Genomic DNA, 57,671 nt, shown 5'->3' on the forward strand with positions numbered 1-57,671 from the left:
GCGTTGGCACCGGGGTATGATGCCGTTACCTGCACGGTGGGCGGCGCAATGTCCGGAAATTGCGTAATGGGCAGCGTAGTTAGTGATATGATGCCCAGCAGCAGCAGCAGTACCGAGATCACGGTTGAAAGGACGGGCCTTTCTATAAAAGTTTTAAGCATGATAGTGGTATTAAGCCCCCCCGGTAATGCCGGGGGCGCAGTTATTAGTGTGTGTTATGTAAATGAGCTCCTTCTTACAACGAAGCTGATTTAAGACTGTCGGCAGCTATGAATTTTGGCTTGATAACCATGCCGTCGCGCAACCTGTCAATGCCCTGGTAAACAATCTTGTCGCCCGCTTTATGCCTTTGGTTACAATGTATGAGCGGCCGCTTGTACCTGCTACAGAAAGTGGCGTGCCTATTACCTTGTTACTATCGGCAAGGGCGTAAACAAATACCTTATCCTGCACCTCAAATGTAGCTTCCTGCGGTACCAGTAATGCTTTGTCGGCCTGGCTTGGTATCCGTATTTTGCCTGTATTACCCGAGCGCAGCAAACCCGAGGAGTTATTGAAGGTTGCCCTGAAGCTGATGGTACCGTTTGATTTATCAAATTGGCCCTGTGCAAGCTCAACGCGGCCTTTTACCGGGTATACGGTATTATCTGCCAACACCAGTTCAACCTGTGGTAAATGCTTAATTTTTTCCTGTATGGTAGCGCCCTCAAAGTCATCTTTAAAATTAATAAAGTCAACCTCGCTCATGGTGAAGTAAGCGTGCACCTCTTTATTTTCTGACAGTACAGTTAATGCTTCGGGCTGCGTTTTGCCTGCAAGGCTGCCTGTTTTAAAGGGAATGCTGCCCACGTAGCCATCAGCCGGCGCGGTTATGGTGGTATAGCCTACGTTTATTTTTGCCGACTGCATTTGTGCCTGCGCCTGGGTTACATTAGCCTGCGCAGCATTGTAAGCTGCCTTTGCCGAGCGTAATTGCACGTCAGACACTACATTGTTTTGAACCAGGGGGGTAAGCTTACTTACATTAATGGCAGCGTTTTCCAATGCTGCTTTAGCCGAAAGCCACACCGCTGTAGCGGTATTTAGCTGCTCCCGGTACGGGCGGGCATCTATTTTAAATAATGGCTGGCCCTTACGTACGTATGCGCCTTCATCAACGTAAATAGCTTCAAGGTAGCCGTCAACCTGTGGTCGTATTTCAATGTCACGGCTGCCCTGTAATGCGGCGGTAAATTCATTGTAAGTGTTAACGGGCTCCACTGATACACTTATCACCGGCAGCTCAGGCGCAGGCGGCGCGCCCGGCCCGGCATTTGACTGGCCGCAGCTGTTATATATTACCATGGCGGCGACTATTAAAAACAGGGGTATATTTTGCCTGATTGATAGGAGTGTGATGCGTAGCGTTTTCATTTTATTGCAATTGTTAAATAGAGTACGTGTTATTATGTGTGTTAATTACAGGTTGTATCACCGTTAAAACCATGTTAAATTTCCTAACAGTGTTAGCCCGGTAAATAAAAAAAATTCTAACTAAGATTCTTGATAAAGCCAGACATTGCGTCGTCTATTACCATTTTATTTAATTCATGTTCAATGGCCGGGTTGCCTATTATCTTTATAGATATCAACCCGTGCATCACCGACCAAAAAGTGTGGTATTTTAAACAGGAGTTTATATCTCTACGGCCGCTTTGTTTAATTAGCGCCTCAATAGGCTCCATCACCAGGCTTCTGAACTTTTCCTGCTCGGGCATAGCCTTTCCTATCTCACAACAGGCCATCCCTATGCCAAACATCAATTGATAAAGCTCAGTATTGTCAATGGCAAAATCCCAATAGGCATCAGCCATGGCCTTAATTTGTTTTGCCGCATCAGTGTGCTCATCTTTAGCCGCAAGTACCTTATCTGTAAGCGTGCGGAAACCTTTCTTTGCAAACTCAAGGTATATAGCCTCCTTGTTTTCAAAATGGTCATAAATTACCGGCACACTGTACTCAATGGCCTCGGCTATTTTACGGATGGATAATGAATTCCAACCCTCCTTTTTTACCAGGTTCCATGCTGCACAAATTATATCATTCCGCACTTCATCCTTCTGTCTTTGCCTGCGCTCTAAAATTCCCATAATGTTTTCCTAACACTGTTAGCAAATGTAACAACGTTTCAATTTAAGTTCATAATTGTTTTTTATAAATGTAGTTATTATTATAATGCAATGACATAAACGCATTAATACAGCCCTTGCTGCATAGAGTATGCTACTTGCTGTAAAACAAACTTAATACAAGCCTGTTTAATTGCTGGTTTTGCTACTATGTGCCGATACTTGTTTTAGCCGATGCGATTTACTGTGAGCTTTGCCACTTACTTTTTAGCCGTTTTTAATTGAAGTTAACTTTTAAACCCCTGTCTGTCGCCATATTAGGCGGCGGGCCAAGTGGCTTGTTCATGTACAAGCAGCTTATACAATCAGGCATTTCAGGCCTGCACGTTGTTATTTACGAAAAAAACAGTTGCCTTGGCTGTGGTATGCCTTACAGCCATAGCGGTGCAGCCGACGAGCATATTACCAACGTTTCGGGCAATGAGATACCCGAGTTGGTTACATCAGTTTCTGACTGGATTTACACAGTGCCTAAAGATACACTTGACAAGTACGGTATTGATCCTAAAAAATTTAACGATTATAAAGTATTACCCAGGTTGCTTTTTGGCCAATACCTTACCGCGCAGTTTAACCTGCTAATTAAAATGGCGAAGGACAAGGGGATAGAAACTGACGTGCGTTATGGCAGCTACGTTACTGACGTTATAGATCATCCGGATGAAGAATTAGTAGAAGTAGTTGTAAAAGACGGGGTTTCGCAGCGATATAACCGCGCTATAATTTGCACCGGGCATCTTTGGCCGTTAAAAAATGAAGGACAGATACCCAATTATTTCGACTCGCCATATCCACCGGCGAAGCTAGGTTCTAAGGCCAATCACACAATTGCTGTGCGCGGGTCGTCATTAACAGCTATTGATGCGATACGCACCCTGGCACGCCACAATGGCGAATTTTATAAAAAAGACGACGGCATTTTACGTTTTAAGGCAGACATAGACAGTCCTGATTTTAACATAGTAATGCACTCGCGTAACGGCCTGCTGCCGGCTGTACGCTTTCACCTTGAAGATACCCACCTTGGTAAAGATACCGTGCTATCGCCGCAGCAAGTGCAGGCAAACCGTGATGCTAACGAGGGATTTTTATCGCTCGACTACGTTTTTGAGCAAAATTTTAAAGCAGGAATCCAAAAAAACGACCCGGAATTTTACGAAAAAATAAGGGACCTGAACATGGAAGGCTTTGTTGATTTTGTAATGGAACTGCGCGAAAGGCTTGACCCCTTTGAATTGCTTAAAGCCGAGTATGTTGAGGCTGAAAAATCGATAAAAAGACGCGAATCTGTTTACTGGAAAGAAATGCTTGCTATCCTGAGTTTCGCTATGAATTACCCTGCCAAGTATTTTTCGGCAGAAGATATGCTGCGGCTGCAAAAAACCCTGATGCCGCTAATTTCAGTAGTTATAGCATTTGTGCCGCAAAGCTCGGCAGAAACCTTGCTGGCGCTATACCAGGCCGGCCGGCTTTCGATGATTGCCGTTGGTGACGACAGCGAAGTAGTGCCGCGCCCGGAAGGCGGCGCTACTTATAAATACACCGATGATGAAGGTAATCGGCAGGAGGTAATTTATGAAACCTTCGTAGACGCTATCGGACAGCCGCATCTTGCCTTTGAAGACCTCCCCTACCAAAGCTTGCTGGATAACAGGACGGTGAGCCGTGCGCGGCTGCGCTTTCGCGACGCTAGTAAGGCGCAAGCATTGTTAAAAAAGGGCGATACCAAAGTGGTACGCCACACAGACGGGGAATATTACCTTACCGTAGCAGGTATGGCCATTAACGACCACTTCCAGGTTGTGGATGAGTTTAATGCCCTAAATGAAAGGTTGTACGTAATGGCCGTTCCTTTTATAGGTGGCTACAACCCTGATTATTCCGGCCTCGACTTCAGCGAAGCTGCATCCAAACAGATTATTAAAAGGTTGTTTGGTCCAGCGCCGGAAATTGAGGCTGCAATTGCGTAACTAAAGCAATTAAATAAATAAGGCCGTTCGATAAAAATCAAACGGCCTTATTGCCGGCAGCTCAGAGCTACCATGATGTGTTATCAGATCATGGATATTTTACCGTCAGATTTTTAAAGGTTGCATCGCTGTTATCGCTAAAAATACCCCAGTGGGTTTCCTGCGCTTTATATATGCGGCAGCTTAAGGCAGCCACGTTGTTTATATATACTACCACCATCGAGTTTTCAACCACTATCTCTACAAAATAATCGGTATTAGGCGACATCGGAAAGGGCACATCGTTATCAGCTACCGTTGTTGTGGTGATAGAACCGTGCGCGGTGCGGTCAAAACTAAACCTGTTTTGTGATGGCACAAAGCGCAGGCTATAAAAATTATTATATCCGTCGCAAGCACCTATCATAAAACCAAAATCCTTTGAAGAGCTGGCATAGTTTACCGTAGTGCTTATCTTAAATTTTTGCCGGCTAACCGGGTTAAAAATCACGTTGGCTACATCTAACGGAGCAGGACTAACCACACGGTAAGTTCCGGGCGAAGTAAACGTAACGTTACCCCACTGGCTGTCTTTAACAAGCGTATGTGTATTGGTGTTTAGGTTGGCCTGCAGCGTATGCGGGATAGTTACCGCTAAATCGCCGTTGGCCTGCTGGTAAATTTTATGCACCACCATATTGCCACCCCATATCCATGATCCTGCATCAGTGTGGCCCGAAAGTATATTTGTCCATGCAAAAATGTAATGATCGGTACCATCTGTAGCTATTTTACCGGCAAAAAAACTTTTGCCATCAAACCGGCTGTTGCCTGCCGGCGCGCTCCATGGCCCGGTAACTGATGACGATTTGCGGTAATACATATACTTGCCCTGCTGGTCAGAATAAACCAGGTAATAGGTAGTGCCTATTTTTATAATCTGCGGGCACTCCATATTAAAGTAGTTGGTTGGGCCGCCATCATAAATTACGCCCTGGTGTGTCCAGGTATTCAAATCAATTGAGGTGTACCTTACCACCACGCCCCGCCAGGTGCCTGATACGTTTTTACGGGCGGTTAGCAGCATATGCCATGTGCCGCCATCCTGAAAAACATATGGGTCGCGAAAGTTGTCATTCTCATCATAGCCCTGCCCTATAGGCACTGTTATAGTTGAAAACGTAGTGTTTTTTGTAAAGGCCGATGTTGGGTTTGTTGACGATGCGCGTACCACACCCTCAAGCTTTGACCCGCACGATACATAGTTGTTGTTACGGCCGGAGTAAAAGAAATAATACGTAGAGCCACTTTTTACAACGCTGCCTGCCCCTACTGCGTTATCCTGCGCACAAGTGGCCGCGCTTGACCCGATTATTTGGCCCGTTGCTGTGTAACTGTAAAAATTGTTGGTGGTAAAAGCATACATGGGGTGGCGCGTGTTGGTAGGGTCATTCCAGATGTCTTTGAGGAAGTATACAACAAACTTACTGCTGGCTGCATCGTAATACGGGGCCATATCACCCACCCGGTAGCCATCGGCTGTCATTTTATAAATCGAATAATCTGTTTGCTCGGTTTGCTGCGAACAAACCAGGTTACTACGCAATTTTCCGTCGGTTTTAACGGCCTGCGGTACCATCTTCTCTTGTTTACAGGACGAACCTGCAAGGCATAGCAAAGCTGCTACACCAAGTTTTACATTGGTAAGTTTCATAATTTAATGGTTTATATTGGTTTATATTATTTTATTGCAGTGGCAATACCGGCATGTTTAAGTTTAAGCACTTTAAGCGGCGCCGTAGCTTTTATATGGAGTAGGTTTAATGGCTCCTGCGGGAAAAATATGGCTGTTAGCACTGTTCGGCCGCTATCGGCAAACACCTCAGCTGACGCGGCATCAATAATAATTTTCAGATTTATATTACCCTGGGCGTTGCGGGGTGCTGTCATCTTTTTGGCAAAACCGGGCTCAAAATTCACCTCGCCCGCTTTGGTGCGGTCAATATAAAATGCGTTACCTGCCTTTTCATAACCAATAACCAGCAGATCGCCTTTGGCATTGGTTAAATGCAGCGCTATATCTTTTTGCCCGTCAACCTCCAAATCAACCACGTATTTACCATTGTAAGCCTGTATCTTATCAGAAATATCATAGCTGGTATTAACTGTTATATTTTGCAACACGGAGGCCTTGTTAATAATAGTCGCCATCTCCTTAACAGGGGTCGACGTAAGAATAAAGTCGTTCCCGGATTTGGCCAGGCCCAACTCACGCGGAAGGGTGTTAGCACTGCGCCAGTTTTGCGTAGGTACCCGTTCTGCATATTGCCAGTTACTCATCCAGCCCATAAATACCTGCCTGTCGCCCAGGTTTGAAAACGTTACACCGGCATAATTATCTGTACCGTAATCAACCCAACGGGTAACCGGGTTATCGGGGATGAAGGTTTTGCCATCAAAATGCCCTACAAAATACTGTGTAGCCGAACCGCCATTGGGACCGCCCGGGTTTATACTTACCAACAAAACCCATTTCTTTTGCCCGTTATAGTCAAGAGGGAACAAATCCGGACACTCCCAAACACCGCCATGCGCCCCAAGCTTTTCGCCAAATTCGCTTTCCTTGGTCCATTGTTTTAAGTTGGGCGATGAGTAAAAGGTAATTCTGTCTTTTGTAGCCAGCGTCATTACCCATTTCTTTTCAGCCTCGTACCACCGCACTTTAGGATCGCGAAAATCCCAAATGCCGGGATTGGGCAACACCGGATTTTTCTCATATTTAGTCCAGGTTTTGCCTTCATCTGTACTGTAGGCAATGCCCTGGTATTGGTGAAGGCCAGTTTTGGCATCTTCAATAGCTTTATTATGACAAGTATAAATGGCCACCAAAGCGTTTTTGCCAAAGCCGGCTGTATTGTTTTTATCAACCACAGCGCTGCCGGAGAATATGGTACCCAGGCTATCCGGATATAGGGCGATTGGCTGCTCTTCCCAGTGCATCATATCTTTGCTGGTGGCATGGCCCCAGTGCATCGGCCCCCAGGTTGTACCCCCGGGATTATGCTGAAAGAACAGGTGATACGTACCGTTTAAAAAAACCATCCCGTTGGGGTCGTTCATCCAGTGCGCCTTCGGCGTAAAATGAAACTGCGGGCGATGCGGCTCGTTAGCCACAGTCTGCGCATTTGTTTGTTTAGATACGGAGCAAGCGCCGGCTATCATAGCGACAGACAGCAGGTAAAAAATTTTAAAATTTCTCATAACATTATCGTGTTTGTTCATTGGTCTGTTTATTTCCAGATGGTATTCAATTCCCATCCTTTTAATACTTCAACTTGTGTTGTTCCGCCTTCAGAAAATGCGCTTATACCCAGTTGACGTTCGGATGGAAATGTAGTAGCGCTGATAACTGTTTCGCCATCATTCACAAAAACTTCAATAGACGACTGATCTATAAACATATGCAAACGCAAAGTTCCGTTTTGCAAACTTACCGGCGTGGTTATTTTTTTGGCAAACAGTCGCGTAAAATCCGCATCACTCACGTGGTCGGTGCAATTTGTACGGTCCAACGTTATAATTGATGTCACAGGATCATACCGCAGCACCAGTTTTCTCCCTTCTCCTTCCAGTAGGTCAAACCCGAAAGCGGCCCGCTCGGTTGGTTTAATTACCACATCTATTTCGTAGCTGTTTTTTGAAGGGGTGAAGCCGATTCTTTGAAACCCGTTTATTTTAAGATTCTCCGCCTGGTAGAGTTTGCCGCGAAGGTGTTGTAATTGCGGCACGGGGTTCTGAACAACAGTATATCCCTTTTGATTTTGCTTTAAAGCCATAACACGGGGCAACGATTGAAAACCTTTGCCCCATTTGGTGGGCACCTTATTGGCGTAATCCCAATTACCCATCCAGCTTATAGCAAATACTGAATCTGCTATATTTTTGTTATCATCGTAATTACGCCAGGTGCGGGTGGCATAATAATCTGGTCCATAGTCAAGCCATTGCGCATGCTCCAGCTGTTGGTTCATTAATTTATTAGAGAACAGGATATGGTCAACGGCTATAAAAGCATTGTCAGTGCCGGGGTGCTTGTCTACCAGTTCTATATGCGCATTTCTGCCAATCAATTCGCGTACGTCCCAACCATTCCATTTTAAAACGTTGCTGTTATCGGCTGTGGTTGTACGTAAAATTTTACCATCCACTACCAGGCGGATGCAGGTACTATCAACGCCTTTACCACCTGCCAGCAGGAAGTTTATCGCTCTATGAGTTATTTTGAAAGGCTTTGATACGAGTTTCCCTGTCGACCTTGTTTTGGACGAGGAACCGGCGTAGCTGTGGCCTAAATGATCGACCACGCCCGGGGCGTTTACAGCAAACGCCGCGCCTTCTGTTTTCCAGTTCACCAAACCTTTTTCAAAGTTCTCGAAAACTGTGCCGTCAAGGCCTTTTCCCTCTTTAAGGTAGTCTGCCATCCGGCTATCGGGCGTAAAAACCTTGCCGTCAAAATCACCTGTAAAATATTGCACCCTGTTGGGTCCGCGGCCTATAAGCATTACCCATTTCTTTTGCCCGGTACCGGTAACAGGCAATTCAAAAAGATCCGGGCACTCCCAAAATGAGTTTTTTGCGCCGAGGCCGCCAAAGGCGCTGCAGTACTTCCAGTCTTTCAGGTCTTTTGACTCGTAAATATGTATCTGCTGGATATTGGGCAGGGTTACAACCATTTTCCACATGCCGTCGGGCGCATACCAAAACACCTGGGGTCCCTGAAAAATATTTTGTTGATATCAAGTACAGGGTTATTCTTGTAATAATTAAAGGTTAGCCCGTCATCATTGCTTATTGACAACGCCTGGGTTTCGGGTAAACTATCCCCTGCAAAATGCCGTGTGTATATGGCCAGCATGCTGTTTTTGCCAAAGCCGCTGGTATTGTGCTTATCTACCGCTACCGAACCGCTAAAATAGGAGAACGTCCCATCGTCGCCCTTCATCGGTTTGGGCAGTTCTTTCCAGTGCACCAGGTCAGTCGAGGTAGCATGGCCCCACCAATACAGGTGGTACAAGCCTTTGTGTACTACCAGGCCGTCAGGGTCGCCTATCCAGCCTTTTTTGGGGCTAAAGTGATAAAGCGGACGGTACTTTTGTCCTGTTATGTAAGCCAGGCTATCCTGCGCCCTTACATTAGTAAGGGCGGCAGTGATAACCAGCATAGTACAAACTATTTTATACACCTCAACTTTCATACTATTTAATGACTAACCATTCTCAGGTTGTTTACTTTTAGTTCCACTCCGTCAGCGCCTATGCTCCATGCGTTATTTTGCAAACTGTAAATACGGTTGGTTAGGGCCACCTGGTTGTTTACATACAATACAGCTACTGATCCGTCTATCACTACACTGAAGTTGTACTCTTTACCAGCCTCAAAATTAAAAGGCACACGGGTAACCTCGGTGCCTTTGTTGTAAGCAGCTATACGGTTTACGGCCGGTTCAAATTTCACAGCATAGGTACTGCTGTTATTTGATGCCGTATTAAAACCCAGCCAGGCAGTGCCGGTTAAGTTGCTGATATTTAAACTCCCCATTAACTTAGTGGTACCGGTTATTTTTGCAAATGTGGCAGTAGCGGCTGCCGCTGCGCCGTTTATAATATAGTTACTGCCAGTACGCGTAACAGCGCCTGTGTTGGCTTCAGCAACTGCATCAACGTTTTTGGTAAAATATGCATTAACCGCCTCCGGACTTTTAACACCAAGCTTATCGCTTCCTGTGGCGAAGAATTGATGGCTTATTAAATTGCCCCCCCAGGTGCGGGTTCCATTATCGTTTTCGGGATTGCGGCGGTGCGCCCAGGCCAATGCGAAAAAGTTGGTACCGTCTGTAGTACCACGGCCTGCATAAAACTGGTGGCCGTCAAACATATCGTTACCATCAGCGGGTTTAACCCACGGACCAGCGGTTGACGTGGCTACCCTGTAGTGGGTACCGGGCGTATTGCTCCAATCTTCGGCAAAAAGCAGGTAGTATCTACCGCCAATTTTATGAATATCGGCGCACTCCATCATCAAGTAATCAGCTTCGGGAATATTCAGCGGGCCGCTTAGCATCCAGTTATCTTTAGACGGATCTGCTGTTTTATAAACCAGCAACACAGCTTTACCGCCCTGCTGTGTACTTACCAGCATCCAGTATTCCTTAAACTCGTCGTTATAAAACACGTAAGGGTCTCTGAAATCGGTATTTGAATAACCTCCCGGGGCCCGCAGCACAAAGCCTTCTTTTTTGGTCCAGGTATTTAAATCGGTACTGGTGGCATACATAATGGCCTCGCGGGTATGGGTTTCCGCCCAGCCGGCGTTGCTGTTTTGCAGCCAGCTTGAGTTGCCGTTATGACCGGTGTAATAAAAATAGTACGTATTCCCTACTTTAATCATAGATCCTGTGCCAATCAGGTGATCCTGCGTATTGCGGCTGCCATAAGCTATCTGCGTGCCCTTGTAACTAAAATCGAGCAGGTTTTTTGAGGTAAACTTATGTATATCATGTTCGCCGGCGCTGCTTTGCTTCACTTTATCGGGTGCGTCATGCAGAAAGAATATTTCAAACTGGCCGTTAACGTAATATGGCATCACATCTCCTACCCAGCCTGTAGTCCCGTTGGGCGTTACATTACTTTCTGCTTTGGGGAAGATGTTAAACTTATCTTCAGTGTACGGTGGCACTATGGTGGCCGTATTTTCCTTACTGCAACCCAGCAGGGAGAACATCATACCACCCGTTATTAAAAATTTCTTCATACCCATATCTATCCTCTTTAACATTTAATTAGTTCAGTTACTTAAATGCCTGTGCGGGTACCCCCCACACAGGCATTGAGTTTATTTTATATAATCAATAGCGTTTTTGGTAATTCTTTTAATGTTGCCCAGGTACAGGTTAGTGGTTCTGGCACCGCCCTCGGGCTCTGAGTACCAGTCATATGCCCCAAAGGCTATGATTACCACATTACCGTCATTTGCCGGCCACTCGGCTATGCCAACTCTACCGTTCAGGTTATCATCCCACTGCTCGGATGCCAGGTTGATACCACCGGTTTTCTCGCGCCAGCCGGCACCATCACCGTAGCCACCCCATTCGTTAACAAACCACCAGGCGGTGTGATTAAGCCTAAACGTGCCTTTTTCAAGCAACCAGGCTTTACCGGGCTCGTAGGTTTCTATACCCTGGAATATCGGGTGATCTTCCCGTGTTCTGAAAGATATGCCCCAATTATTATTGGTTTCAATAAACCCACCGGGCAAAAAGTCGCCGAATACATTGTTTGGGCCTCTGCCTTCGGGTACCACGCCAAGCGCCTCAACATAACGGGCGGCGTAAGTGGTAAGCAGTAAACTACCACCGCCTGCACGATACTCTTTAAGCGTGTTAACAACGGCCGGTGTAAGAGCCGCCGCAGGTAAATCCTGCGCCGAATCATAATGCCACCATATTACTTTATAGTTGGCCAGGCTGCGCCCGCCCTCAATGCTCTGAAATGAAACATAATCGGCGGCTGGATAAGTTGCAAAAAACCAGTCGGCAGCGGCTTTTTCATCCGGGTTAGTTATGCCGGCTCGTGATGTAGCCACGCCCATGAAAGCGTACTCGTTAACTGAGTTACTGATAACGGTTACAGCATAAGTTGCTGTACGTTCGCCAAGTTTAACGATGTAATTGACAGGGGCAGTAAAATTTTGCACAGCCCCTGATGCCGGCGATACACTCACGCCTGTTTGTAGGCCAATTTCCGGCTTAAGGGCCGACAGGTCTGTACCGTCAGGTAGTATAACCGATATGGTTTTATTCTCGTGGTCAATAACCCCATCAACGCCATTTATTTTGAAAGACGATAATGGCGGAATAATCTTCACCGTCACTTTATAATCTTTAAACAGGTTACCGTTGGTTACCCGGTAAGTTACCGGACCGGTAAAGTCTAACCCTGCCCCCGCTGCCGGCGAAACCTTTGCACCGCCAGGCATTTGCATAGCAGCCGCGAGGTTAGTTACGTCAGTACCAAAAGGCACGTTAACCGTAATATCGCCGGTTTTTTTATCAATGTCTCCCTGTATATTGTTAATACTAAACGCGCTAAGCGTCACATCTGCATTAACATTGAAGCTGCTCTTATTGTCCTTTTTACAGCCCGCCCACAATGCGGCAACGGCTATAAGCAAACAAAACGCCTTATAATGATTGAAATATCTGGTCATTGTCTTGATTTATTAAAATGGTTAATAACCCGGGTTTTGAATGTATTTGCCCTTGCTAAAAAATACCTGGTTTTGCGGTACAGGTAAAAACTCGTCGCGCCCTTTGGTGAAACGAGCGCCCTGGTAAATACTGCGCGTACCTTTCTCTTTGTCAAAAAAGTCGTTTATTTCTTTATCAGCAACACCCCAACGCATAAGGTCAAAGAACCTTTCGCCTTCTAATGCCATTTCAACGCGTCGCTCAAAACGCAGTGCTTTACGTGCGTTAGCCTGGTCCCACGTAATGTTAACGCCGGGCGTGTAAGGCTGCACATTGTATTTTGAGGTTGGCTGACCGTTTGCCATCTTTAAACGGGCGGTGCTTTTCTTAGCGCGGTTGCGTATATCATTAATCAGCGGCAACGCCTCGTTTTGCCTGCCCATTTCTATCAGCGCTTCTGCCTTAAACAACATCACATCGGCCACGCGTATAAGTATGCGGTTTTTGGTATTGCCAAAAAATGGGGCAAGGTTTATAAAACAGTCACAGTCGGGCGATACGTTCTCTTTCATGGAGTTGTAGGTGCCATATAGGGTAACGTTTCGGCTCCAGGCTTCTGTTACCAGTCGCTCGGGCTCATATTTCCATGGTGCGCCGGGTCTTGATATGGTATGGTCAACCCGCGGGTCAACAGTATTTACTGCAAAATCAACATTCTGATTGTTATAGGTCTCCAGCAACGGCAAACCGTCTTCACTTGTTCTGAAAGCGTTCATGAGCGTTTGCGACGGTTTTTGAAAATCGCAGCAGCCAATTCCCTGCGGCACGGTAAGCATATCGCCAAAATTAACCCTGCCGCGACCGGCACCATCGTTACTTGAAAACTGTACGGACATGAATGCTTCCTGCCCATTTTCGGTACTTCCCGGTAAAAAGTTGTTGGCAAAATCGGGCTGCAATGTATACTCCGAATTAAGCGCGGCATCGGCCGCGGTCACCACTTTTTGTAATGTGCCCTGGTCAATACTTGTTACATTGTGCTTGTCATCTTGCTTGTAAGCCTGAAACAGGCGGGTTTTGGCCAAAAACGCGTAGGCGGCATACTTATTGGCACGCCCAATCTCGGGCTGCGTCGGTGGAAGTGTTGCCGCTGCAAACTCAAAATCAGCTGCTATTTTTTCCAGTATCTCATCGCGGCTAAGCGCGTTGTTGGTAATGTTTTCATATTCAGTTGAAGGCACATTTTCATCAATATACGGTATGTTTTTAAACAGGTTTTCAACCATCAGATACCAATAGCCGCGCAAAAAACGCAATTCGGCCTTACGTATCTCAACATTGGGCAGCTGTGCCGGTGTAAATTTGTTGAGTACGCGCAAACCTTCGTTGGCCCGGCGGATGCCGATGTAAATATTAAACCACATGCCATCGTAATTCCATTGGTCGGCGCGCGAGGTTACAAATGTCTCCATCTGGTGAAACACATCGCCATCATTTATACCGCCGCCACCTTTGTAGGCATCATCAGACCGTATGTTGCCATACTGGTACATACTAAACGCACGGTTTATTTCATCGTTACCTAACTGTGAGTAGGTTGCTATCACAAACCCTTCGGCCTGCTCAGGTGTTGATACCTGTTCTTCATTCAACGCCCCTTTGGGGCCTACGTCGAGCACCTTATTGCATGAGCTAAAAATAAATGCTGCTGCAAGCGCTGTAATTATATATTTTTTCATTGTCAACTTCATTAGTATTATTAAAACCTCAAGTTAATACCGCCTGTAAACACTGTTGGGTTAGGGTATCCGAACGCCGGGCTTTCCGGATCAAGACCGGTGAACGACTTTGACTTATAAATGATAAGCAGGTTATCGCCGCCCACATATAGCCTTAGCGACTTGATTTTTAGCTTTGACAAAGCGCTGGCAGGGAACGTGTAACCCAGTTGTGCGTTGCGCAGCTTTAAATATGTGCCGTTCTCGATAAAATAGGTGGACATGCGGTTTTCAAAATTATCATCGGTTAGTGATACCGCCGGAATAGTCGAGTTGGCGTTAGACGGCGACCATGCATTAAGCAAACGTGCACCCTTGTTTGATGACGATTCGGTAACGCTCCAGAAGTCAGTAAAATACTTGGCGCCGTTTACCACATCAACATTACCTACACCCTGCAGTAAAAACGACAGGTCGAAATTTTTATAACCTATATTGGCGTTAAAGCCGTACGTAAACTTAGGCAGCGGATTAGCTATCCAGGTTTGGTCGTTAATATCAACCACGCCATCGTTATTCAGGTCGGTGTAACGTATGCGGCCCAGGCCTTTACCTTGCTGGGTTGCGTGGCTGTCAACTTCCTCTTGTGTTTTAAACAAGCCATCGGCTACATAGCCATAGGTTGAACCAAAGGTGCGGCCCAGTATGTTTTGATCTTTACCGTTACCACCATAGGCGTTAACTACTGATGCCGGTAAGTGAGTAACTTTGCTTCGTATGATATCAAAGTTGCCGGTAACATCTATACGCCAGTCGCGGCCTATGTTACTGCGGTGGCCAACCATAAATTCAAGGCCTTGGTTGCGCATTGAGGCACCGTTTACAAAGGTTTTGCCACCCTCGCCAAGTACGCCTATGTAGGGCGGATCAATCAAAATATCCTTGGTTTTTTTATCAAAGTAGCTTATGCTGCCATAAAGCTTTTGGTTAGCTATTGAGTAGTCAATACCCAGATCAAGCATTTCTGCCTGCTCCCATCTTAAATTAGGGTTGGCGTTTTGAAACAGGTAGAAACCTGCGGGCAGCACCCCGCTTTTATTGCCGTTGATATCATAAGATGTAATATTGTAATTGGGCAGGTAAATGTTGTAAATAGCCCTGTTATCGGTTTGCTGGTTACCGTTTATACCCCAGCTGCCGCGCAGTTTTAACTCGTCAAAAATATTGGTTACGCTTTTAAAGAACGGCTCTTCACTTAAACGCCAGCCTGCCGAAAACGCAGGGAACGCGCCATATTTATTGTTTTTACCAAAACGCGATGAACCATCATACCGCATGGTAGCAGTAAAAAGGTATCTATCCCTGAAAATGTAATTAACCCTGCTTATGTATGAAAAAAGTGTATTTTTCAACCCGTAACCGCTGTTATCTTTTATGCCTGTACCGGCATCGATATACATATAGTCCGGATCTTCAAGCACATAACCCTCGCGTGATGCCATAAATGAGCTCACATTTTCTGAAAAATATTCTGTGCCTACAAAGGCATCCACTTTATGATCCTTATTCTCCCACTTATAGTTAAGGCTATTGGTCCAGTTGGTTTTAACATTATGGGTTTGTACGTTTATAGTTTTGTTTACATCGTTAACCAGGTAGCCGCTTACGTACTTCTTTTGCCAGTTACGTGATGTAAAGTTGCCATAATCAATACCGAAGTTTGACCGGAACGTAAGGCCTTTAGCCAGGTTAACATCGGCGAAGAAATTGCCGAACACACGCATAAAGTTATAGGCATTTTGCTTATTATCCTCAAGCACGCGTACCGGGTTTTGCCTGTCGTTCATGCCTGATACGGGACCGCCCCAACCCTTTCCGTCAACCGTACGCACCGGTATTATGGGCAATGCCTGTATGGCGGAATTAATAATATCTGCCGATACTTCCCTGGTTTTAGTGAGGCTTAAATTTTGGCCTACGGTTACAGCACCTTTAAACAGCTTATAGTCTGAATTTAAACGTGCCGATATCCTGTTAAAGCCGGTAGTTTTTACAATGCCTTTATTATCAAAGTAACCTAATGATAGCAGGTAGTGCCCATTCTCGTTACCATTAGATACCTGGGCATCATAATTTTGAATAACACCGGTGCGCGATATTTCATTAAACCAATTGGTGTTGGCCGCTTTAATAGTTTGCTCGGGGTTAAGGTACTCGGCAACAAATATATTGTTAAGTACCGGCTGGTTGGTTTGGGGGTTCACCTCCCACTCAAACTGGTAACGCAGGCCGTTACTGTTAGGGTCGATACCCTTGTTTACGTATGCCTGCCATAATACCCTGCCATAGCCATCGGCGTCAAGCATATCTATTTTATTAAGATATGATGATATTGATGTATAGGCGTTAACACTTGCCTGCGTACCCCCCTGCTTACCGCGCTTTGTGGTAATAATGATAACACCATTGCCAGCGCGTGAACCGTATATACTGGCCGCGGCAGCATCCTTTAATATCTGCATGGATTCGATGTCGGCCTGGTTAAGCTCATGCATGCCCGATTTGCTGGGCACACCGTCAATTATATACAAAGGGTCGTTATCGTTTAGCGTACCTATACCGCGAATACGCACGGTTGCCGGCGCACTGGGCGACCCGTTTGAAGTAATGTACACGCCCGGTACCTGCCCTTGCAGGGCTTTGATGGGGTTGGCAACCGCCTGTTTCCTGAGGTCGTTAACATCCACTACGGCCACCGAGCCGGTAAGGTCTTTTTTACGTTCGCTCTGGTAACCGGTAACTACAATTTCATCAAGCTGTTTTGAGTCGGTTTGCAAGGTAATATCTATAGTTGCTGTATTAGCAGCAACCTCCTGCGTGGCAAAGCCCAGGTATGAGAACACAAGCGTTGCGCCCGTTTCAGGTATTGTTAAAGTATACTGTCCCCTGGCATCGGTTGCTGTTGCCGTCGCAGTGCCTTTTAGGGATACATTAACCCCGGGCAGCACCTCTCCTTCAGCATCGGTTACCTTACCGGTAACCGTTCTGTTCTGCGCGTTCGCCAGCTGGAAAAAGCAGCATACAGAAAGAATTAGTAAATAAATCTTCAATTTCATCTCCTATAATAAAAGGTTAATTAATAAACAGTTAGCAAAGGGATATTAAGTATATCCATTACATAATTTTGGCTCTTGTAAAATAGCGCCTTTCAAGGCGAAAAGGTAATTGGTTTCTTCATTCGTTTTAAGTTTAAATTGTTTAAGTATCCGGTTATGGTTTAATGTGCTGTAAGCTTTAAGGCAGCGGTTAAACGGCTCTTACCTGAAAATTTCTTTTCCCAGATAAACCTGTCAAGGTCAAACTTTGAATAATCAGGGCAGGCACCTGATTGGGAGGTAATAAACGCTCCCATAGCTGCCGCGTAGTCAAGTGAGGTTTCCAATGGTTCGTTCTTTAATTTCATAGCTAAAAAAGCTGCCAAAAACGCATCGCCGCTCCCAATTGTATCCGCCACATTAATCTTGTAGGCCGGGTAATCATACCGGAATGACGGCGTATAGTATGATGCCCCGCTGCTGCCCTTAGTGATCAATAATTCTTTAAAATCAAAGTATGTGAACAGCATATCTGTACAGTCCCGTTCGGTTTTACAACCGGCGTCATACCAGCCGGCAATCAGCATAAGTTCACTAACATTTAACTTAACCAGGTCGGCCTGATTGAGCAGATCGGTAATAATAGCTACAGAATAATGCGGGGCACGCAGGTTTACATCAAATACACGATAGGTAGCTAATTTTAACATTTTGTACAGGGTTTCCCGGCTGGTAACATCGCGCGAACTTAAGCTGCCGAATACCAGCGCACCCGCATTTGTTATAAGGGGCTCAAAATCAGTATCCCAGGCAATATTGTCCCAAGCTACCGGATAAACAATTTCATACGATACCTCGTGGCTTGCGCTAATTTTTGCCAGCACCTCGCTGGTTGGCTGTTGGTGGCTTACCTGTACATAGTTGGCTGATAATTTTATGCTGTGTAAAAAATCTACAAGGTCTGCCCCGGCCTTGTCGTGCCCGATAGCGCTAACTAAGGTGCTTTTAATACCCAGTTTATGTAAATGATAGGCTACGTTCATGGGCGCACCGCCGGGTTTTCTTTCCGTTGGCAGCACATCCCATAATATCTCGCCAAAACAAACTACCGGTTTATCCTTTGCTGTATTCATGTCCATCCTGTTAATGCATTACTAAATTTGATTCAATTTGCTCAAGCGATTTGCCCTTGGTTTCGGGCATCATGCGCCAAACAAATATTAATTGCAGTATCATCATGCTGCCAAAAAAAGCGAAGGTGGTTGCGCCCCCTAATTTTTCTGCCAGGTACGGGAAGCAAAACGCTATTATGGCGGCCATAATCCAATGTGTTGAACTCCCCAGCGTTTGTCCCTTTGCACGCATTTCATTTGGAAATATCTCAGAAATAAATACCCAGATAACAGCGCCCTGTGAAAAAGCAAAAAAGGCGATGAAGATCATCATATACACGGGTATGGCAAACCCATTAAACTGGCCGGTGTAGAAAGTGTAAGCCACTAAAAACAAAGATATTATTAACCCTACAGAGCCTATCAGCATAAGTACGCGGCGGCCCACCTTATCAATAAAATTGATAGCTATCAGCGTAAAAATAAAGTTGATAAGACCTACACCAACGGTTGAGAGCAGTGACGAATGGGCACCAAGTCCGGCCATTTCAAATATGCGCGGGGCGTAGTAAATTATAGCGTTTATACCCGATACCTGGTTAAAAAAAGCAAACAGTACCGCCAGCATTACCGGCGTTTTATACTTACCGCTGAATATGCTATTGGCGGCTGTTTTAATGCTTGTGTTGTTACTCCCTGAGTTTTTTATGGCTACAAGCTCTTCATCGCAGTTAAGCGGGTTTATTACACGTAAAATTGCCAGTGCCTTTTCAGTAGCGCCTTTTTTAAGTATAAGCCACCTGGGGCTTTCGGGTATAAAATATATAAGCACTAAAAATATAACCGAGGGCACGGCCTGTACGCCTAACATAAGCCGCCACGATGAATCGCCCAACTGGCTGATGAGGTAGTTTGACAGAAACGACACCAGTATGCCCAGTACAACATTAAACTGGAATAAACCTACCAGGCTGCCGCGACGGTCGGCCGGCGAAACCTCTGATATATAAATCGGCGCTGTAACCGATGATGCACCTACCCCAAGCCCGCCTAAAAAACGAAAGGCAAGAAATACATACCAATTATCTGCCAGGGCAGTACCCAATGATGATAACAGGTATGCTATTGCAACAAAATAAAGTGTGTTTTTACGCCCGAAGCTATCAGATGGGCGCGAGCCGAATAATGAACCGATAACCGTGCCTATTAATGCTATTGATATTGTAAGGCCGTGTTCAAAAACTGACAAGTTCCAGAATTGCTGCACCGATTTTTCGGCGCCTGAAATTACCGCTGTGTCAAATCCAAACAAAAATCCCCCCAGCGCCACGACCATGGACCAGGCCAGTACAGAATGTTTTCCCATAAAATATTAAAGTATAAATTGGTGTTAATGGCTGCAAGGTAGGCGGTTTGAAAGGCCGGGGTTATTATTATCGTATCAAATACTTACAAAAATCAATTTAATCGTAAAAAACTCATTTACAGCATATTAACTTTTAAAACAGCATGGTTATTTAAGGACATTTACACTTTTATAACCTATTTGTATAAAAATGATACATACTTTCAGTTTTATAACATCCCCGCGGTAGCCTGCCATTTTGAGTAACCATACATTTTTATTTATCTTTAATAATTAGTGTTACCTGAAAGCACAATTCACCAATTATTTTTATCCTGGATGATATACGTTTTAAGGCTGTTAAAAAAGTTTTACCTGTGCAGAAAACTCTGTGTAGTATACAGTAATAACCTGCTATGTGTTACTATTACGCTGCTTGCCCTGGCTGGCTGCGGCATTAAAAAGGAAAACCCTGAGTATGTAATCGGTTTTTCGCAATGCGTGGGTAATGATTTGTGGCGCAAAACCATGCTGGAGGAAGTGAAGATGGAACTTTCGCTACATCCCGGGGCAAAACTGGTATATACTGATGCCAACGGCAACAGCAAAACACAGGCGCAACAGGTTAAGCAAATGGTTAACCAGGGCGTAGACCTGCTGATTATATCGCCAAACGAAGCCATGCCCCTTACCCCAGTTGTTGAACAAACCTATAATAAAGGTATTCCTGTAATTATAATTGACCGTAAAACATCATCAAATTTATATACAGCTTATGTGGGTGCCGATAACTACCAGGTTGGTAAAATGGCCGGTGAATACGCAGCGTCGGCATTAAAAGGTAAAGGCAACATCGTTGAGATTATGGGTTTACCCGGCTCTTCTCCCGCAATTGAACGCCAGCGTGGATTTGCTGATGGGATTAAGAAATTTAATGATATACACATAACGGCGCAGTTATATGGCGACTGGTTAAAGAACAACGCCGAACAGGAACTGCTTAAAGCCCGGACGTCACTGCAAACCGCCGACGTGATTTTTGCGCATAATGATGTAATGGCCGCCGGCGCAAAAAACGTTATCAGCAAACTAAAGTTAAACCGCCCGATAAAAATTATTGGTATAGACGCGCTGCCCGGCAATGGCGGCGGGCTGCAGATGGTATCGGGCAAGGTACTTGATGCCAGCGTATTATATCCTACAGGCGGCAAAGAGGCCGTTGTAACTGCATTCAGGATATTAAACAAGGAATCGTTTTCAAAGGATAATATTTTACAGTCGCTGGTTATTGATTCGGCCAATGTACAGTTGATGAAACTGCAATGGAGTAAGATAAGCAGCCAGCAAAAAGATATTGAACGCCAGCAGAGCCTGCTTGCCGAGCAGGAAGTACTTTTTAGAAACCAGCAAATGGTACTGAATATTACTGTGATTACGCTTGTATTGGCCATTGTGTTTGGGGGGCTGGCATTTTACTCGCTGCTGGACAACCGTAAAATAAACAAAAGCCTTGAAGCTAAGAATAACGAGATTTTAAGCCAGCGTAACCAGCTGATTGAAATGTCGGCCAAAGCGGAAATGGCCACCGAGGCCAAGCTGAATTTTTTTACGAATATTTCGCATGAATTCCGCACGCCGCTTACACTTATCCTATCGCCGTTAGAAGACCTGCTGAATAATGATAAGATAAAGAGCCTGGCGGGGCGTAACCTTAACCTGATACATAAAAACGCTTTCAGGCTGCTGCGACTGGTGAACCAGCTTATAGAGTATCGCAAGATCGAGTACGAAAAAATGCAGATAAACGCATCGCCCAATAACCTGGTGGAGTTTGTAAAAGATATTTTGGATAGTTTTCAGCACAATGCGCAAAAACGCAATATTGATTTACGGCTAATAAACAGCGAGCAAAACCTGGTAGTTTGGTTTGACGCCAATATGCTGGATAAGGTTATTTTTAACCTGCTATCAAACGCATTGAAATTTACGGCCCAAAACGGCAAAATACATGTATCCATTACCCGGCTTGACGGCTATGCTTACATTAAAGTGCAGGATAACGGCATTGGCATGTCAGAAGATGAAGTTAGCCACGTTTTTGAACACTTTTACCAGGCCGATACCAAGTCAACAAAAGGATCGGGCTTAGGCTTGTCATTATCTAAAGAGTTAATGCGGCTGCACCATGGCAGTATACAGGTTGAAAGTAAAAAATGGGAAGGTACCACCTTTACGCTCAGCTTAAAAACCGGCAGCGACCATTTTACTGAAGATGAGAAAAAACAAGAAAAGTTAGACAAGCCAGAATTATATGAACAATCAAGAATATACACTACAGACCTGGATGAAAACGCAGTGGTTGAGCACACTGATGCCTTGCGCAGTATAAAAGAACAATCAGTATTAATAATAGAAGATAATGTTGACCTGCTTAACTATTTAAGCGCGAAGCTAAGCAACCAGTTTGAGGTGCACACTGCCAACACCGGTACCGGCGGCATAAACAGCGCTTATGAGCTGGTACCAGACCTGATTATATCTGACGTTGTATTGCCCGGCGCTACCGGCAGCGAACTCACGGCCAAGTTAAAATCAGACATACGCACCTCGCACATACCCATAATTTTACTAACAGCCAAAGGCAGCATTGAGCAGCAGATACACGGTATTGACAGCATGGCCGACGCCTACATTGTAAAGCCATTTAACTACGACTACCTGCTGGCTAATGCAAAAAACCTGCTTAAGAACCGGGTGTTGTTAAAAGACCATTATACCAGCGACATCAGCCCGTCAAACAAACTTCCGGTATCAAAAACGCTGGATAAAAAATTTATTAATGACTTTGCCGGCATTGTAGAACAAAACCTGGCAAACGAAAACTTCAATGTTGATGATATCTGTAAAGCGATAGGCATATCGCGCGTGCAGTTATACCGCAAGGTTAAAGTGCTGCTTGATTGTACCATAACGGACTATATACTTAACCGTCGTTTAAAAAAAGCAAGATACCTGCTTATTAATGAAAGCCATTCTATAGCCGAAATAACTTACATGGTAGGATTTACCACCCCTAATTATTTTGCAACCGTGTTTAAAGCAAAGTATGGCGTAACCCCTACTGAATATAAAAAGGCGAATCTTGAGAAATAGTTATAGCTAGTTAAAATATATTATGTACTAAAACCTAAACACGCATTAAAATCACTTGATCTCAATGGTTGATCACTGGTTGTGCCGTTACCTTTTTGTCGGTAACTTCTTCTGAAAACACACTGAATTACATAAGTATTTATGTTTAAACAGTAACGCAACTTTTAAGAAACCTTATCCGTATATCCGTAAAAAATATACCATGCCTTTAAGAGAGCTCGAACGCATTGCAGCTGTAAACCGCTTTTTAAAGTTAAAAATAAGCAAGGAACAGGAACTGCAGGAGATTGTGGAGTTAGCTGCCAAAATTTGCGAAACACCCACAGCGTTGATTACGCTCATAGACGCAGACACGCAGCACATAAAATTCAAGGTGGGTTCTCAACTCGAAACTACATCGCGGACCGATGCTTTTTGTAATTATGCTATAGAGCAGTACCAGGTGATGATGGTGCCCGATGCATTATTGGATGAACGTTTTAAAAACAACGCGCTGGTAACGGGTGATCCGGATATTCGCTTTTACGCCGGCTCGCCGCTAACCACGCAAGACGGACTAAACCTGGGTAGCCTGTGTGTGATTGATCAGCAACCTAAAGATTTGAATGAACTTCAGCAGCGAATGCTCGCGGCCTTGTCAAAGCAGGTAATTCAGTTGCTGGAGTTTGATAGCAGCATCACTATTCTTAAAGAACAATTTGTTGCAGCTAAGCGGTCAGAGATAGAGCTTCGTTCTTTTTTTGAGAGTTCAATAGACTGTCATTTGCTAATCGGGAAAAACTTTGAAGTATTAGCATTTAATAAATCTGTTGAAAGGATGGTTTACACCGCTTATAATAAGGCAATAGTCAGAGGGAGTGATATGGGGCAATACGTTAATCCGAAACTTAAAAACGAATTTTACGATAGCTACCAAAAAGCTTTAAAGGGGACGGCCAGCTTTGAGCAACGAAAAATCATTTATGGTGACCGCCAGATTTGGTGGGTTATCAAATATGAGCCTGCTTTTAATCCCGACGGTGAGATCATTGGTGTTTCGGTGAATTCTACAGATGTTACGGCCAGGGTGAAACACGAAGAGACGGTGACCGCACAAAACGAATCGCTGCGCCAGATTGCTTTTATTCAATCGCATGAATTGCGCAGGCCGGTGGCTTCCATTATGGGTTTGATTAATCTTTTAAAAAGCGACGAACGGGCCGCCTGTATAGAGGAAATTCAGCTCATGGAAAAAGCGGCGCTTGAATTGGATGAAAAGATCCGCCTTGTGGTGGGATACACAGCAGATGATACTGGTGCGAATAGCTTACAGGCTAGCTAGAAATCCCCTCGATTGAAACGATTCAGCTTCATATAATCCTTAATACACCCTATTGTCAACCCCAAAATTATCCGCCTCGCTGTTTAAACGAATGATCTGAATTCCATCCTAGTGCTCCTGCACGCATGCCGGGCTAACTAAAGATGTGTTACGGGGTTCGATCCTATTAGGCGCTATAATTAACCAAAAAACCCTTAACTTACCGCGTTTTTTAATACAACCTTCACGATGAATACCCAGAACCCTTCGGAGAAAAAGATTGACGTATTAAATCTTATAGTGTTCGTATTGTCGGTATATGTTCTTGGTGCACTTCTTATCGACACCATATTTAAGTTACCAGCAGAAACTTCCAGGCTTTTAATTTACATTGATAATGTTATCTGTCTCCTCTTCTTCGTTGATTTTTGCGTTCGTTTTTACAATGCGAAAAACAAGATCGAATTTATGCGTTGGGGGTGGATTGATTTGGTATCAAGTATACCCACGGTAAGCTTTTTAAGAGCGGGCAGGATTTTGCGCTTAATAAGGGTGCTCCGCCTGATACGGGCCTTTCGCTCCACCCATAGTTTTGTATCGTATGTATTTAAAGACAAGGCAAAAGGTGCCTTTACATCAATCTTCATTTTCGCTATTCTGTTGGTCATATTCTCGGCTATAGCAATTTTGCAAGTTGAAAAAGATCCCGCAAGTAATATAAAAACGGCAGAAGATGCCATATGGTGGGCCTATGTAACTATCACTACTGTGGGCTATGGCGACAAATTTCCGGTGACTACAGAAGGCCGTATTATCGCGGCAGTATTAATGACAGCCGGGGTTGGTCTTTTTGGAACATTTACCGCGTTTATAGCCTCGTGGTTTGTTAGTGAAAAAACAGGTTAACTATAAGTAGTTTTATATACCGTTAATTACCGCGATAATAAAATTAAAGCTATATTTGAACATAAACCTTAACATAACAGCATCAGATGAAACTACTTACAAAACTCCCTGTATTTATCGTAATTTTATTATTCGCCGCATGTAAAAAAGACAATGTGGCACCTGTTGATAACGCCGCAGGGGTAAAAAAACACCAGGCTGTGGCCGGTACTTTTTGGCCTACCAGCGGTGTAAATTTCACAGCAGTAACCATAAATGGCAATTTTGGCACCAATCCCGCCGCTATTAAAGTTAAATTTAACGGTGTTGCAGCTATTGTTAATTCTGCAACAACAAGTCAAGTTGTGGCTACGGTACCCCACGAGGCTACTACAGGCAAAATAAGCGTTACGGTAAACGGTATAACTAAAACATCATCTACAGATTTTAAAGTTTTGAAGATTGTTAAAGAAGGCAGCCTCAGCACCGACTTTTATATAAACAAACTATCCTTCGACAAGTCAGGCAACGGCATTACCTATTTGCTTACTACCACGGGGGTTAAAAAAATTACCGCCAACGGTAGCATCAGCACGCTCTACACAGCGCCGCCCATATCGCTGCCTAAATATTATGGCATGACGGGTATTGATAATGACGGCTTGGGAAATGTTTACATTACCCGTAGCTTATTCCTGGATAGCACTTACCGTATTGAACCTGAGGGATGGGTAAATACTGTTACCCTGTTGAAAAGCAGCGTTGTACTTAAAATAAACGCTGCCGGGCAAGCCACTACATTACTTGGTGATGGTGTACGTACAAACTTTAAGGTACTTTACGATATCAAGGTTAATGCAAAACAACAGAATTTGCTGCTGCTTCAATCTGAATTATGGAACGTGGGCGGAATACTTACAAAGGTTACAAGTTCAGGCAATACCCAGAATGTAAACTGGCTGAGGCCCGGCTATTGCTTTTTTCCGGATAATGACGGGAACTATTACACCATATCGCCTGATACGGCAAACACCGGAAAGTTATTTAAGGTAGATGCCAATGGTACAGCTACTTATATTTCGGGTAAAGGCGGAGAAGGCAGGAAAGACGGGCCAGCAAACGTTGCCACGTTTGAGTCTCCTAATGGCCTGGTAGTTGATAACGTTGGCAACGTTATAATACTACACAGGCTGCATCCATTTAGGGTTGTTAATACGGCTGGCTACGCAGGCATTTTATCTGGATCGATACCGGATGTAAACATTAACCGTGCTATGTACTATAATTATTTCAACAACAAAATATACATTGTGAGTCACACAAGTACCGGCAGTATAATCCGTCAGTACGCCCTTAAATAAACATTTTATTTCTATGTACCGCCAAAGAGTTCGCCTTTATTTAAAAGAACTTACCTGGCGGGTTTTACAACCCAACTACTTTATAAATGCATTTTAAGGGGGAACATAGCGCCCCCTTAAATTCATACATATATCGAAACCTTATTCCCTTAGATAAGAACCGCTAATTTCGGTGCCTTCTCCCAGCCATCCTGTACAGTAAGTTCAGCCGGTACGCAAATACACTTCAATCTTAACTTTATATTGCTAATAATATTAGTATTTTTATACCTTTGAAAAAAGTTTAAAAAATGCCGCAGCTAAAGTCTGATACATTCCTTAGGGAAGAAGCAAAGGCCTGGCTTAACCGCAATAATGGTGCAAGCGAGGTAATAAGGGTGGTACCCTCCTACGCGCCGGTTGGCCACCAATGCTATGAATTATATACCGCTTATGATACCACCGCCGAAAATTTAGGCAGGATATTATTTGATCAGGAAAATTACTGGATATATGATGGCGACAACCTGAGCGTGGCTGAGCAGGAGCAAATTGCCGGCTTTATAATCAATTACATAGAAAAGCTTTGATGGAACAAATTCAGTTATTTGCTGAAGCCGGCCAAAGCAGGGGTTTACCAAAGCATTTGCTTGAGTATCAACCTGCCCTATACGGCAGCAAAGAAAGTGACACGTTACTGCAATTCTTTATAAACAATACGCCATGGCAGCAAACCACGCAAACGCTATGGCATAAACAATATCTTACCCCACGTTTAACTTGCTGGTACGGCGAAACTGACCGCATAGCGGGATTACTGCCCTGGACGCCGGAACTGCAGGCCATTCGCGAAAAAGTTGAACCGCTGGCTGGTATATCATTTAACTGCGTACTACTTAATTACTACCGTAACGGTAATGATTCTGTTGCGTGGCATAGTGATAAAGAAAGCGTTTTAGGCAGTCAGCCCACAATAGCCTCGGTAAGTTTTGGGCAGGTGCGCAGTTTTGATATACGTAACAAACATAACCATGCCGAAAAATATTCGGTGCGTTTAGAGCATGGCTCATTTCTGTTAATGAAAGGCTCATTGCAGGAAGACTGGCACCATCGCATAGCCAAATCTGCCCGGCCCATGAAACCGCGTGTAAACTTAACTTTCAGGCGGGTTGTATAGCATAACGTCTTAATGCGTAACCAAAGTTTCCTGGACAACCGTGTACCTGCGAAAACCCCGGTAATTAAGTTTAAAACAGCGTGTTCACATCAATTTTGCAGGCAAAAAAGTATCTGCCGGTAACCCGGGCATTGGGTTTTGTTTTCAATTTAACACTTATGTACAATAATCACTTTATTGTTTAATTTTTTATGCATATTTAGCCTTTAATATGCTGTATGGCGCAAGCCACACCCCATATTTAATAATATTACACATGCTAAAGAATTTTAAATCGCTTTTTATAAAATCCGACGAAGAAGAAGAGTCGAAACCGGCGGCGGAAACTTTCTCGTTTCCGGTAAATAATCCAACACATAATGTAACATCTGCCCAAGCGCCTGTATCTAATACTCAAACAATATCTGCTCCTGCAATTGCAGAAGTAATTAAAGTATATGAAAATGGATTAGAATCGATAAACATGCCGGGGTATGACTTTTATGAATTTTATCATTCGGTAAACTCGGCCGGTAACAATGAGCAAGCCTACAACATGGCCTACAAAATGGCAACCGTGTTGGATAAAACTGTAACCGTGCAAAAACTGGTACATGATGCCGACTTTTACATCAGTAAAATAAATGAAGTATATAATCAGTACGTTACGCAGGGCAAATCAAAAATAAATTCGATAAATGATAAAAAGTCAGCCGAAAAAAGCACATTGACTACTGAAATTGAGCAAGCTGATACCAAAATTTTACAACTGAAAGAAGAGTTGAAAAAGCTGGAAGAAGAAATCACCACAAAAAAGAATAAACTCGCAAAAATAGACGAGAGCTATATTTCACAGGAAAAAAATATCCATGAACGGCTTGCCGCAAATGACCATGCTCATAAAACCAGCATTGATAAATTGATCGCTGTAAAAGAGGGTATCTCCACATACATTAAAAGTTAATATTTGAACCTTACACTCATGCAAGAAGAACAAAGCAAAATACTTGAGTTACCTATTCTTAAACACTTTGAAAAAAGTGACATCACCTTTAATCCCCAAAACTGGCGTAAAGGGGAAAAAACCATAGCATCAATAATAGGACTGGTAGTATCCGGAACTATAGGCTGGGGCTTGTACTCATTTATACTACCTATAGTATTTACCTGGATTGGACAGGTTTTAGGCGCTATAGCCGCGGCAGTACTGGTGATAGCGTTTTTTATTATGCTGCCGGTAATTATAAAGGGATTAAAAGTAGTTGCCCGCAACCTTCACAAATTACTGATAAAGAGCGATCCTTTTGGTGAGCTGGAACGCCAAAAGGCTATAATGGTACAAAATCGCTTATCATTTAAGCAAGCGAAGGCCAAAATTAAAGCTATAAAATCATCTATGGAGCAAGAGGCCTTAAAATCAGAAAAAGAAACTAAGGACTACCAGGAAAAGGTTGTTTTGCTACAGTCACGTGCAGAGGCCACTAAAGCTAAAATGACAGAAATGGACAACAAGCTGGGTGAAGCTGCTAAAGAAACTGATGAATATGTAGAATTACAGACCGGTTTAATGAGAACGTTAAGCGAAGGACAGCGCATTAGCCATATGCTTAACCAGAGTACCGGGTTGGTACGTAAATACGGCAGCCGTGCGCATGTTATTGGCAAGCTTGACCGTAAGCTTAATATGGTTGATACGGCCATGGAGATAAAAATTGCTGACTTTGAAGTAAGTATTGATATGCTTAAAAAAGAGCATGCTTTTGCCGCTGCGGCAAGGCAAGCTACTGAGCAGGCAAAATCAGCTATGCTGTTTACAAAAGGCTGGGAGCTTGAGTACGCGCTGGATGTGGTTACCAATACCATAGCGATGGATCTGGCAACCACCAGGGAAAACCTGCTGGACCTGGATTCACTTACCTCTCAATACTCTGTAGATAGTGATGAATTGTACACCAAACTTGACAAACTGGCCGACCAGATAAAAACTGATGCGGTAACAGTGCCTGCAGCTACAAAATACAGCAATCCAAACTATAAACTTACACCTGAAGATAAGCGTGAAACGCAAGGGTTTGGAGACATTTTTAACTAAAACTTACAATCATAAAACATGAATTGGTCAAATCTTACCACATTTTCAAAAGCACTAATTGCAATAATTTTTGCCGGGATCATAGGCTTTCTTGTATACTATTTTTCGCCCGGCCTAAGGATTGACGCGTCAAAAGCAGGCGACAGGCTTGAACTTTCAGACCAGGATGTTAACAACGTTATCACATCTGAAGAGCTGCCTTTGCCAGGCAATGATGCATCTTCAGAGGTATCGTCAAAGCCATTGGTGAGGATTGGCGGCTATGCCTGGAATGCGCAATCAGGTATTATAGTGGCTAACGGTGGACCTAAAACGACCAAGGGCTCGCTAATGGAACAGAACGGCGTTAACCTTGAAATAGTTAGGCAGGACTGGCTGTCGGAATTACGTAACCTGCACCTGAAATTTGTTGAAGAATTTGACCAGGGTAAACCTATGCCTCAACAAGGTGTAGCTGCCATAATTATAATGGGCGATGGAGCTCCTTTTTACATCAGCTCGGTGCAGCAAGCCCTGGATGACAAGTATGGCGAAGGAAAATATCAAATGCAGGTAATGGGCGCTATTGGCTTGAGCTATGGTGAAGATAAATTAATAGGCCCGCCAAGCTGGAAGATGGATCCGCAAAGCATGAAGGGCGCCTTAGTATCGGCTGTAATTGGCGATGGCGACTGGGTAACAACTGTGAATTACGCGTTTGCAAACGGACTTAAAGTTAACCCCGACCCTTCTACCTATGACGCTGAAGCAGTCAATTTCCTGGCATCAGCCAATGATGACTACATAGAATCAGCTAAAGAACTGATAAAATCGCAAAAAACAGGTTGGACAGTTCCGCTTAAAGAAGTAAAAGATGGCAAACTAACCGGAAAAACTATCAACAAAAAGGTTGATGGATGTGCTACATGGACTCCCGGAGACAAGATGGTTTTTGACGAGCTAACCGGCTTCACTGATATCGTGTCGACGCGTGAGTTTAATAACCAGATGGCTACTACCGTTATCTTTTTAAAGCAATGGGCTGAGAATAACCGCGAATTGGTGAGCAATATTTTCAAAGCTTCTTACATTGCCTCAAACCAGATGAAGCAGTACGATACCTGGAGAGTGCGCGCATCTGAAACTACTACGAAAAGCTTTGGTATGGAAACACCGGAGTACTGGTACAAAATGTTTAAAGGACAAAAAGGCGAAAAGAATGGCATATCCTATAATATGGGCGGCTCAAGAGTATTTAACCTTGCAGATGCTAACCAATATTATGGTATTACCGACGGTACTAACCGTTATAAAGCCGTTTATGAGCAGGTTTCAAAATATCTTAAAGATTTAAATCCTGCTGGCTTTAATCAAAACGTAAAACGTATAGTACCTTATGATGATGCGGTAAACCTGTCATTTTTAAAACAAATTGAAAACATTGACAAGGGCGCGGCCTACTCTGCCGACTACTCAAAAAAAGCCTCAAAAATGGTGGCATCCGGCGAGTGGAGAATTAACTTTGAGCCGGGCCGGGCTGTAATAAGACCTGAAGGCGCTGATGTTTTAGGGACTATTTACAACCTCCTTATCCAGGCCGAAGATTCAAAACTTGAGCTTGTAGGCCATACTGATAACACAGGTTTGGCTGATAATAATTACTCATTGTCTACAGCGCGTGCCGAAGCTGTAAAAAGTTACCTGATACAAAAAGGCATTCCCAGCAACCGTTTTCAAAAAATTGACGGTAAGGGCCAGGATGAACCGATTGCTGATAACAAAACAGCTGCCGGAAGGGCTCAAAACAGGCGTGTGGTAGTATCAATACTTAAGTAACTATGTTAAAAAATTGGTTTAAACCGTTTGAAACGGTCAGTAAAAACCAGCAGCTTGCAATTTCAGCTATCTGGATTGTACTGGTTGCCGCTTACTGGATTATATCTTCATCAGGCACAAAGCACCTGTTCCCTACCCCCGGGCAGGTGGCAGAGGGTTTTTCATCATTGTATAAAGAGGGGTTGGTGGTACACATAGGCAGTTCGCTGGCATTGTGTGCACAGGCCACTTTACTGGCCGTTATTATATCGCTTGTAGTGGTATATCTTTCGCCGCTGCCCGCCATCTCTCCTATTGCCCATATCATGAGCCGTTTGAGATATTTACCATTGACCGGTATAACGTTTTACCTGGCCATTATTGTAAATGATGCCCGCACAATGCAAATTAGTGTGTTATTCATTTTTATGAGCCTGTACTTTGTAACTACCCTGCTGGCTATGCTTAAGGATATCCCCAAAGAAGAGATTGACCATGCACGCTCGTTAAAGTGTACACGCTGGGAAGTACTTTGGGAAGTGGTTATAAAAGGACGTTTGGATTATGTGATTGACGCCCTTAGGCAAAACCTGGCTATAGTATGGATGATGCTGGTAACCGTTGAGTCGATACTGGTTGCTGCCGGCGGTTTGGGCGTACTTATAAAAAACAGCGACAAGTTTATGAACCATGGCCGCATTGTGGCTTTGCAGATTGTGATACTTTTAGTGGGATTATTGCTTGATTGGGTACTTAACGTATCTCGCAAAACCATATTTACTTATTCAAAATTTTAAAATATGGCTACTGCGTACAGCGAAAAAGATACCATTATACATGTTGAAAATCTGAGCATCGTATACGGCGATAAAACCATTATAAAAGATATTAATTTTACCGAGCTGAATGTTACCCGGCCCGACAAGACCGTAGGTCAAACTATAGCTTTTGTAGGTAGGTCGGGCCGCGGCAAATCAACACTTTTCAGGGCGCTTACCGGTCTTGAAAAGCCTACCACCGGCAAAGTGCTTATACCTGATTTTAATAAAGATATTGCCGATAACTTACAGCCTGCAAAGCTGGTATGTGAAGGTGATGTAGGCTTTGTTGATCAAAAGTACACCCTGTTTCGCCATAAAACCGTGTATCAATCCCTCTTTTACGCCTTACGGAAAAACAAATCATCTGATGAGGAGAAAAAGAGCAAGATTATGGATTACCTGAAAGATTGGGGACTGGAACATCATAAAGACAAATACCCGAATGAGCTTTCAGGCGGTCAGCGCCAGCGTACCGCCATACTTGAGCAGTTACTTAGCTCTGGCTATTATATGGTACTTGACGAGCCGTTTTCGGGGCTTGACGTGGGCAATATAGAAAATGTTAAAGAATCGTTTAGGAAGATTAACGAAAGCCATGATCTTAATACCATAGTTTTTAGTACGCATGATATTGAGCTTGCTGTGGAACTTGCCGATTCTATTTACATTATAGGTTATAAAGAGCCCGATAATCCCAGCCAACATTACGGCACTATTGTTAAACATTTTGACCTTAAGGATATGGGTTTGGCCTGGCACAGCGAGTTTTCGCCATCACACCATGATTGTGTGGTGGATATAAAGAAACATATGCTGAAAAGCTAAGCAGGTAACTAATTCAGTTTAAAAATGATCAATCTCGATAAAGAGACCCTTTTACTTTTAGACGAATCATCCTCCACCCTTAAAATAGCAGCCGACAAACTTGAGCGCGACAGTGGTTTTTCAGCCATTATCGCCGCTGCAGAAAAGCCTGAATCCACAAGTTCATATACTACCTCGGAGTATGTTTTCTTTGAGATTGTTTCGGTTTTCAACCTGTGTACCCTACCCCGGCCCAACGCTGCGCAAAACTTTGCGCTGGTATATACGGGGTTGAAGTTTTATGACGCGGCACATCTTAACAATAAGCAAAACGTAACTGCCTTAATGCACGGGCAAAACAGGCAGGTAAGCGAGTACTACATCAGCTATGGCATGCGCGTGCGCCAATACCAGGAAGCGCTTTCCTCACAACCACAACCCCTGCTGTATCCTAAAGTTTTAAAAGCCGCCCAACACCGTTTGTTCGATGAATATGCGGCAGCGCTGTATCGTTTTGCATCGTTGGTTACCAATTTAGATAACGCCGGCCCGGGTGACACCACCGCACAACTGCAAACCGTGTGGCGGTTAACGCACACCCCGGAACAACCGGCCGACATGCATAATGGCCCGGCCGGCAACGACGAAGACGATAAGCAGACGCTGGAAGATGTTATACGTGAGCTAGAATTGCTGATTGGACTTGATGACGTAAAAAAAGAAGTAACCACACTTGTTAATTTTATTAAAATACAAAAGGAGCGTGAAAAGGCCGGGCTCAATATATCCAGGGTATCCTATCATTGCGTGTTTACCGGCGCGCCGGGTACCGGAAAAACTACGGTAGCCCGCCTGTTGGCCCGCATCTACAAAAAACTCAGTGTTATAAAGAAAGGCCATTTGATAGAAGCCGACCGGTCGTCGCTGGTGGCTGAGTATGCCGGGCAAACGGCAGTAAAAGTTGACAAAGTGGTGCAATCGGCGCTTGACGGGGTATTGTTTATTGATGAAGCATATGCTTTGATTGGTGAAAACAATGATAATTACGGCCAGGAGGCCGTTGCCACACTGATAAAAAGAATGGAGGATCATCGCGACCGCCTGATTGTTATAGTTGCCGGGTACCCCGAAGAAATGGAAAATTTTATCAATGACAATCCCGGGCTAAAATCGCGCTTTAACAGGTATATCGAGTTTAAAGATTACAGCACCAAAGAATTGCTTAATATTTACCGGACGTTTTGTACCAAAACAGATTATAAGCTCACAAAGCAAGCTTCGGCCAAACTGCGCAAATACTTTAACGAGAAAATCGCCAATAAAGATAAATCTTTTGGCAACGGGCGCTTGTCACGTAACGTGTTTGAAAAGTCTATTGAGCAGCAGGCAAACCGCCTGTCATTATCCTCCACACCGTTAACACGGGATATATTGCTAACCATTGAAGCGCAGGATATTCCACAACCATAACCCGGCACAAAAGCCGGATGTATAGTAACGCCATCGCCGAAGAAGGCTGCACACCATAAAAATCGGTCGGTATCGTAATTCGGCCTTCCCAACCTTTGCACTCTCCCTGCACCGGTTGCATACACACCTTCCGTAGGATACCTTCATTCTTTGTAAACAAAACAACATACCAGTAGTTGTAATAAAAAATACTATGGACTCTTTTACACTGGCAGTTAGAACGAACGAAGAAGAACACATTTTTGAAGTGGCAGATTACCTGCACCATGATGGTGAACGCTGTAAGTTTAAGATATACCAGGCGGGTGAGTTGGTAGCCAGCTTTGAGCCCGATGCAAACGGGCATTTGCATGTGTGTAAAAATCCGGGCGGCATTAATAACCAGGTGCTTCACCTGCTGGCAGATAAAATTGAAGCGCACCATTTTCACGAATAATATTTAAATGTTATGAGATCAATTTGGAAAGGCTCAATAGGATTTGGGCTGGTTAGCATCCCCATCAAACTGTATACCGCTGTCGAAAAAACATCGCTCGACCTTGATATGCTTGACAGCAGGGACCATGCACACATTAAATTTCAGCGGATAAACGAAAATACCCGGAAGGAAGTACCTTACGATAAGATTGTTAAAGGCTACAAATTTAAAGATGACTATGTAATAGTTGAAGACGCCGACTTTGAGGCAGCCGCTCCCGAAAAAAGTAAAATTATTGAGATAGAGAGCTTTGTTGACATTGCCTCGGTTAACCCCATGTATTACGAAACATCTTACTACGCTGAGCCTGAAACCAAAAGCAATAAAGCTTATGCCTTACTGCTTGAGGCGATGCGCAAGTCAGGAAAGGCAGGCCTGGCACGTTTTGTATTGCGCAGCACCGAAAGCCTTTGTATTGTACACCCGGTAGACAAGGCTATGGTTGTTACCCGCATACGTTTTGAACAGCAGATACGCAGCATTGACGACCTTAACATAGCTGATAATATAAAAGTAAATAAAAAGGAACTGGATATGGGGCTGGCTTTGGTGAACCAGTACTCAGAAAAGTTTGACCTATCGAAATACAAGGATGAGTACCATACCGAATTACTGAAGATTATTGAAGCAAAAGCGAAAGGCAAACGCCCAACTATCAAGAAGTTAAAGCCAAAAAAAGAAAAGGGCGACGATTTGTACGAACAACTGATGAGCAGCTTAAGCGTGAAGAAGGGCGCTTAAGGCCTTGTAAAAATAATAGATTGAATTACTTACATAAATATTACCACGATGAAAAATCCGTTTAAAAAGCACGACAAAAATACCAGTTTATTAATTGCGGGTATTATTGGTGGCGCGGCCGCTGCCGGAGCCATTACCTATTTAATATTTAACCACCGGCGCGAACTGGCCGATGCAGCCGCTGCTGCCAAAGAGCAGGCCACAGCATACCTTAAAGAGAAGGAAGGACACCTGAAAAAACATAAAAGTGATATCGGTGACCTAAAAGATATCATATCTCACTCCTGATGTGTTAGCGCACCCGCGCCATAATTTAATTTGGCGCGGGTGGCTATAACAAAACTTATAAAGTTGGTAATCACTTAAAATTCCTGCCCTTATGAAAAACACCCGCCGCAGATTGCGCGCTGGCCTGCCGTGGGTCGGGGGTTGAGGGCAGGCTTGTTTCATCGGCGCGGGCAAGGCTCAGTAATGGCAAATCATCACTTTGTGCCGCGGTAAGTCCGCGCAGCAGGTCGCCCAGGTTAAAACAGCGGCGTACTACCACGTGTATCACCTCCCCTTCTACCTGCAATTTGCCTTCGGCCATAAACAGGCGCGACTGTACAATTTCTTTTCGGTAAGTATTAAACAGCTTTTCCCAAACTACCAGGTTGGCGTTGCCGCTTTCATCCTCAATGGTCATGAACAATACCCCTTTGGCAGTACCCGGCCGCTGGCGAACGGTGATAAGGCCGGCCACTTTAACCGCGTCGCCGTCTTTTAAGTTTTTTAAGCCGCTGATAGGCGTTATGTGCAGCATATCCAGCTTCTCGCGTACCAGGGCTACCGGATGCTTTTTTAACGAAAGGCCGGTACTGGCATAATCCTGCACCACATGCTCGCCCAAAGTCATCAGCGGTAATTTTACCTGTGCTTCGGGTTGTGGTTTATCTTTAAAAAGGGCCACTGGTTTATCTGCCAGTGCCGATACCTGCCACAAGACCTGCCGCCTGTCAAGCCCAATGGACCGGAAAGCATCCGCGTCGGCCAGCTTTTCCAAAGCGGCCAGTTGTACCGGTAGCTGGTCTATACGGGTATAGGGCCGTGCAGCAATCAAGCCGGCCATTTCTTCTTCGCGCAGCCCCTTTATCTGCCTGAAACCGAGGCGTACCGTACCCGGCTTTTCAATAATATTATCCCACCCGGCAAGGTTAACATCAGCAGGCAGCACCACTACGCCATGGTTGCGCGCGTCAATAACAATCTGCGCGGGCTGGTAAAAGCCCATAGGCTGGCTGTTAAGCAAGGCGGCACAAAATACATCAGGGTAGTAATATTTGAGCCACGAAGAAATATACACCAGCAAGGCAAATGAAGCCGCGTGACTTTCGGGGAAACCATACCCTTCAAAGCCCTGCAGTTGCTTAAATATCCTACGGGCAAAATCCTCTTCATAACCGCGCCGTACCATACCATCTACCAGCTTTTTTTCATAAATGTGCAGCTTGCCATTGGCTTTAAACGATGCCATGCTGCGGCGCAGCTGGTCGGCTTCGGCCGGGGTAAACTCTGCGGCAACAATGGCAATTTCCATAGCCTGTTCCTGGAAGAGCGGTACGCCCATCGTGCGGCTCAATATCTCTTCCAATTCAGGCTTAGGATATTCAGGCACTTCTTCGCCATTACGCCTGCGCAGGTACGGGTGCACCATATCCCCCTGTATAGGTCCCGGCCTTACAATGGCTACTTCTATAACCAGGTCATAAAACTTTTTTGGTTTTAATCGTGGCAGCATTGACATTTGCGCCCGGCTCTCTATCTGGAACACGCCTACTGTATCGGCGTGGCTTATCATTTCATACACTTTAGGGTCATCCTGCGGAATATTGGCCAGTGTGCACTCCCTGCCGTAATGCTGCTTTACCAGGTGAAAAGCCTTGCGTATCATGGTAAGCATGCCCAGGCCCAAAACATCTACCTTGAGTATACCTAAAGCCTCCAGGTCGTCTTTGTTCCACTCTAGTTGGGTACGGTTTTCCATACGGGCGTTCATTACCGGGCACAGGTCGCTCAGCTTGCCATCGGTAATAACAAAGCCCCCCGTATGCTGCCCCAGTTGCCGCGGAAACCCCATAAGCAGTGATGTTAGCTGAAGCACTTTATTTATCAGCGGATCCCGGGGGTTAAGGCCCTGCTCGCACAGGCGTTTTTCGTCAAAGCCCTCCTCCCTGAAATCCCATATGGTAGCGCCCACACGTTTTATGGTATCTTCAGACAGGCCCATGGCCTTGCCCACATCACGGATGGCACCCCGGTGCCGCTCCTGGGTTACGGTGGCAACTATAGCGGCCCGCTCCCGGCCATAATCTTCATAGATGTACTGGATGATCTCCTCACGCCGCTCATGCTCAAAATCCACATCAATATCCGGCCACTCGTCGCGCGCGTCACTCATAAAGCGGGAGAACAGCAGCCGCGACTTCATAGGATCTACCGCCGTTATCGCCAGGCAAAAGCATACCGTTGAATTAGCTGCCGACCCCCTGCCCTGGTACAAAATACCCAGCTCATGCGCCTTGCGGGTGTACTTATAAACTCGCAGAAAATACGGCGCCAGTTTGCGCTTTTCAATAAAGGCCAGTTCAAATGCCAGTTGTTTTTTTATTTGCTCAGGTAATATATCGCCGTACCGCTTGTGTGCTCCTTCAAAAGTAAATTTGGTAAGCCGCTCCTGCGGACTCATGCCATCAATAATAGCCTCTTCGGGCTCAATGTATTTCAGCGTATCCAGCGAGAAATTGCACGCCCGGGCAATGGCCAGCGAATTTTGGATAGCCTGCGGATAATCACGAAACAGGCGGTGCTGCTCTTCAATAGGTTTAAGGTACCGTTCGGCGTTACTGTGCAGCCTGAAACCCGCGGTGTGGATGGTGCATTTTTCGCGGATGCAGGTGAGTATATCCTGCAATTCGCGGCGCTGTGTTTCATGGTAGTGCACATCACCGGTAGCGGCCATAGGTATCCCCAGCTGTGCAAGGCGAAACAGCCGCTTGGCATCATCACCGCTATAAGAGCGAATCGCCGCCACATACAGTGCAGCGCCCAACCCGGCTTTATATTCCGCTGCCGCAGCTTTAAAATCCTCATCAAAATCAAAGCGCGCGTTAAGCTTATCCGGCGGCACCATAATAAACAATATACCCTCTTTATGCGCATACACATCGGCTTTGTACAGGTGACATTCGCCCTTTTCGGCACGCAGGTTGCCCAGGGTGAGTAAGGCTGATAAACGCCCGTAAGCATCCCTGTCGGTAGGGTACGCCAGCAAACCCGGCCCGTCAAGCAAATCTAGCCGGCAGGCGGGTATAAATTTTATCTTAGGTTTTGTTTCCCGTTCTGATTCTGTCGTTTCTTTATTAATATTTTTGATGGCGATATGGGCACGCACTATGCCGGACAGGCTGTTTCTGTCGGTTACGGCTATGGCTGTGTAGCCCAGTGCCGCGGCTTGTTCCGCCATCTCGTCGGGATGCGAACCGCCCCGCAAAAAGCTGAAATTGGTGGTCACCTGTAATTCTGCGTACTCCTCCATCATCTTCAGGCAAAAAATCCGTGTAAAAACCACTCAGGCGCTTCATCAAAATGCCCCGACCGGAACAGCCAGTAGCGCTGCCCGGCGGTATCTTCAACCGCGTAATAGTCGCGGTGTGTGCCTTTATCCAGCCACCATTCGCGTTCTATGCGCTCGGGACCATCTGCACGGGCCACCTCATAACGGCGCCCATTATAAATAAACATATTGGGCGGATAATCTGGCAGTACAGACATTACCTTGATGGCTTCGGGCCGCGGCAGTAAGCGTACCGGGCGGGGCCTGTCTGTACGCCACGCCGTTTCGGGCACCTCCTGTAACGAAAGCGCCGGCCGTACCGACCGCTCGGGCCAGTAATGTTCGGCAGGCAAATAACGGCGTATCCGTTCGGGCCCTATTTTACCGGCAATGCGGTCCAGCAGTTCGGCCAGGGCAGTATCGGCCAGGCCGGGATTACCCGCCCATAGCTTTTCCTGCAATACAGCTACATCCTCAACTTTGGTGGCCTCCAGCAAAAACAGCTCAATACCCAGGGCTGTCTCTATTTTGCCAATCTGCAGATCGAAAAGCCTGCACAGGTGCGATACGCTGTGCGAACCGCGACCGGTGCTGATGCCGGCCTGCACCAGTTTACCATCAACCCGGTAACATTTAAGTATCACTTTGCGTGCGCCTTTACCCTCGCTTTGCAGGCGCAGGCAAAGCTGCTCCAATAATTTTTTAATGGCTATTTCAATACCGGCGGCTGTGCATACAGGCTCCATGCAGGGCAGCCTTTCGGTATAAGGTACCGGCGGCACCAGGGGCGTAAGTATTTCATCTTCGGTACCGAGCGCCTGCCCCAAACGCTGTAAAAACAATTCGCCGAAACGGCGGCGGAGCTCGCGCTGCGGCATGTTGATGAAGCTGCCAATGGTGCGCAGGCCCAGCTTATGCAGGCGGCTATTTATTTCGGGCTCAAGCCGTAAAGCAGCCGGCGGAAGATCGGGCAATGCCCCGGCCTGTTCCCCGCTGTTTATAATGGGCGTCACTTTCCCATACCGCGCCACCGCCCAGGCCGCCCCTGCTGTATCGGCAATGGCCGCGCGTGTGTCATATCCCCTGCTGCGCAGCTTTAACACAATCTCTTTAAGGTACCCGCGTTCGCCGCCCCACAGGTGAGCGCAGCCTGTAATATCCAGCAGCAGGCCGTCCGGCTTGTCAACCGTAACCAGCGGGGTGTAGCGTATGCACCACAGGCCCAATTGCCGCAGCAGCTTCGCCTCTTTGCCCGGTATGGCATCCAATACCTTCAGGTTGGTGGTAATGGCCTTGGCATCGGCGGCGGCCATGCCTGCAAAAATCCCTTCGGCTTCGGCCCGGTGGCTGGCGGCGGTTACTACTATGCGGTTATGCTCGGGCATTACGCACACAAAGGGCACCTCGCGCAATTGCGGACGGCCCAGCATCAGCCAGTCGGTAACCAGGTGACGGAACCAGATGGCCATATAGCGTTTAGGCATAGTTTTGCCTCCCTTCTTCGGCCTCCACGGGTTTATCAACCGTTACAAATTTGCCGGCATCCCACTCCATTACCCAGCTGCCCGGCCTGCCGTTGCGTACTTTTAACAGTTCCACCTGCCAGCGCGGCGGCCCCAGTCCGGGTAACCCCTCGGCAACGGGCTGGCTGGGCAGGGAGCGTATATGCCAGCGGGCGGCACAGGCCGTAGCACCTAATTTTTTGGTGGCATTGCGCAGTACAAAACCCGTTACATGGCTTTGCTCCACCGCCAGCTGCAGGCGGCGCGACAGTTTAAAATCCAGCTCGCTAACCTCGCCGATAACTGCGGCCAGGCCCTTGCACTTCAGCGCCTCCTCCACCACCCACAGTACATCCTTATCCCGTAATAAATTTAAAAAGATCACCCTATCCGGCTCGATGCCAAAGGCCTTAAGCGCCGGGGCAAACAGCGTTTGCGACAAGCCCACCCATAAACACGCGCCGCCCTCCTGCATCAGCGCCGACAGCAGCCCGGTAACAAAACCCGCAGCAGCAGCTACCTCGCCGGGCGTAGCGCAAACCACCTCATGCACCGCCCCCGCCGGGAAAACCCCGTTAGGGAAAGCCTCTTCTACCCGCCCCAGACCCCCCAAACCAGTTTTGCCTCCCGCGGGCGGCTTATACCCCTCCCACCGCAGTATGTCCTGCTGTAGTTTTGAAATAATATGGTGCTGACTTGCGGGCATCGGCTAACATTTTGCACTACAAATGTAATACTAAAAATATTAGCATTTTGTTTTTTTGTGGAGAAGGGAGAAACAACAAAGAAGGCCTCAGACTTATTTAAACTTTTAATAGACTAAGATAAAATGGTCATCCAAGCTCAAATTAATTTATAAACCTTGAGGAGTTAATATTTTTGTGTCTGATAAAATGTGGGGGAATAATTCGACAACAAATCCCTTTACTCAAAAGTGATGTCAATTTAAGACATTTATCTACATAAATTGGAAACACTAAATTCCGGAGCCACCTACCCCGGCAAACTAAAATAAAACACGCTCCCTTTATCCACTTCACTTTCGGCCCATATTTCGCCGCCGTGGCCTTTGATGATTTCGCTGCAGAGGTACAGGCCTATGCCAAAGCCGGAGATGTGGTTATTTTCGGTGCCTTTTACGCGGTAGTAGCGCTCAAACAGGCGGGGAAGGTCTTCGGCGGTTATGCCCATGCCTTCATCGGCTACGCTTACCTGTACGCCGCCGTTTATATGGCTGCAAGTGATATGTATAGCCGAGCCGGAGGGTGAGTATTTTACGGCATTACTAATGAGGTTGCTTATTACCTGCCCTATCTTTTCGCGGTCGGCCTTCACCATCATGGGGTTGCAGGGGTTAAATACCAGCACGTGATTGTTTATGGCAGCTTTCTCCTCTTCTACCGCCTCGCCTACCAGTTGGGTAATATCAAACTCCTGCAGGTCCATATGTATCTTGCCCGACTCGAGGCGCGACACATTGAGGAAGCCATTGATCATGCGCGTCATTTTTGCCAGTTGCTTGCCGGCCCGCTCAAGCATGCCTGCCACCTGCGTATCTTGGTATTCGGTGGCCTTTTTTTGCGATACCTGCACGTAGCTGATGGCCGAGGTAAGCGGGGTTTTAAGCTCGTGGCTTACCATGCTGATAAAGGCATTTTTGCGCTGCTCGTTCTCCTTAATTTCGGTAATATCCACGGTTGAACTGATATAACCGGCAAAGGACCCGTCGGACCGGAAACGCGGCGTACTGCGGGTAAGCAGCCAGCGGTATGCATTGCCCGCGGCAGGCAGCCGGAACTCGTACTGCCAGGGCTTTATATCTTTTAACGATGCGGCAAACAGCCGCATCACTTGTTCCTTATCATCAGGGTGTATCAAATCCAGCCAGCCGTAGTATAACAACTCGGCTGCAGGACGGCCGGTAATAGTAGCCCATGCCTGGTTAAAGTAGATGGTTTTTCCCATCTCATCCCCCACCGAAATCATTACATCGGTACTCTCGGCCATTACACGGAAACGGGTTTCGCTTTCGGTAATGGCTGTTTCGGCATTTTTAATATCGGTAATATCACGCGTGGTACCGGCTACGGCCTCTACTTCGCCCTGTGCGTTCAACACCGGGTTAAGGATATAATCATACACACGCCGCCCTAAAATGGCGTGCGGAAAAGATACTTCGCCGCGGATGGAGGTTTTGGTTTCCCTGATCTTATCAATCTCGCGCTCATGCATTTCGGCATGCCAGGGCTCGTACCCGTTTTCGAGCAGGCTTTTCCCTACGGCATTTTCGCGGGTTTTGCCCCACATGGTTAGCAGGGCCTCATTAGCGTACTGAAAGCGATAGTCGAGCCCGAACACATAAATAAGGTCGGGGGTACTTGAGGTGATGGTTTCGTACAGGCGGCGCTGCTGTTCAGACCGTTCCTTTTCTTCGCGTACCGCTTCTTCGGCACGTTTCTGCTCAGTAATATCGCTGGCGGTGCCAAACCACTCAATAATGTCGCCCTTGTCATCCAAAATAGGTACCGCGCGAGATGAGGTCCAACCTGTGCTGCCATCGGCTTGTAACACCCGGTGTTCCAGCTGAAATATCTTTTTATCACGTATCGCTTCGGCAATAGCCGCTTTAACCTTGCCAAAATCGTCGGGGTGGATATATTTTTCTATCCAGCCGCTCATGGGCTCCTGTGTATCTGTTAAAAATCCGCGGCCATCCAGCTGCCCCATTACACTCCAGTCGGCGCTCATACTGTAAATAACATCAGAAGTAGCAGTAACCAACGCCCTGAAACGCGCATCGCTGGCGGCAGCAGGCTGCTCGGGTAAATTGGAATTTTCGGATGGTTTGGTCATGGCACAAGAAACAGACTTAAATACACGGAAAGATAGAATTTTGTTTCAGCAGAAATAATTTCATTTAGCGGTCATGGTACTGCAAAGCGGCATTACAGGTCACTAATGCTTTCATGGGTGATGGTGTTGCCTGCTGCATCCAGCGGGATATAGGGATTATAGGCTATCTCCCACACATTGTTCTCCGGATCTGCAAAGGCAAAGTAATAACCACCAAAAGGCGTATGCACCGGCGATTTCAGGATATTAATATCCCGCGATTTAAATGCGGCGTAAAGTTCATCTACCTCATCTTGTACGGGTACATTGTATGACAGTACCACCGGCCGGAAGCCGCTGCCTTCGTGCTGCACGCCCACACCCTCGGCAAGCGCCCGGCGGTTAAACAGGCTGAATAAAAACCCATTCATTTTAAAAAAAACGATGTCGTTATTTTCCGCCTCCGGGATCCAGCCCAGCTGAGTTTTATAAAAGGCTGTTTGAGCTTGCAGGTTGTTAACCCCTATGGTAATAACACTTAAGCGCTGTAGCATATTATTTAATGTTTATTTAGTTAAGGGCCAATTACAACGATGGCAGCTTCCATTGGTACTTAACGGCAAGTATTCTGATAGAGCATACAACTATTACGGCAATACTTTCGGCAACTGGTACACTTACTACCTGCAAGCATGCCAGGTAAGCTAAACCACCTATTATACAGGCTGTGGCATAAATTTCTTTTTGGAATAAAACAGGTATTTCTTTAAGCAGAGTATCACGCAAAACACCGCCAAAGCAACCGGTAATGGTACCCAGTGCTATGCAAATTGCAGGATGCAAACCCGCGTCAAGCCCTTTTTTTATGCCTATTACGGCAAACAAACCCAGGCCTAGTGCATCAAACAACAAAAGTGTTGTTTTTAAGTAGTGTACATAGTGCCTTAACCATATGGTAATTACGCAGGTAACTAATATTATAACAGGGGTATTAATATCGCGCATCCAGCTTACCGGTGTAGCACCTATAAGTATGTCACGAATGGTACCCCCGCCTATGGCAGTAATAAAACCAATAATGTGCACGCCAAAAAGGTCGAGCTTTTTGTGTAGTGCGGATACCGTGCCCGAAATAGTGAAGGCGATTATCCCTAAAATTTCAACTATGGCCGAAAATGAGAGCATATAATTAGTAGAAAGCAAACTTAAGTAAAAAGATGTTTGATTATAAGCCTGTCATTTTCAATCCGCTCCACCTGTAAAGGATGTGTTGACATTATGCATGAAGCATAATGCCCCTTTTAAGGGGCATTAATTTCTGCTGCGGTTTGGCAATGTTAATCGTTTGGATGAGCCAGGCTATCGTCTCCATCGCCTTCGGGCTCAATGTCCAGAGCGCTGTTGTTGGTAGCATTACCTGTTTGAGTTTGGTTGCTCAGCGAAGGATAGTTTTCTTCTTTAATGGCTTCGTCGGCATCGCCAAAACTGTTTATTTCTTCTTCGTTTGGTACAAAGTCGGGCTGTGGGGTTTCTTCTTTTTTCGGTTCGTCAATCGGATCAGTAGCTTCCATAATCATATGTTTTTTCTTAATAAACCGATGGCGGGCTACAATGTTTGGCTGCGGCAATAGTTAGCAAACCGCTGCGCTAAAGTGATGCTGAAAACATTTTACTTCTGTCAGCGGTTAAAAAAAAGCCTATTATAGGGCAAAGCGCTATAAAAATTAATTTTGATGCTTAAACAAACCCTTGCTGCTCCGTTACTGAAGATACTTTTGCCGGCACTGTTTACGGGGCTGTGCCACACCGCCTACGCACAAGTTGGCGCGCCCGCCGACACGTTAAAAACAGATTCGTTAGGCGCCGGCGGCGTGAAGATCAGTAAGCCCGCAGATACTACATATAATCAATTTGATTTTGGCGACCTCGTACAGCGCATCCTTAAACCCAACAAAAAGAAAGACCTGACGCGGCAGGGTTCGGGCATAACTATCATACCCAATGTTGCAGCCAACCCCAGCATAGGTTTCCAGGGCGGTATAAAGGCTGTAGCGGGCAGGGTTTTAGGTAACGATCCTAATACGCTGATGTCGGTAGCGGCAACGTCGGCATCTATTACTACCAAAGGCATTATTTATTTTTACATTAACCACAATGTGTATACGCCCGGCAATAAATGGAACTTTCAGGGCAATTTGGTACTGGCCAAAACCGTAACGCCCGACTATGGGCTGGGTATTGGCCGTGCGGCCACGGGCAGCGAGGCCGACCTGGCACTTACCAACCCCGACCGCAAGGGCTATGCGCTACACTCCCTTTATTATAACATCAGGGAGAAGGTTTACAAGCAGGTTAGCGAAGGACTGTTTTTAGGCGCAGGCGTATCTTTCGACATCAGAAGGCAGATAGAGGACCGCCGCTCCACAACCGAACTTACGCCATACAAAATATACAGTGACCGCTATGGTTTTGACCGCAGCAACTATGCCTCAAACGGGATGCTTTTTAACGTGCAGTATACCACGCGCGATAACCAGAACCGGGCATATAAGGGTATTTACACCGATGTTGGCATCAGGGTGAACCAAACCTGGATGGGGAGTACCAAGGGCGCGGTGCAGCTTACTACCGACTTCAGGAAATACTGGAGCCTATCAAACCGCAACCCCGAACATGTTATAGCATTTTGGAACTGGGGCGCGTATTTGCTAAACGGGGCCCTGCCCTATCTTGAACTGCCCGGAAGCGCCAAGGACGCGGGTTTCCGCAGTGCCAGGGGCTATACCGTGGGTTACTTTAAAGGCCCGCAATACTTTTACTCTGAAGTTGAATACCGCTTCCCGATAACACGGAATAAATTTTTAAGCGGCGTTACGTTTTTCAATATACAAACCGCTAACGATGAGCTGGGCACCAAACTGTTTCAGCAATGGCAGCCCGGCGGCGGCGCCGGCCTGCGTGTATTATTCAATAAAGCTACACGCACCAACCTGTGCCTTGATTATGCCTGGGGCAGGTACGGCGCGCGCGGCTTCTTCCTGGGGCTTAACGAAGCTTTTTAGGGATAGCACGTTAAAATTCATGCAAATAATAAAGCCTTATGCGTTTCCGCATAAGGCCTGCACACAGCTTTGATATTTGATTTATAACCGGTGGATATCTGTACCGTTACCTGTGGTATTATCACCCTCGCGATTAATGCCCTGCTGATTATCATACGGCGCTCCGTTACCGGCAGATATGTTATTATTAAAATGCTGATGCTGGTAAAACGTCTCTCTTTGATACGGTACGCTGATGCCCGTTAAAGGTTTCTCAAATACATATCTTATAGCCAGCTCGTGCTCTGGCGACAGCTCGCCCTCCTGGTAAGGAGGCAAGCTCAGCAGCTGTTCAATGGTACACGTGGGTAAAAAAACCACTTCATCATCATAAATATCGTCGTCTTGGTCCAAGTCGTCAGTATCTTCGGCATCCTCAACTGCTTCGGTATCGTCTGCCTCGTCATAACCGTCACGCAGTTCGGCAATGCCTATGGGTACCAACACTTTTTTATCTGTGTCTACATCCTGCTCGTTTTCGGCAAGGTCAACAATAATGTACCTAACGCTGCGGGTTTCTGGATCAAACAACACATCGTATACTTCGCCTATCATGCGGTTTAACCCGTCAACCACGGTCCAGCCGGTAATATCGGGCTCGCCCTCAACTATTTGATAGCCACTACCGGCTAACTCTACAAGGTGACTTCCTTGCTTATTTTCTTCTGCTTCAAGTGCCATATCTTTTTAAATTATTATTGGGATATACAAGGGTTTAAAAGGTTACCCGTTTAAAGTGATTAGTTTGCCGGCAGTGCTATTTACTGCGGCGGGCGTACCGGTGGCGCTATCGTTATCAGTGCCGCCACTGAATAAGAAAAACAGAATTGCTACTACAACGACAGCAATGATTATCCATAGCCACGGGAAAGGCTTTTTGGGTTCTACTTCTAAATGTGCCATAATGGTGTGTTGGGTGAGTGATTCATTACGTTTAATATGTAATGATTAAACACACCAAAGGGCAATTGTTTTTAACAAATAGGATTATTTATTTATTAAAACGATAATTAAAGCGACACATGAGATTATGCACGCTTAGCATCAAGTAAAACTTTACAATTTGATAAAGTTAACTTAACCAAATTGTAATGCAATACGGTGACATTTAGGGCAACTTAACTTACTATGGAAGTAAACTACCTTATAATAGCATTGGTGATTTTTGCAGCGTTTTGCCTGATATTTTTGCTGATACGTAAAAACCTTAAAGACAAAAACCAATTTGAGAAAGACTTTTACCGTTCAGAAGTCAATCCTGAAAAGCATAACGATAACGAATCGCGTATGTAACGCTTAACATTTACGATATGGCATTAATGATATCATACTGCGTGATGATTTCCATTTTGCCCTGCTCATCAGTTACCAATACCGCAATATTATCTTTATTTATCAGGCTGGTGATCTTATCAATTGAGGTGTTCAGTTCCACAAAAGGAAACGGAGCCGTAGTGATATTTTTCACCGGTTGAGATTTTAATGATGGATTTTCAAGCAAGGCGTCCAGGATATCACTTTCGGTTATCTTGCCTATGATGTTACCGTGCTGTGTAACCGGTATCTGCGAAATGTTAAGCGTTTTTATCGTGTTAATAGCCTCAATAATTGTTTTTTCGCTATCAATGGTAATTATTTCCTGGTTTTCTTTTTTAGCGATGATATCGCGGGCAGTAAGTTTTTCGTCCTTCAGGAAACCGCGGTCGCGCAGCCAGTCGTCGTTATACATTTTACCCAGGTAGCGGGTACCATGATCGGGGAATATAACCACTACCACATCACCCTCTTTAAACCTGTCTTTCATTTGCAGCACACCTGCTACAGCCGAGCCCGTTGAGTTACCGGCGAAAATACCTTCTTTGCGGGCTATCTCGCGGGTCATTAAAGCAGCGGCCTCATCAGTTACTTTTTCAAAATGATCTATCAGGCTAAAGTTAACGTTTTGCGGTAAAAAGTCTTCGCCTATACCTTCGGTGATGTAAGGGTATATCTCGTTCTTGTCAAAAACACCGGTCTCTTTATACTTTTTAAACACCGAGCCATAGGTATCAATACCCAAAACCTGTATTGCAGGGTTTTTCTCCTTAAGGAAGCGTGCCGTGCCCGATATGGTGCCGCCGGTGCCCACCCCCACTACCAGGTGCGTTATTTTACCTTCTGTTTGTTCCCAAATTTCGGGGCCCGTTTGCTCGTAATGCGCCTGCGAGTTAGACAGGTTATCATACTGGTTCGGCTTCCACGAGTTAGGCACCTCACGCTCAAGTCGCGATGATACCGAATAATATGAACGTGAATCTTCCGGATCGACGTTGGTTGGGCACACTATTACTTCCGCGCCAAAAGCACGCAGGGCGTCAAACTTTTCTTTTGATTGCTTATCGGTACTGGTAAAAATACATTTGTAGCCTTTGATAACCGCCGCTATAGCCAAACCCATCCCGGTATTGCCGGATGTCCCTTCTATGATGGTCCCGCCGGGTTTCAGCTTACCATTTTTTTCGGCGTCTTCAATCATTTTCAGCGCCATACGGTCTTTAATAGAGTTGCCCGGGTTGGTTGTCTCTATCTTAGCCAGCACCGTTGCCGGGATATCCTTAACTATTTTATTTAGCTTAACCATCGGCGTATTGCCAATGGTTTCTAATATATTGTTATACCACATGTACCTTTAGTTTAAGATGCAGTAAGCCGCATCGATATATGACAAAAATAGCTTTCTGCGGGGATATATTCTTCACTGCAATATCAGGAATATAAAATAAGCGATGTTATTGACGGGGGCCTCACCCGTTAATGGCAGGGGTTGCGCAGTACTTGTGGATGCCCTATCCAATGTCGATTGTGAGCGGGTAATGCAAATCACACTAATGTTAACCGGAAGAGGTCTATTTGGTTTCGCCTCACCCATTGACGACAGAGGCTGCGCAGAACCTGTTAGTGCCCTTTCCCAATGGCGAGGGCTGACACGACAGTGCAAGTCGCACTACTTTGCATAGGTGAGGCCTATTTGTTTTCGCCTCAACTATTATGGGCAGCGGTTGCGCAGTGCTTGTGATGCCATCTCCAATGGAGAGGTTAGCATGCCCTATTTAATTGCACTAACGGTCGGGATATGCCCCAGCTTTGGAATTCCGCAATAATAAACCGGTAAAAGAAAAAATAAGCGTAATATGCATATGGAAACTACCGGGCTTGCTGCATCCTTACATTGAAACCAATGCTGCACCTTAATTGCTGCGCTTAACAATACATGAGAAGAATTATCACTATTTTAATTTGCTTAAGCGCTGTTTATTGCCATGCGCAAAACAAGCTTACAACCAGCAGAACAAGCAGCTATTATACTTATATATATAAAATTAGCGATACGGATTTACTGAAGCTGTACAAAAATCCGGATTTAAAGCCTGATGAAAAGATGCTTGGCCACCCTATCGACTCGGTTAAGAACGAATATTATTTTGACGAAGATTTGTTGCCACCCGGAAACTATTTAAAAGTAAAAGCCGAAAAGAATACTTTGTCGTTTAAACTGATAGAGAAACGGACTGCCTTTGTACATATACTAAGAAGTGAAAAGAAAATAGACTTTATACTTACCGACCGTGCCGGTAACATTATTAGGAATGCCGTTACAAGCAGCAACAATAAATTAGTACAATTAGATACTACCAGCGGTATTTACAGTATCAGCGCCGCCAAACACACTATTATACAGATCAGGCATAACGATGTAAATAACTTTTATAAGCTTGAGAAAATAAGCAATAAATTCCGCTATACCCCACCGGGGTTTTTATCGGCAAAGTGGTTAAAGGTTAAGTGGTATAAGCTTAAGCAGTGGTTCAAACCAAAAAGCACGCAGCAAAACCGGCAAAACTACACGGGTTTTATGGTTTTTAACAAGCCCAAATACAAACCGAATGATACAGTGCGGTTTAAAGCTTTTATCATCAATAAAAAAACAAATAAACCGTTGGCGGTGCCGCGGGTACTGGTAAAATTGAAGCAAGATTATAACGATGATATAAAAACTCTGGGTATAATTACAAGCTACCGTGCGGGCGCATTTGAATACAGTTTTGTACTATCTGACAGCCTGGACCTGGATCTGGATGAGGATTACAAGATAGCATTGCAGCAACCGGATGAGCCAGCGCGTAAAAAAACAAATACCGGCGATAAGGATAATCATTTAACCTACCTGTCGGGTGATTTTAATTACGAAGAATATGAGCTAAAGTCGACTAAGTTTAGCATGCGCGCCGATAAAAAAGAGCACTCGCCCGGCGACCTGGTAAATATATACCTGAAAGCTACCGATGAAAATGACTTACCGGTACCCGACGGTCGTGTCAATCTCATAATAAAAACCACACGCGTTGGCAATCACAAAGCAACGCGGGAATTTATACCCGATACGTTATGGCGGCATAGTTTAACCCTTGATGCGATCGGAGAAACCAAGTTAAGCATTCCCGACTCCGTGTTCCCCAAAGCGGACATAGATTATACGCTGCATGCAGATTTTTACAACTCATCAAATGAGCATAGGGAAGCAGAAACCGATTTTAATTATGAATACAAAGCTGATGTAATTAAACTAACCACGGATAAGGATACGTTAAGGATAAGCGCTTTCAAAAATGGTAAGCCATTGCGTGTACACGCTAACATTTACGGCATAGGCTCGTCAGAAGACACCATTGCAAGGCATAAGGTAATGTTACCTGCCGCTGTAAAAATTCAGGCTGATGCAGTGGAGTATGAAGTAGAAACAGACAGTGCCTATAACTCCATGGAGATGGATAAGGAAGAGAGTGGCATAACCATACAAGGACATATTAAAAATGACTCAGTGCTGATTAAAGTACAAAATGAGCGCAAATTGCATTTTTGGTATCAACTGTATGAAGGCAAAAAGCTTATAAGACGTGGCGCAGCGGATTCACTTACTTACCACCAACCCGTGGCCTCAAAGCATAATATAACCTGCGTTGTAAATTACAGGTGGGCAGGCAGGTTTAAACATATTTCACAAATTATTGACCAGCTGGACAAGCAGCTTCATATCAGCATAAAGCAGCCATTGTCGGTTTATCCGGGTCAAAAAGTTACTACGGTAATTGATGTAAAAAATCATAAAGGCGAACCTGTGCCCAACACCGACGTTACAGCCTGGGCATATACCGGAAAATTTGAGCAAACACGCCGACCTTTTATTCCATATTTAGGGGAGCGAAGAAAATCCATTACGCTAACTGATAAGTTTAATACCGTAGACCTGGAAACCACATCGGCCACACCATTGGAATGGAAACGCTGGCGTACGCAAATGGGGCTGGACAGCATAGAATATTATCGCTTTACACATCCTAGCCCCATTTATCGTATAGAAGAAGCCGCTAATGAAGGCATCACACAAATAGCACCGTTTGTAGTCATCAACGGTGATATTACGCCAGTGCACATTTTATACATAGACGAAAGGCCCGTGTACTTTAGCCGGGCCGGGCAATTGCAGCGTTATAGTTTTAAGGTTGATACCGGCAAGCACACGGTTAGGTTCCGTACTATTGACCGCGACATAAAACTAAGTGACATATATGCTGTACCAAACAAAAAACTTATTGTGAGTATTAATGCGGACTCGCTTTTAAACAAGCAGGTAAGCATAAAAAGCATGCCTGACAGCCTTACGGATCATGAAGCATCACTGCTTAATAAATACATGATAAACGTGGTAAACAATTTTAACGGCCGGCTGGCTACGCTTGAACAAACCGACAAGTTAATGCTGCTTAGTCCGTTACCAACTCATCAGCGCGAAATATTGGCCGGGCCTTTATCTGAAAACGTTGCCACTATTGATATTACAGGTAAAACCAGGCAAACGTTTTTATCAGAGCCAGGTTATGCATATACTTTTTTACCCGGGATGCTAAAACAAAAAAGTATACCGGGGAAGTATTCATTTACGAGGCAATTAAAGGGTCTGCCCCCGCCCGATTACAAGCAATACACTTTAACGAGGAAGGAAACAGACAGCTTATGGAATGAGCACCTTTACCAGCGCAGTAATACAACCTGGTTATTTTACAATGAACCTGCCGTTGCATCCACCACCGGAAGATTGGTTGTAGACATCAAAAACGAACGCAAGTTAGGGGTGAAAAACATTATTCTGTACCGCCACAGCGACCCTGACTTTATGAATATATATCCCGGCGACACGCGTTCGTTTGGCAATTTAAGTGCAGGCCGATATCGCATGTTTATCCTGCTTAAAAACAGGCTTTATTACCTGGATGATAACATTACAGTAAAACCGTACGGAGAAAATTACTACGACCTCACTGTTACGCCCCACGCTGAAGACGCAGTAAGCATAAGGATAGACAGCATCATCAATACACGGGTAAATGCCCGGCAGCGTAATGACAATGATATTTTAAGCGACGCTACTTTGTTACGCGAGGCATTTAATAAAAAATATATTAATGATGCAGTCTATGGGAATACGATAACAGGAGTAGTTAGGGATGGGAGCAGCATTTTACCTGGTGCAACAGTCAGGGTGAAAGGCCTCCCGCAGATGGCTACTACTACTGATCATAGAGGTTCATTCACACTAAGGGTACCACCACGTGGTAAGTTTATTGTTCAATTTATTGGTTATAAAACGCTTGAATTTGACATTACGCCTGGTGAACATTATAATATCAAATTAACACCAATGCAAAACAGCCTCGAAGAGGTTGTAGTGGTAGGCTACGGCAGCGTAAAAAGAATGAACCTAATGGGTGCCGTAAGCGGTATATCTGCCATTAATATTGTAACCGAATCAGCATCGACTATTGAAAATTTTCTGACAGGGAGATTGCCTGGTTTCTTTTCGCAGGAGAACGGAAGAGCGGGAGCATCCTCCGACTTTTTTATTAGGGGATTAAGTACATCAATTGGGGGCGGCAAGCCTTTAATAATAGTGGACGGCGAGGAATATACTTACGAACAACTACAACGGATAGATGTAAACGAGATTGAAAGTATCGCTGTTTTAAAAGATGCCGCATCAGCGGCAATTTACGGCACAAAAGGTAAAAATGGCGTATTGGTTGTAACTACAAAGGGTGGCCGGTTGTCCAAATTGGCTAACAACGCTGCCGGAGTTTCCACTGCAGGCTTGTTACGGCGCAACTTCTCTGACTATGCCTATTGGCAACCCAAACTTACTACCGACGGTAATGGCCGTGCCACGTTTACATCCACAATGCCTGACGATATTACCAATTGGCGCAACTTTGTAATTGCAGTAAATGATAACAGGCAAACAGGGTATGCGGAAAACAACCTGAAATCTTTTAAACCGTTAAGCGCCACATTTATATCGCCCCAGTTTGCCGTTGAGGGTGACAAATTAACAACCATAGGTAAAGTAATGAATTACGGCGCCAAAGGAGCTAAGGTAAACCGGCGCTTTCTATACAACGGCTCAGTGCTTAACCAGGACTCGCTGCAGATAGTAAATTCACAAATCGATTCATTACAAGTTAATGCCGGCAATACAGATAGCCTTAGCTTTGAATATGCTATTTCAAAAACCAATGGATATTTTGATGGTGAATTACGTAAGATACCTGTTGTTAAACAAGGTGTACAGGAAACCAAAGGACATTTTGAGGCGTTACGTGGCGACACCACGGTAAATATGCAGTTTGATACACGCTTGGGCCCCGTAACCTTTCACGCCGAGGCTTCTATCCTTCCGGTGCTTTTAGCAGAAACCAGCCAATTGCGGGATTATAAGTATCTGTGTAATGAACAACTGGCATCAAAGCTTAAGGGATTGATGGCCGAGAAAAGAATAAACGCTTACCTGCGTCAGCCATTCGCACATGACAAGTATGTAAAAGAACTTATAAAAAAACTGCAGGAAAGCCGCAGCAACACCGGGTTGTGGGGCTGGTGGCAAAACAGCAATGACGAACTGTGGATAAGCCTGCACGCTGTTGAAGCATTGTTGGATGCGCAAAGCCAGGGCTATCAAACAGGCATTGACAAACAGAAGCTTACCGATTACTTGATTCATCAGTTAGAAAGTTATTATAGTCAGGATAAAATTACCTGTATTGAGATACTTAACAAATTGAATGCTAAGGTAGATTATAAAAAATACGCGCAGGTTATACATAAAGAACTGCTTGCAGCAAAATCTTCTTCTGCTTATTACAAAATGCGGATTTTACTGCTATTACAGCATGCGGGAATTAAAATAGATACATATGAATTATTAAATGATAAAAAAACTACGCTTTTTGGCAATGTATACTGGGGCGAAAAGGGTTACCATTTTTTTGATAATTCCATGCAGTTAACAATAATGGCTTACCGTATATTAAAAAACGACGGTAACCATGCCCAAATTTTAGAGCGCATAACCGGTTATTTGCTTGAACAACGGCGCGATGGAGGCTGGCGAAATACCTATGAATCGTCGTTGATTTTAGAAACCATCCTGCCCGAGTTACTGGCTAACGGCGAGCCATTACATGCTCCAAGGCTAACGTTAAGCGGAGCAACAAATCAAGATGTAACCGCCTTTCCGTATAACGCTACGTTTACAGGCACCAGCTTACAAGTGAGCAAAACCGGTACTTTGCCTGTTTATATTACCGGGTATCAGCAGTTTTGGAACAGCAAGCCGGAAAAGGTGAATAAAGATTTTACTGTTGATACATGGTTTGAAAAGGGCAGCACCGAACGCAAGGTTACCCAACTCAAAGGCGGCGAAAAGGTAGAATTAGCGGTGAAGGTTACTGTTAAAGGCGACGGTGAATTTGTGATGATTGAGGTACCGATACCCGCGGGTTGCTCTTATGATGGCAAGGAACAAAGCTGGGGTAACAATGAAGTGCACCGTGAATATTTCAAAGAGAAAGTGAGCATTTTTTGCCGCCGGCTTAAACAAGGCACTCACCAATTTACTGTAAAACTTATGCCACGCTACGACGGGGAATACACCCTAAATCCTGCAAAGGCTGAGTTGATGTACTTCCCTGTATTTTACGGGCGCGAAGGCATACGAAAAGTGGTTATTGGCGACAGGTAAACGGGTTCTTTTAACCGGCGTTGCTATGGAATAATCTCTATGGTTACGGTTATGAATGTATTACTGCGAATAGACTGCAATGGCGAAACCCTACCGCTTTTTAATGCACGATCATTTGCCAGAGACGCTGTTGGCAGGGGTGCAAACTGCACCAACTCATCTTAGGCGAGGCTACACAACCGCGCTCATGTATGTAAAAGTTGCAAACAAAAAACCCCGGCTAACAAGCCAGGGTTTTGTTTATCAGCATTGACCTTAAGCTACTTTCAGCTTCTTCAAATCTGATTTTTCAAATTTTTCGCGTGCATACTCAAGCGTAACGTTAAGTTCCTTTACATCTTTTTTGGACGGAAACTCAAACATCGCGTCTATCATTATGGCTTCGCAAATTGAGCGTAAACCACGAGCGCCCAGTTTAAATTCCATCGCCTTATCCACAATAAAATCAAGCACTTCGTCATCAAACTCAAGCTTGACCCCTTCGTATTCAAAAAGCTTTTTGTATTGCTTAAGCAACGAGTTCTTAGGCTCGGTAAGTATGTTATGCAACGCATCCCTGTCAAGCGGATTAAGATAGGTAAGCACAGGCAAACGGCCTATCAACTCGGGTATTAAACCGAATGATTTCAAATCCTGCGGAGTGATGTACTTGTACAGGTTTTTCAGGTCAACTTCCCCCTCGTCGCGTTTCAACTTATAACCTACGGTTTGGGTTCGCAGCCTGTTAGCTATTTTGCGTTCAATGCCATCAAACGCACCGCCGCAAATAAACAGTATATTGCTGGTGTTTACAGTTATCATTTTTTGGTCGGGATGCTTACGGCCACCTTGCGGCGGTACGTTCACCATCGTTCCTTCCAGTATTTTCAACAAGGCCTGTTGTACGCCTTCGCCTGATACATCACGGGTGATAGAAGCGTTATCACTTTTACGGGCTATTTTGTCTACCTCATCAATATACACAATGCCACGCTCAGCCGCTGCTACATCGTAATCCGCGCTTTGCAGTAAACGGGTAAGTATGCTTTCCACATCCTCCCCTACATACCCTGCCTCAGTAAGCACTGTGGCATCGCAAATACAAAACGGTACGTTCAGTACCTTAGCCAGCGTTTTTGCAAGCAAGGTTTTTCCGGTACCCGTTTCGCCTACCATAATGATGTTCGACTTCTCTATCTCAACCTCGTCCTTTTCAATACGTTGGCCTAACCGTTTATAATGGTTGTAAACAGCTACCGAAAGAATTTTTTTAGCGTCATCCTGTCCTATAATATACTGGTCAAGGTGAACTTTTATTTCATAAGGCTTAAGCATGGCAGGCGCTGAAGGTGATGACTTAACCTTACGAACCTTTAATTCTTCTGCCAGTATCTCATTAGCCTGGTTAACGCACTTATCACAGATGTGAGCGTCTAACCCGGCTATCAGCATCAGGCTATCCTGCTTACCTGCCCCGCAAAACGAACACCTGATCTCCTTGCTGTTCTTGGTCATGATTCTTCTTTAAATTAATTAAAAATAATTAATTATTATCTATTCTGCAAACGGCTAAGCACCCATTTGGTTTCAGCTGCCTGCTTTTATATTATTTCTTTGGATTGTTTCCTCTTAATATTTCGTCAACCATACCAAACTCTTTGGCTTCTTCGGCTATCATCCAATGGTCACGGTCAGATGCCGCCCAAACTTTTTCAAATGACGCACCGCTATGATCTGCGATGATCTGGTACAATTCTTTCTTTAATTTAGTGATCTCGTGGTAAGTGATCTCGATATCAGACTGCTGACCTTGCGCACCACCTGATGGCTGGTGTATCATCACCCTTGAATGCGGCAATGCGGCCCTTTTACCGGCAGTACCCGCGCACA

General features: G+C 45.1%; 43 protein-coding genes and 1 pseudogene (2 of these 44 cut by a window edge). 19 read left to right on the forward strand and 25 right to left on the reverse strand.

The genetic code is table 11. From position 1 onward, the window contains the following. The 3 genes from DJ568_RS00225 to DJ568_RS00235 form a co-directional block, all read right to left on the reverse strand. A protein-coding gene (locus tag DJ568_RS00225; protein WP_114003223.1) for an efflux RND transporter permease subunit crosses the window boundary here: on the reverse strand, nt 1-161 show its beginning. Its footprint begins 3,019 nt before the window's first position; only the first 161 of its 3,180 coding nucleotides appear in the window; the start codon lies at nt 159-161; the stop codon falls past the left edge of the window. A 106-nt stretch (nt 162-267) separates the two neighbouring features. Next, nucleotides 268-1,413 (reverse strand): efflux RND transporter periplasmic adaptor subunit, encoded by a 1,146-nt coding sequence (locus tag DJ568_RS00230; RefSeq protein ID WP_199560812.1) that lies wholly within the window; start codon nt 1,411-1,413, stop codon nt 268-270. Nucleotides 1,414-1,529: 116 nt separating this feature from the next. Further along, the gene (locus DJ568_RS00235) at nt 1,530-2,129 is read right to left on the reverse strand and encodes a TetR/AcrR family transcriptional regulator (protein WP_114003224.1); all 600 of its coding nucleotides are present in this window, start codon (nt 2,127-2,129) and stop codon (nt 1,530-1,532) included. A gap of 260 nt (nt 2,130-2,389) precedes the next feature. Between DJ568_RS00235 and DJ568_RS00240 the strand changes: the two genes are divergently transcribed. After that, nucleotides 2,390-4,138: an FAD/NAD(P)-binding protein gene (locus DJ568_RS00240; RefSeq protein ID WP_233496595.1), complete on the forward strand. Its 1,749-nt coding sequence runs from the start codon at nt 2,390-2,392 to the stop codon at nt 4,136-4,138. An 88-nt stretch (nt 4,139-4,226) separates the two neighbouring features. Here DJ568_RS00240 and DJ568_RS00245 read toward each other — a convergent pair whose 3' ends face one another. The 10 genes and pseudogenes from DJ568_RS00245 to DJ568_RS00290 form a co-directional block, all read right to left on the reverse strand. Beyond that, complete coding sequence (locus DJ568_RS00245; RefSeq protein ID WP_114003225.1) at nt 4,227-5,831, reverse strand: glycoside hydrolase family 32 protein; 1,605 nt, start codon at nt 5,829-5,831, stop codon at nt 4,227-4,229. A gap of 26 nt (nt 5,832-5,857) precedes the next feature. Next, nucleotides 5,858-7,378, reverse strand: coding sequence for a glycoside hydrolase family 32 protein (locus DJ568_RS00250; protein ID WP_199560813.1), 1,521 nt, complete (start codon nt 7,376-7,378; stop codon nt 5,858-5,860). Between the two features lie 29 nt (nt 7,379-7,407). Next, nucleotides 7,408-8,598 (reverse strand): GH32 C-terminal domain-containing protein, encoded by a 1,191-nt coding sequence (locus tag DJ568_RS00255; protein WP_394339537.1) that lies wholly within the window; start codon nt 8,596-8,598, stop codon nt 7,408-7,410. A gap of 33 nt (nt 8,599-8,631) precedes the next feature. Next, nucleotides 8,632-9,371: pseudogene (locus tag DJ568_RS00260) on the reverse strand (glycoside hydrolase family 32 protein); the annotation flags it as partial. A gap of 5 nt (nt 9,372-9,376) precedes the next feature. Further along, nucleotides 9,377-10,951: a glycoside hydrolase family 32 protein gene (locus tag DJ568_RS00265; RefSeq protein ID WP_114003228.1), complete on the reverse strand. Its 1,575-nt coding sequence runs from the start codon at nt 10,949-10,951 to the stop codon at nt 9,377-9,379. 57 nt (nt 10,952-11,008) lie between these two features. Further along, entirely contained in the window at nt 11,009-12,382 is a 1,374-nt protein-coding gene (locus DJ568_RS00270; protein WP_114003229.1) for a DUF4960 domain-containing protein, read from the reverse strand. Nucleotides 12,383-12,403: 21 nt separating this feature from the next. After that, nucleotides 12,404-14,101 carry a RagB/SusD family nutrient uptake outer membrane protein gene (locus DJ568_RS00275; protein ID WP_114003230.1) on the reverse strand — a complete coding sequence of 566 codons (1,698 nt, stop codon included), beginning with the start codon at nt 14,099-14,101 and terminating at the stop codon, nt 12,404-12,406. A gap of 20 nt (nt 14,102-14,121) precedes the next feature. After that, complete coding sequence (locus DJ568_RS00280; RefSeq protein WP_114003231.1) at nt 14,122-17,196, reverse strand: SusC/RagA family TonB-linked outer membrane protein; 3,075 nt, start codon at nt 17,194-17,196, stop codon at nt 14,122-14,124. 161 nt (nt 17,197-17,357) lie between these two features. Then, on the reverse strand, nt 17,358-18,308 hold the full coding sequence (locus DJ568_RS00285) for a carbohydrate kinase family protein (RefSeq protein WP_158534841.1): 951 nt from the start codon (nt 18,306-18,308) through the stop codon (nt 17,358-17,360). A gap of 10 nt (nt 18,309-18,318) precedes the next feature. Further along, the gene (locus DJ568_RS00290; RefSeq protein WP_114003233.1) at nt 18,319-19,653 is read right to left on the reverse strand and encodes a sugar porter family MFS transporter; all 1,335 of its coding nucleotides are present in this window, start codon (nt 19,651-19,653) and stop codon (nt 18,319-18,321) included. 318 nt (nt 19,654-19,971) lie between these two features. On the opposite strand from DJ568_RS00290, the gene DJ568_RS00295 reads away from it, so the two are divergent. The 15 genes from DJ568_RS00295 to DJ568_RS00365 all read left to right on the forward strand — a co-directional run bounded on the left by DJ568_RS00295 (nt 19,972) and on the right by DJ568_RS00365 (nt 35,954). Continuing rightward, nucleotides 19,972-22,785 carry a substrate-binding domain-containing protein gene (locus tag DJ568_RS00295; protein ID WP_114003234.1) on the forward strand — a complete coding sequence of 938 codons (2,814 nt, stop codon included), beginning with the start codon at nt 19,972-19,974 and terminating at the stop codon, nt 22,783-22,785. Between the two features lie 202 nt (nt 22,786-22,987). After that, nucleotides 22,988-24,106, forward strand: a complete 1,119-nt coding sequence (locus tag DJ568_RS00300) for a GAF domain-containing protein (protein ID WP_114003235.1) — start codon at nt 22,988-22,990, stop codon at nt 24,104-24,106. 228 nt (nt 24,107-24,334) lie between these two features. Continuing rightward, on the forward strand, nt 24,335-24,991 hold the full coding sequence (locus DJ568_RS00305) for an ion transporter (protein ID WP_114003236.1): 657 nt from the start codon (nt 24,335-24,337) through the stop codon (nt 24,989-24,991). An 86-nt stretch (nt 24,992-25,077) separates the two neighbouring features. Then, nucleotides 25,078-26,331 carry an IPT/TIG domain-containing protein gene (locus DJ568_RS00310; RefSeq protein ID WP_114003237.1) on the forward strand — a complete coding sequence of 418 codons (1,254 nt, stop codon included), beginning with the start codon at nt 25,078-25,080 and terminating at the stop codon, nt 26,329-26,331. Nucleotides 26,332-26,621: 290 nt separating this feature from the next. Beyond that, nucleotides 26,622-26,900 (forward strand): hypothetical protein, encoded by a 279-nt coding sequence (locus DJ568_RS00315; protein WP_114003238.1) that lies wholly within the window; start codon nt 26,622-26,624, stop codon nt 26,898-26,900. Further along, nucleotides 26,900-27,487: an alpha-ketoglutarate-dependent dioxygenase AlkB family protein gene (locus DJ568_RS00320; RefSeq protein WP_114003239.1), complete on the forward strand. Its 588-nt coding sequence runs from the start codon at nt 26,900-26,902 to the stop codon at nt 27,485-27,487. Before DJ568_RS00315 ends, DJ568_RS00320 begins: the two co-directional genes overlap by 1 nt. A gap of 256 nt (nt 27,488-27,743) precedes the next feature. Continuing rightward, on the forward strand, nt 27,744-28,430 hold the full coding sequence (locus DJ568_RS00325) for a hypothetical protein (protein WP_147238677.1): 687 nt from the start codon (nt 27,744-27,746) through the stop codon (nt 28,428-28,430). 18 nt (nt 28,431-28,448) lie between these two features. Beyond that, on the forward strand, nt 28,449-29,558 hold the full coding sequence (locus DJ568_RS00330) for a hypothetical protein (protein ID WP_114003241.1): 1,110 nt from the start codon (nt 28,449-28,451) through the stop codon (nt 29,556-29,558). Nucleotides 29,559-29,576: 18 nt separating this feature from the next. Continuing rightward, nucleotides 29,577-31,373, forward strand: coding sequence for an OmpA family protein (locus tag DJ568_RS00335; protein ID WP_114003242.1), 1,797 nt, complete (start codon nt 29,577-29,579; stop codon nt 31,371-31,373). 2 nt (nt 31,374-31,375) lie between these two features. Continuing rightward, nucleotides 31,376-32,149 (forward strand): ABC transporter permease, encoded by a 774-nt coding sequence (locus DJ568_RS00340; RefSeq protein ID WP_114003243.1) that lies wholly within the window; start codon nt 31,376-31,378, stop codon nt 32,147-32,149. A 3-nt stretch (nt 32,150-32,152) separates the two neighbouring features. After that, a complete protein-coding gene (locus tag DJ568_RS00345; RefSeq protein ID WP_114003244.1) occupies nt 32,153-32,998 on the forward strand; it encodes an ATP-binding cassette domain-containing protein in 846 nt (281 codons plus the stop codon). Nucleotides 32,999-33,022: 24 nt separating this feature from the next. Then, complete coding sequence (locus DJ568_RS00350) at nt 33,023-34,447, forward strand: AAA family ATPase (RefSeq protein WP_199560814.1); 1,425 nt, start codon at nt 33,023-33,025, stop codon at nt 34,445-34,447. Nucleotides 34,448-34,640: 193 nt separating this feature from the next. Beyond that, on the forward strand, nt 34,641-34,883 hold the full coding sequence (locus DJ568_RS00355; RefSeq protein ID WP_114003245.1) for a hypothetical protein: 243 nt from the start codon (nt 34,641-34,643) through the stop codon (nt 34,881-34,883). Between the two features lie 12 nt (nt 34,884-34,895). Continuing rightward, the gene (gene ku, locus DJ568_RS00360) at nt 34,896-35,666 is read left to right on the forward strand and encodes a non-homologous end joining protein Ku (RefSeq protein WP_114003246.1); all 771 of its coding nucleotides are present in this window, start codon (nt 34,896-34,898) and stop codon (nt 35,664-35,666) included. A gap of 48 nt (nt 35,667-35,714) precedes the next feature. Next, on the forward strand, nt 35,715-35,954 hold the full coding sequence (locus DJ568_RS00365) for a hypothetical protein (RefSeq protein WP_114003247.1): 240 nt from the start codon (nt 35,715-35,717) through the stop codon (nt 35,952-35,954). A 70-nt stretch (nt 35,955-36,024) separates the two neighbouring features. Here the strand turns inward: DJ568_RS00365 and DJ568_RS00370 are convergent, their stop codons facing one another. The 7 genes from DJ568_RS00370 to DJ568_RS00400 form a co-directional block, all read right to left on the reverse strand. Next, entirely contained in the window at nt 36,025-39,243 is a 3,219-nt protein-coding gene (locus DJ568_RS00370; RefSeq protein ID WP_233496596.1) for an error-prone DNA polymerase, read from the reverse strand. Between the two features lie 2 nt (nt 39,244-39,245). Beyond that, nucleotides 39,246-40,742, reverse strand: a complete 1,497-nt coding sequence (locus tag DJ568_RS00375) for a Y-family DNA polymerase (protein ID WP_114003248.1) — start codon at nt 40,740-40,742, stop codon at nt 39,246-39,248. Next, complete coding sequence (locus DJ568_RS00380) at nt 40,735-41,466, reverse strand: ImuA family protein (RefSeq protein WP_114003249.1); 732 nt, start codon at nt 41,464-41,466, stop codon at nt 40,735-40,737. The genes DJ568_RS00375 and DJ568_RS00380 overlap by 8 nt, the downstream gene beginning before the upstream one ends. A gap of 287 nt (nt 41,467-41,753) precedes the next feature. Further along, the gene (locus DJ568_RS00385; protein WP_114003250.1) at nt 41,754-43,613 is read right to left on the reverse strand and encodes a PAS domain-containing sensor histidine kinase; all 1,860 of its coding nucleotides are present in this window, start codon (nt 43,611-43,613) and stop codon (nt 41,754-41,756) included. 92 nt (nt 43,614-43,705) lie between these two features. Next, nucleotides 43,706-44,146, reverse strand: a complete 441-nt coding sequence (locus DJ568_RS00390) for a VOC family protein (RefSeq protein ID WP_114003251.1) — start codon at nt 44,144-44,146, stop codon at nt 43,706-43,708. Between the two features lie 31 nt (nt 44,147-44,177). After that, nucleotides 44,178-44,777: a trimeric intracellular cation channel family protein gene (locus DJ568_RS00395; protein ID WP_114003252.1), complete on the reverse strand. Its 600-nt coding sequence runs from the start codon at nt 44,775-44,777 to the stop codon at nt 44,178-44,180. 152 nt (nt 44,778-44,929) lie between these two features. Next, nucleotides 44,930-45,163 (reverse strand): hypothetical protein, encoded by a 234-nt coding sequence (locus DJ568_RS00400; protein ID WP_147238678.1) that lies wholly within the window; start codon nt 45,161-45,163, stop codon nt 44,930-44,932. 162 nt (nt 45,164-45,325) lie between these two features. On the opposite strand from DJ568_RS00400, the gene DJ568_RS00405 reads away from it, so the two are divergent. After that, a complete protein-coding gene (locus DJ568_RS00405) occupies nt 45,326-46,654 on the forward strand; it encodes a BamA/TamA family outer membrane protein (protein WP_114003254.1) in 1,329 nt (442 codons plus the stop codon). 81 nt (nt 46,655-46,735) lie between these two features. Here the strand turns inward: DJ568_RS00405 and DJ568_RS00410 are convergent, their stop codons facing one another. Together DJ568_RS00410 and DJ568_RS00415 are read right to left on the reverse strand one after the other, a co-directional pair. After that, nucleotides 46,736-47,374: a PRC-barrel domain-containing protein gene (locus DJ568_RS00410; RefSeq protein WP_114003255.1), complete on the reverse strand. Its 639-nt coding sequence runs from the start codon at nt 47,372-47,374 to the stop codon at nt 46,736-46,738. A 42-nt stretch (nt 47,375-47,416) separates the two neighbouring features. Continuing rightward, a complete protein-coding gene (locus DJ568_RS00415) occupies nt 47,417-47,596 on the reverse strand; it encodes a hypothetical protein (protein WP_114003256.1) in 180 nt (59 codons plus the stop codon). 225 nt (nt 47,597-47,821) lie between these two features. Here DJ568_RS00415 and DJ568_RS17320 point away from each other — a divergent pair, with 225 nt between their 5' ends. Next, complete coding sequence (locus DJ568_RS17320; protein ID WP_199560815.1) at nt 47,822-47,986, forward strand: hypothetical protein; 165 nt, start codon at nt 47,822-47,824, stop codon at nt 47,984-47,986. A gap of 10 nt (nt 47,987-47,996) precedes the next feature. Here the strand turns inward: DJ568_RS17320 and DJ568_RS00420 are convergent, their stop codons facing one another. Next, nucleotides 47,997-49,355 (reverse strand): pyridoxal-phosphate dependent enzyme, encoded by a 1,359-nt coding sequence (locus DJ568_RS00420; RefSeq protein ID WP_114003257.1) that lies wholly within the window; start codon nt 49,353-49,355, stop codon nt 47,997-47,999. Between the two features lie 588 nt (nt 49,356-49,943). Between DJ568_RS00420 and DJ568_RS00425 the strand changes: the two genes are divergently transcribed. Then, the gene (locus DJ568_RS00425; protein WP_114003258.1) at nt 49,944-55,802 is read left to right on the forward strand and encodes an alpha-2-macroglobulin family protein; all 5,859 of its coding nucleotides are present in this window, start codon (nt 49,944-49,946) and stop codon (nt 55,800-55,802) included. A 255-nt stretch (nt 55,803-56,057) separates the two neighbouring features. Here DJ568_RS00425 and clpX read toward each other — a convergent pair whose 3' ends face one another. After that, on the reverse strand, nt 56,058-57,296 hold the full coding sequence (gene clpX / locus DJ568_RS00430; protein WP_114003259.1) for an ATP-dependent Clp protease ATP-binding subunit ClpX: 1,239 nt from the start codon (nt 57,294-57,296) through the stop codon (nt 56,058-56,060). A 91-nt stretch (nt 57,297-57,387) separates the two neighbouring features. Further along, nucleotides 57,388-57,671, reverse strand: the final stretch of a protein-coding gene (clpP, locus tag DJ568_RS00435) for an ATP-dependent Clp endopeptidase proteolytic subunit ClpP (protein WP_114003260.1). Its footprint extends 424 nt past the window's final position; 284 of the gene's 708 nt are visible here — the last part of the coding sequence; its start codon lies off the right edge, out of view — the gene reads right to left on this strand; it ends in the stop codon at nt 57,388-57,390.

The organism is Mucilaginibacter hurinus, assembly GCF_003324525.1.
GTDB classification, from domain to species: domain Bacteria; phylum Bacteroidota; class Bacteroidia; order Sphingobacteriales; family Sphingobacteriaceae; genus Mucilaginibacter; species Mucilaginibacter hurinus.

What these genes read in the sequence shown, in the direction of transcription:
- DJ568_RS00230 (WP_199560812.1), bottom strand. Translation starts at nt 1,413, where the DNA reads ATGAAAACGCTACGCATCACACTCCTATCAATCAGGCAAAATATACCC.
- DJ568_RS00235 (WP_114003224.1), bottom strand. Translation starts at nt 2,129, where the DNA reads ATGGGAATTTTAGAGCGCAGGCAAAGACAGAAGGATGAAGTGCGGAAT.
- DJ568_RS00245 (WP_114003225.1), bottom strand. Translation starts at nt 5,831, where the DNA reads ATGAAACTTACCAATGTAAAACTTGGTGTAGCAGCTTTGCTATGCCTT.
- DJ568_RS00250 (WP_199560813.1), bottom strand. Translation starts at nt 7,378, where the DNA reads ATGAGAAATTTTAAAATTTTTTACCTGCTGTCTGTCGCTATGATAGCC.
- DJ568_RS00255 (WP_394339537.1), bottom strand. Translation starts at nt 8,598, where the DNA reads ATGGCAGACTACCTTAAAGAGGGAAAAGGCCTTGACGGCACAGTTTTC.
- DJ568_RS00265 (WP_114003228.1), bottom strand. Translation starts at nt 10,951, where the DNA reads ATGTTAAAGAGGATAGATATGGGTATGAAGAAATTTTTAATAACGGGT.
- DJ568_RS00270 (WP_114003229.1), bottom strand. Translation starts at nt 12,382, where the DNA reads ATGACCAGATATTTCAATCATTATAAGGCGTTTTGTTTGCTTATAGCC.
- DJ568_RS00275 (WP_114003230.1), bottom strand. Translation starts at nt 14,101, where the DNA reads ATGAAAAAATATATAATTACAGCGCTTGCAGCAGCATTTATTTTTAGC.
- DJ568_RS00280 (WP_114003231.1), bottom strand. Translation starts at nt 17,196, where the DNA reads ATGAAATTGAAGATTTATTTACTAATTCTTTCTGTATGCTGCTTTTTC.
- DJ568_RS00285 (WP_158534841.1), bottom strand. Translation starts at nt 18,308, where the DNA reads ATGAATACAGCAAAGGATAAACCGGTAGTTTGTTTTGGCGAGATATTA.
- DJ568_RS00290 (WP_114003233.1), bottom strand. Translation starts at nt 19,653, where the DNA reads ATGGGAAAACATTCTGTACTGGCCTGGTCCATGGTCGTGGCGCTGGGG.
- DJ568_RS00295 (WP_114003234.1), top strand. Translation starts at nt 19,972, where the DNA reads ATGATATACGTTTTAAGGCTGTTAAAAAAGTTTTACCTGTGCAGAAAA.
- DJ568_RS00300 (WP_114003235.1), top strand. Translation starts at nt 22,988, where the DNA reads ATGCCTTTAAGAGAGCTCGAACGCATTGCAGCTGTAAACCGCTTTTTA.
- DJ568_RS00305 (WP_114003236.1), top strand. Translation starts at nt 24,335, where the DNA reads ATGAATACCCAGAACCCTTCGGAGAAAAAGATTGACGTATTAAATCTT.
- DJ568_RS00310 (WP_114003237.1), top strand. Translation starts at nt 25,078, where the DNA reads ATGAAACTACTTACAAAACTCCCTGTATTTATCGTAATTTTATTATTC.
- DJ568_RS00315 (WP_114003238.1), top strand. Translation starts at nt 26,622, where the DNA reads ATGCCGCAGCTAAAGTCTGATACATTCCTTAGGGAAGAAGCAAAGGCC.
- DJ568_RS00320 (WP_114003239.1), top strand. Translation starts at nt 26,900, where the DNA reads ATGGAACAAATTCAGTTATTTGCTGAAGCCGGCCAAAGCAGGGGTTTA.
- DJ568_RS00325 (WP_147238677.1), top strand. Translation starts at nt 27,744, where the DNA reads ATGCTAAAGAATTTTAAATCGCTTTTTATAAAATCCGACGAAGAAGAA.
- DJ568_RS00330 (WP_114003241.1), top strand. Translation starts at nt 28,449, where the DNA reads ATGCAAGAAGAACAAAGCAAAATACTTGAGTTACCTATTCTTAAACAC.
- DJ568_RS00335 (WP_114003242.1), top strand. Translation starts at nt 29,577, where the DNA reads ATGAATTGGTCAAATCTTACCACATTTTCAAAAGCACTAATTGCAATA.
- DJ568_RS00340 (WP_114003243.1), top strand. Translation starts at nt 31,376, where the DNA reads ATGTTAAAAAATTGGTTTAAACCGTTTGAAACGGTCAGTAAAAACCAG.
- DJ568_RS00345 (WP_114003244.1), top strand. Translation starts at nt 32,153, where the DNA reads ATGGCTACTGCGTACAGCGAAAAAGATACCATTATACATGTTGAAAAT.
- DJ568_RS00350 (WP_199560814.1), top strand. Translation starts at nt 33,023, where the DNA reads ATGATCAATCTCGATAAAGAGACCCTTTTACTTTTAGACGAATCATCC.
- DJ568_RS00355 (WP_114003245.1), top strand. Translation starts at nt 34,641, where the DNA reads ATGGACTCTTTTACACTGGCAGTTAGAACGAACGAAGAAGAACACATT.
- ku (WP_114003246.1), top strand. Translation starts at nt 34,896, where the DNA reads ATGAGATCAATTTGGAAAGGCTCAATAGGATTTGGGCTGGTTAGCATC.
- DJ568_RS00365 (WP_114003247.1), top strand. Translation starts at nt 35,715, where the DNA reads ATGAAAAATCCGTTTAAAAAGCACGACAAAAATACCAGTTTATTAATT.
- DJ568_RS00370 (WP_233496596.1), bottom strand. Translation starts at nt 39,243, where the DNA reads ATGATGGAGGAGTACGCAGAATTACAGGTGACCACCAATTTCAGCTTT.
- DJ568_RS00375 (WP_114003248.1), bottom strand. Translation starts at nt 40,742, where the DNA reads ATGCCTAAACGCTATATGGCCATCTGGTTCCGTCACCTGGTTACCGAC.
- DJ568_RS00380 (WP_114003249.1), bottom strand. Translation starts at nt 41,466, where the DNA reads ATGCCCGCAAGTCAGCACCATATTATTTCAAAACTACAGCAGGACATA.
- DJ568_RS00385 (WP_114003250.1), bottom strand. Translation starts at nt 43,613, where the DNA reads ATGACCAAACCATCCGAAAATTCCAATTTACCCGAGCAGCCTGCTGCC.
- DJ568_RS00390 (WP_114003251.1), bottom strand. Translation starts at nt 44,146, where the DNA reads ATGCTACAGCGCTTAAGTGTTATTACCATAGGGGTTAACAACCTGCAA.
- DJ568_RS00395 (WP_114003252.1), bottom strand. Translation starts at nt 44,777, where the DNA reads ATGCTCTCATTTTCGGCCATAGTTGAAATTTTAGGGATAATCGCCTTC.
- DJ568_RS00400 (WP_147238678.1), bottom strand. Translation starts at nt 45,163, where the DNA reads ATGGAAGCTACTGATCCGATTGACGAACCGAAAAAAGAAGAAACCCCA.
- DJ568_RS00405 (WP_114003254.1), top strand. Translation starts at nt 45,326, where the DNA reads ATGCTTAAACAAACCCTTGCTGCTCCGTTACTGAAGATACTTTTGCCG.
- DJ568_RS00410 (WP_114003255.1), bottom strand. Translation starts at nt 47,374, where the DNA reads ATGGCACTTGAAGCAGAAGAAAATAAGCAAGGAAGTCACCTTGTAGAG.
- DJ568_RS00415 (WP_114003256.1), bottom strand. Translation starts at nt 47,596, where the DNA reads ATGGCACATTTAGAAGTAGAACCCAAAAAGCCTTTCCCGTGGCTATGG.
- DJ568_RS17320 (WP_199560815.1), top strand. Translation starts at nt 47,822, where the DNA reads ATGGAAGTAAACTACCTTATAATAGCATTGGTGATTTTTGCAGCGTTT.
- DJ568_RS00420 (WP_114003257.1), bottom strand. Translation starts at nt 49,355, where the DNA reads ATGTGGTATAACAATATATTAGAAACCATTGGCAATACGCCGATGGTT.
- DJ568_RS00425 (WP_114003258.1), top strand. Translation starts at nt 49,944, where the DNA reads ATGAGAAGAATTATCACTATTTTAATTTGCTTAAGCGCTGTTTATTGC.
- clpX (WP_114003259.1), bottom strand. Translation starts at nt 57,296, where the DNA reads ATGACCAAGAACAGCAAGGAGATCAGGTGTTCGTTTTGCGGGGCAGGT.